This window comes from Mesorhizobium sp. 113-3-3 (assembly GCF_016756495.1).
GTDB lineage: Bacteria > Pseudomonadota > Alphaproteobacteria > Rhizobiales > Rhizobiaceae > Mesorhizobium.
On the sequence record NZ_AP023243.1, the window covers coordinates 3,940,893 to 3,998,563 of the forward strand.

General features: G+C 63.6%; 49 protein-coding genes and 1 pseudogene (2 of these 50 cut by a window edge). 29 read left to right on the top strand and 21 right to left on the bottom strand.

What is annotated here, in order from left to right; translation table 11 throughout:
* On the bottom strand, window positions 1–448 hold the 5' portion of the coding sequence (locus tag JG746_RS19125) for a DedA family protein (RefSeq protein WP_202354216.1). Its footprint begins 140 nt before the window's first position; the window shows 448 of its 588 coding nt (coding positions 1–448); it begins with the start codon at window positions 446–448; its stop codon lies beyond the left edge, outside the window.
* On the bottom strand, window positions 445–1,008 hold the full coding sequence (locus JG746_RS19130; RefSeq protein ID WP_202354217.1) for a DUF1003 domain-containing protein: 564 nt from the start codon (window positions 1,006–1,008) through the stop codon (window positions 445–447). Before JG746_RS19130 ends, JG746_RS19125 begins: the two co-directional genes overlap by 4 nt.
* 86 nt (window positions 1,009–1,094) lie before the next feature.
* Here JG746_RS19130 and JG746_RS19135 point away from each other — a divergent pair, with 86 nt between their 5' ends.
* From JG746_RS19135 to JG746_RS19160, 6 genes are all read left to right on the top strand, one after another.
* Complete coding sequence (locus tag JG746_RS19135) at window positions 1,095–1,811, top strand: DNA-3-methyladenine glycosylase I (protein WP_202354218.1); 717 nt, start codon at window positions 1,095–1,097, stop codon at window positions 1,809–1,811.
* 120 nt (window positions 1,812–1,931) lie between these two features.
* Window positions 1,932–3,608 carry an NAD+ synthase gene (locus JG746_RS19140; protein ID WP_202354219.1) on the top strand — a complete coding sequence of 559 codons (1,677 nt, stop codon included), beginning with the start codon at window positions 1,932–1,934 and terminating at the stop codon, window positions 3,606–3,608.
* A gap of 50 nt (window positions 3,609–3,658) precedes the next feature.
* Window positions 3,659–4,069, top strand: a complete 411-nt coding sequence (locus JG746_RS19145) for a GNAT family N-acetyltransferase (RefSeq protein WP_202354220.1) — start codon at window positions 3,659–3,661, stop codon at window positions 4,067–4,069.
* A gap of 392 nt (window positions 4,070–4,461) precedes the next feature.
* Window positions 4,462–6,267, top strand: a complete 1,806-nt coding sequence (locus tag JG746_RS19150; protein WP_202354221.1) for an ABC transporter ATP-binding protein — start codon at window positions 4,462–4,464, stop codon at window positions 6,265–6,267.
* 231 nt (window positions 6,268–6,498) lie between these two features.
* The gene (locus tag JG746_RS19155) at window positions 6,499–7,680 is read left to right on the top strand and encodes a hypothetical protein (RefSeq protein WP_202354222.1); all 1,182 of its coding nucleotides are present in this window, start codon (window positions 6,499–6,501) and stop codon (window positions 7,678–7,680) included.
* 147 nt (window positions 7,681–7,827) lie between these two features.
* Window positions 7,828–9,201, top strand: coding sequence for a glutamate--tRNA ligase (locus JG746_RS19160; RefSeq protein ID WP_202354223.1), 1,374 nt, complete (start codon window positions 7,828–7,830; stop codon window positions 9,199–9,201).
* Here the strand turns inward: JG746_RS19160 and JG746_RS19165 are convergent.
* The 5 genes from JG746_RS19165 to JG746_RS19185 all read right to left on the bottom strand — a co-directional run bounded on the left by JG746_RS19165 (window position 9,119) and on the right by JG746_RS19185 (window position 15,293).
* Complete coding sequence (locus JG746_RS19165) at window positions 9,119–10,333, bottom strand: DUF2865 domain-containing protein (RefSeq protein ID WP_202354224.1); 1,215 nt, start codon at window positions 10,331–10,333, stop codon at window positions 9,119–9,121. The genes JG746_RS19160 and JG746_RS19165 overlap by 83 nt on opposite strands.
* 155 nt (window positions 10,334–10,488) lie before the next feature.
* Entirely contained in the window at window positions 10,489–11,169 is a 681-nt protein-coding gene (locus tag JG746_RS19170) for an outer membrane protein (RefSeq protein ID WP_202354225.1), read from the bottom strand.
* Between the two features lie 197 nt (window positions 11,170–11,366).
* On the bottom strand, window positions 11,367–13,691 hold the full coding sequence (locus tag JG746_RS19175) for an NADP-dependent malic enzyme (RefSeq protein WP_202354226.1): 2,325 nt from the start codon (window positions 13,689–13,691) through the stop codon (window positions 11,367–11,369).
* 252 nt (window positions 13,692–13,943) lie between these two features.
* Window positions 13,944–14,432 (bottom strand): AAA family ATPase, encoded by a 489-nt coding sequence (locus tag JG746_RS19180; protein WP_202354227.1) that lies wholly within the window; start codon window positions 14,430–14,432, stop codon window positions 13,944–13,946.
* 81 nt (window positions 14,433–14,513) lie between these two features.
* Window positions 14,514–15,293 (bottom strand): SDR family oxidoreductase, encoded by a 780-nt coding sequence (locus JG746_RS19185; RefSeq protein WP_202354228.1) that lies wholly within the window; start codon window positions 15,291–15,293, stop codon window positions 14,514–14,516.
* A 119-nt stretch (window positions 15,294–15,412) separates the two neighbouring features.
* Between JG746_RS19185 and JG746_RS19190 the strand changes: the two genes are divergently transcribed.
* Together JG746_RS19190 and JG746_RS19195 are read left to right on the top strand one after the other, a co-directional pair.
* A complete protein-coding gene (locus tag JG746_RS19190; protein ID WP_244730335.1) occupies window positions 15,413–16,228 on the top strand; it encodes a UDP-2,3-diacylglucosamine diphosphatase in 816 nt (271 codons plus the stop codon).
* Between the two features lie 125 nt (window positions 16,229–16,353).
* A complete protein-coding gene (locus JG746_RS19195) occupies window positions 16,354–17,619 on the top strand; it encodes an MFS transporter (RefSeq protein ID WP_202354229.1) in 1,266 nt (421 codons plus the stop codon).
* On the opposite strand, the gene dgcA is transcribed toward JG746_RS19195, so the two are convergent.
* The gene (gene dgcA, locus JG746_RS19200; protein WP_202354230.1) at window positions 17,539–18,522 is read right to left on the bottom strand and encodes an N-acetyl-D-Glu racemase DgcA; all 984 of its coding nucleotides are present in this window, start codon (window positions 18,520–18,522) and stop codon (window positions 17,539–17,541) included. The genes JG746_RS19195 and dgcA overlap by 81 nt on opposite strands.
* A gap of 77 nt (window positions 18,523–18,599) precedes the next feature.
* On the opposite strand from dgcA, the gene JG746_RS19205 reads away from it, so the two are divergent.
* From JG746_RS19205 to JG746_RS19220, 4 genes are read left to right on the top strand one after another with little or no spacing between them, the layout of a single operon-like run.
* Window positions 18,600–19,787, top strand: a complete 1,188-nt coding sequence (locus tag JG746_RS19205) for an MlaE family ABC transporter permease (RefSeq protein WP_202354231.1) — start codon at window positions 18,600–18,602, stop codon at window positions 19,785–19,787.
* A 3-nt stretch (window positions 19,788–19,790) separates the two neighbouring features.
* Complete coding sequence (locus JG746_RS19210; RefSeq protein WP_202354232.1) at window positions 19,791–20,600, top strand: ABC transporter ATP-binding protein; 810 nt, start codon at window positions 19,791–19,793, stop codon at window positions 20,598–20,600.
* A gap of 14 nt (window positions 20,601–20,614) precedes the next feature.
* A complete protein-coding gene (locus JG746_RS19215) occupies window positions 20,615–21,988 on the top strand; it encodes an MlaD family protein (RefSeq protein ID WP_202354233.1) in 1,374 nt (457 codons plus the stop codon).
* 37 nt (window positions 21,989–22,025) lie between these two features.
* Entirely contained in the window at window positions 22,026–22,676 is a 651-nt protein-coding gene (locus JG746_RS19220; RefSeq protein WP_202354234.1) for an ABC-type transport auxiliary lipoprotein family protein, read from the top strand.
* Window positions 22,677–22,708: 32 nt separating this feature from the next.
* On the opposite strand, the pseudogene JG746_RS19225 reads toward JG746_RS19220, so the two are convergent.
* Both JG746_RS19225 and JG746_RS19230 read right to left on the bottom strand, forming a co-directional pair.
* Window positions 22,709–23,324: pseudogene (locus JG746_RS19225) on the bottom strand (3'-5' exonuclease).
* A 96-nt stretch (window positions 23,325–23,420) separates the two neighbouring features.
* Entirely contained in the window at window positions 23,421–29,945 is a 6,525-nt protein-coding gene (locus JG746_RS19230; RefSeq protein WP_202354235.1) for a kinesin, read from the bottom strand.
* Window positions 29,946–30,215: 270 nt separating this feature from the next.
* Between JG746_RS19230 and JG746_RS19235 the strand changes: the two genes are divergently transcribed.
* From JG746_RS19235 to JG746_RS19245, 3 genes are all read left to right on the top strand, one after another.
* On the top strand, window positions 30,216–30,584 hold the full coding sequence (locus JG746_RS19235) for an Hpt domain-containing protein (RefSeq protein WP_202354236.1): 369 nt from the start codon (window positions 30,216–30,218) through the stop codon (window positions 30,582–30,584).
* Window positions 30,585–30,683: 99 nt separating this feature from the next.
* Window positions 30,684–31,004 carry a 2Fe-2S iron-sulfur cluster-binding protein gene (locus JG746_RS19240; protein WP_202354237.1) on the top strand — a complete coding sequence of 107 codons (321 nt, stop codon included), beginning with the start codon at window positions 30,684–30,686 and terminating at the stop codon, window positions 31,002–31,004.
* Window positions 31,005–31,261: 257 nt separating this feature from the next.
* Window positions 31,262–32,293, top strand: coding sequence for an NAD(P)/FAD-dependent oxidoreductase (locus JG746_RS19245; protein WP_202354238.1), 1,032 nt, complete (start codon window positions 31,262–31,264; stop codon window positions 32,291–32,293).
* Between the two features lie 9 nt (window positions 32,294–32,302).
* Here JG746_RS19245 and JG746_RS19250 read toward each other — a convergent pair whose 3' ends face one another.
* Entirely contained in the window at window positions 32,303–33,784 is a 1,482-nt protein-coding gene (locus JG746_RS19250) for an MDR family MFS transporter (RefSeq protein ID WP_202354239.1), read from the bottom strand.
* Between the two features lie 227 nt (window positions 33,785–34,011).
* A complete protein-coding gene (locus JG746_RS19255) occupies window positions 34,012–34,635 on the bottom strand; it encodes a DUF922 domain-containing Zn-dependent protease (protein ID WP_202354240.1) in 624 nt (207 codons plus the stop codon).
* A gap of 100 nt (window positions 34,636–34,735) precedes the next feature.
* Between JG746_RS19255 and folP the strand changes: the two genes are divergently transcribed.
* The 3 genes from folP (at window position 34,736) to folK (ending at window position 36,546) form a co-directional block, all read left to right on the top strand.
* Complete coding sequence (gene folP, locus JG746_RS19260) at window positions 34,736–35,620, top strand: dihydropteroate synthase (RefSeq protein WP_202354241.1); 885 nt, start codon at window positions 34,736–34,738, stop codon at window positions 35,618–35,620.
* 70 nt (window positions 35,621–35,690) lie between these two features.
* Complete coding sequence (gene folB, locus JG746_RS19265; RefSeq protein WP_010909658.1) at window positions 35,691–36,050, top strand: dihydroneopterin aldolase; 360 nt, start codon at window positions 35,691–35,693, stop codon at window positions 36,048–36,050.
* Window positions 36,034–36,546, top strand: coding sequence for a 2-amino-4-hydroxy-6-hydroxymethyldihydropteridine diphosphokinase (gene folK, locus JG746_RS19270; RefSeq protein ID WP_202354242.1), 513 nt, complete (start codon window positions 36,034–36,036; stop codon window positions 36,544–36,546). The genes folB and folK overlap by 17 nt, the downstream gene beginning before the upstream one ends.
* Window positions 36,547–36,549: 3 nt before the next feature.
* On the opposite strand, the gene JG746_RS19275 is transcribed toward folK, so the two are convergent.
* Both JG746_RS19275 and JG746_RS19280 read right to left on the bottom strand, forming a co-directional pair.
* Entirely contained in the window at window positions 36,550–37,095 is a 546-nt protein-coding gene (locus tag JG746_RS19275) for a DUF924 family protein (protein WP_202354243.1), read from the bottom strand.
* A gap of 15 nt (window positions 37,096–37,110) precedes the next feature.
* On the bottom strand, window positions 37,111–38,946 hold the full coding sequence (locus JG746_RS19280; protein ID WP_202354244.1) for a monovalent cation:proton antiporter-2 (CPA2) family protein: 1,836 nt from the start codon (window positions 38,944–38,946) through the stop codon (window positions 37,111–37,113).
* A 160-nt stretch (window positions 38,947–39,106) separates the two neighbouring features.
* Here JG746_RS19280 and JG746_RS19285 point away from each other — a divergent pair, with 160 nt between their 5' ends.
* From JG746_RS19285 to JG746_RS19295, 3 genes are all read left to right on the top strand, one after another.
* Window positions 39,107–40,096 carry an AraC family transcriptional regulator gene (locus tag JG746_RS19285; protein ID WP_202354245.1) on the top strand — a complete coding sequence of 330 codons (990 nt, stop codon included), beginning with the start codon at window positions 39,107–39,109 and terminating at the stop codon, window positions 40,094–40,096.
* Window positions 40,097–40,155: 59 nt separating this feature from the next.
* Window positions 40,156–41,364: an MFS transporter gene (locus tag JG746_RS19290; RefSeq protein WP_202354246.1), complete on the top strand. Its 1,209-nt coding sequence runs from the start codon at window positions 40,156–40,158 to the stop codon at window positions 41,362–41,364.
* Window positions 41,365–41,542: 178 nt separating this feature from the next.
* Complete coding sequence (locus JG746_RS19295) at window positions 41,543–41,809, top strand: hypothetical protein (RefSeq protein ID WP_202354247.1); 267 nt, start codon at window positions 41,543–41,545, stop codon at window positions 41,807–41,809.
* Between the two features lie 92 nt (window positions 41,810–41,901).
* Here the strand turns inward: JG746_RS19295 and JG746_RS19300 are convergent, their stop codons facing one another.
* From JG746_RS19300 to JG746_RS19315, 4 genes are all read right to left on the bottom strand, one after another.
* Window positions 41,902–42,453, bottom strand: coding sequence for a hypothetical protein (locus JG746_RS19300; RefSeq protein WP_202354248.1), 552 nt, complete (start codon window positions 42,451–42,453; stop codon window positions 41,902–41,904).
* Window positions 42,454–42,576: 123 nt separating this feature from the next.
* Window positions 42,577–43,668, bottom strand: a complete 1,092-nt coding sequence (locus tag JG746_RS19305; RefSeq protein ID WP_202354249.1) for a YcjF family protein — start codon at window positions 43,666–43,668, stop codon at window positions 42,577–42,579.
* The gene (locus JG746_RS19310; protein WP_202354250.1) at window positions 43,665–45,140 is read right to left on the bottom strand and encodes a YcjX family protein; all 1,476 of its coding nucleotides are present in this window, start codon (window positions 45,138–45,140) and stop codon (window positions 43,665–43,667) included. The genes JG746_RS19305 and JG746_RS19310 overlap by 4 nt, the downstream gene beginning before the upstream one ends.
* A gap of 162 nt (window positions 45,141–45,302) precedes the next feature.
* Window positions 45,303–45,806: a SixA phosphatase family protein gene (locus JG746_RS19315; RefSeq protein WP_202354251.1), complete on the bottom strand. Its 504-nt coding sequence runs from the start codon at window positions 45,804–45,806 to the stop codon at window positions 45,303–45,305.
* 245 nt (window positions 45,807–46,051) lie between these two features.
* On the opposite strand from JG746_RS19315, the gene dksA reads away from it, so the two are divergent.
* Complete coding sequence (gene dksA, locus JG746_RS19320; protein ID WP_006202025.1) at window positions 46,052–46,468, top strand: RNA polymerase-binding protein DksA; 417 nt, start codon at window positions 46,052–46,054, stop codon at window positions 46,466–46,468.
* A 163-nt stretch (window positions 46,469–46,631) separates the two neighbouring features.
* On the opposite strand, the gene JG746_RS19325 is transcribed toward dksA, so the two are convergent.
* Window positions 46,632–47,375 carry a flagellar biosynthetic protein FliO gene (locus tag JG746_RS19325; protein ID WP_202354252.1) on the bottom strand — a complete coding sequence of 248 codons (744 nt, stop codon included), beginning with the start codon at window positions 47,373–47,375 and terminating at the stop codon, window positions 46,632–46,634.
* Window positions 47,376–47,691: 316 nt separating this feature from the next.
* On the opposite strand from JG746_RS19325, the gene cckA reads away from it, so the two are divergent.
* Together cckA and JG746_RS19335 are read left to right on the top strand one after the other, a co-directional pair.
* Entirely contained in the window at window positions 47,692–50,268 is a 2,577-nt protein-coding gene (gene cckA / locus JG746_RS19330; RefSeq protein WP_202354253.1) for a cell cycle histidine kinase CckA, read from the top strand.
* Window positions 50,269–50,357: 89 nt separating this feature from the next.
* Entirely contained in the window at window positions 50,358–51,071 is a 714-nt protein-coding gene (locus JG746_RS19335) for a purine-nucleoside phosphorylase (protein ID WP_202354254.1), read from the top strand.
* Window positions 51,072–51,128: 57 nt separating this feature from the next.
* Here the strand turns inward: JG746_RS19335 and JG746_RS19340 are convergent, their stop codons facing one another.
* Complete coding sequence (locus tag JG746_RS19340; protein ID WP_202359562.1) at window positions 51,129–51,308, bottom strand: hypothetical protein; 180 nt, start codon at window positions 51,306–51,308, stop codon at window positions 51,129–51,131.
* 90 nt (window positions 51,309–51,398) lie between these two features.
* Window positions 51,399–51,806 (bottom strand): hypothetical protein, encoded by a 408-nt coding sequence (locus JG746_RS19345; RefSeq protein ID WP_202354255.1) that lies wholly within the window; start codon window positions 51,804–51,806, stop codon window positions 51,399–51,401.
* Window positions 51,807–52,119: 313 nt separating this feature from the next.
* Here JG746_RS19345 and urtA point away from each other — a divergent pair, with 313 nt between their 5' ends.
* From urtA to urtE, 5 genes are all read left to right on the top strand, one after another.
* On the top strand, window positions 52,120–53,430 hold the full coding sequence (gene urtA / locus JG746_RS19350) for an urea ABC transporter substrate-binding protein (protein ID WP_202354256.1): 1,311 nt from the start codon (window positions 52,120–52,122) through the stop codon (window positions 53,428–53,430).
* A 108-nt stretch (window positions 53,431–53,538) separates the two neighbouring features.
* On the top strand, window positions 53,539–55,155 hold the full coding sequence (gene urtB, locus JG746_RS19355) for an urea ABC transporter permease subunit UrtB (RefSeq protein WP_202359406.1): 1,617 nt from the start codon (window positions 53,539–53,541) through the stop codon (window positions 55,153–55,155).
* Window positions 55,152–56,387, top strand: a complete 1,236-nt coding sequence (gene urtC / locus JG746_RS19360; protein WP_202354257.1) for an urea ABC transporter permease subunit UrtC — start codon at window positions 55,152–55,154, stop codon at window positions 56,385–56,387. Before urtB ends, urtC begins: the two co-directional genes overlap by 4 nt.
* A 5-nt stretch (window positions 56,388–56,392) precedes the next feature.
* Complete coding sequence (urtD, locus tag JG746_RS19365; RefSeq protein ID WP_202354258.1) at window positions 56,393–57,139, top strand: urea ABC transporter ATP-binding protein UrtD; 747 nt, start codon at window positions 56,393–56,395, stop codon at window positions 57,137–57,139.
* Between the two features lie 69 nt (window positions 57,140–57,208).
* Window positions 57,209–57,671, top strand: partial view of an urea ABC transporter ATP-binding subunit UrtE gene (gene urtE / locus JG746_RS19370; RefSeq protein WP_013895283.1) — the 5' portion only. It continues 233 nt past the right edge of the window; 463 of the gene's 696 nt are visible here — the first part of the coding sequence; it begins with the start codon at window positions 57,209–57,211; its stop codon lies off the right edge, out of view.

A 57,671-nucleotide genomic window follows, 5' to 3' on the forward strand; every position in this document is an offset into this window, starting at 1 on the left:
CCAGTCCGAAGACATAACCGATCGTGCTGAACAGCACCGCCCAGATCACCGATGAGATGGCGTTGAGAATGACGAACCGGGGCGCTGCTATGGTCGACAGGCCTGCGGCGATGCCGCCGACAAGGCGCATGCCGTAGACATAGCGGTTCGACAGCACGAAGATGTTGGGATGGGTATTGAGCAGACGGTAGGCGCGGCCGAATCCTGGGCGCCTGCGCAGCCTGACGACATGGCGGTTGTCGGCGAAACTTCTGCCCAGGATGAAGAAGCAGGTGTCGCCGAGGAAGGCGCCGAGCGCCGCCGCCACAATCGCATGCCACAGCACGAAAACATTCTGGTGGGCGAAGAATCCGCCGAGGATGGCGGCACTTTCGCCTTCGGCGACACAGCCGAGAAAGACGGCAAGCAACCCATATTGTTCGATGAAATGATGGATCGCGTCGGTCATGAGGCCGACTGCTGCTGCGCCAGCCTCTCGTCGATGCGTTTGACCACTTCCGCCAGCCGCATGATCTCTTCGCGCATGCCGATGATCTGGCTGTGGCGCAGCTCATCGAGTTTTTCGTGCAGCGCCATGATCTCGATCTCGGCCTTCAGATTGACCTCGTAATCGTGGGCGGCGTCGATGCGGTCGCGTTCGGTCTGGCGGTTCTGCGCCATCATGATCACCGGCGCCTGCAAGGCGGCGACCATAGAGAGCACGAGGTTGAGGAAGATGAACGGGTAGGGGTCGAAGGCATCGCGCGTCAAAAGCCAGACATTGCCGGCGGTCCAGACGATCAGGAAAGCGATGAAGCCTAGGATGAAGGACCAGGAGCCGCCGATGCGGGCGATCGTATCGGCAAGCCGGTCGCCAAAGGTCTGGTGGAAGGCGACCGCCTTGTTGGTGTCGCGAGAGATCGTGGTGCGTTCGAGCGCCGATTGCAGCACCCGGCTTTCCAACTGGCTGAGGCCGTCCGGCCGTCGCTTGAGCCAGCGGTTCGCCATATCGTCGATTGTCTTGTACATGGCCGTCTCCGTCGTCAGTGGAGATAGACGTAGAGGCTGCCGGCTCTCGCGGGAAGTGTTACATTCACGCCAATAGCGAGGGAGCCATGGCCGATTTCCAGAAAATTCGCCTGCGCGCGGCAAAACGCAAGGGCGGCGAAGGGGAGCTTGCAACGCTGCTCGGGCCCGTGCCCGACAATGCCGCGGTCGCCGACATTCCGGACGATCGCATTCTCTCGACCATGGCCGAGCGGGTCTTTGCCGCCGGTTTCGTCTGGCGCGTCATCGAACAGAAATGGCCGGGTTTCGAGGAGGCATTTCTACGCTTCGAGCCGAAGCGGCTGTTGTTCCAGCCTGACGATTTCTGGCACGATCTGGCTTCCGATCAGCGCATTGTGCGCAACCCGCAGAAAATCAAATCCGTGCGCGACAACGCCGCTTTCGTCGAACGGGTGTCGAAGGAGCACGGCGGCTTCGGTGAATTCCTCGCCAACTGGCCTGCCGACGACCAGGTCGGGCTGATGGCCTATCTCGGCAAGCATGGCAGCCGGCTGGGCGGCAATACAGGCCAGTATTTCCTGCGCTGGCTGGGCTGGGATGCCTTCGTCATTTCGGGCGACATGGCGGCGGCATTGCGGGACGCCGGTCTCGACATTGCCGAAAGCCCGACTTCGAAGAAGGATCTCGACAAGATGCAGACCCAGATCAATCAATGGGTGGCGGACACGAGGCTGCCGCGCCGGCACATTTCGCGCATCCTGGCCATGTCGATCGGCGAGAACCATTCTCCGCAGTCGCTGCGCGAATATATGGGCGACGACTAAGCGATCCGACACGACTGACCGTGTCAATCGGTCCGACACGATTGATTGTATCAATCGGTCAGGGGTTGGTCCAAGCGAACGCCATTGCGAGGCGAATTTTGCCGCGCTAAGTCAGCGGGCATGACCAAGAAGCCCGACATACTGCGCATCGCGATCGCCCAACTCAACCCGACCGTCGGCGATGTCGCCGGCAACCTCGCCAAAGCCCGTGAGGCGAGGGCGGATGCCGCGCGCCAGGGCGCCGATCTCGTGCTCTACACCGAGCTCTTCCTTGCCGGTTACCCGCCGGAAGATCTGGTGCTGAAACCGGCCTTCCTGAAGGCCTGCGAAAAGGCGGCGCAGGAGTTTGCCGCCGATACATCGGATGGCGGCCCCGGCTTCATCATCGGCACGCCGCTGAAGCGCAAGAGCGGCACGCACAATTCGATCATCGTTGCCGATGGCGGCAAGATCATCGCCGAGCGCTACAAGCTCGACCTGCCGAACTATGGCGAGTTTGACGAGAAGCGCGTCTTCCAGGCTGGACCCGAGATCCAGGGACCTGTCAATTTCCGTGGCGTGCGCATCGGCATTCCGATTTGCGAGGATATCTGGGGCGATGTCGGCATTTGCGAATCGCTGGCGGAAAGCGGGGCGGAAATCCTGCTGGTGCCCAACGGCTCGCCATATTATCGCGCCAAGATCGATGTCCGCCACCAGGTCGTCATTCGCCAGGTCATCGAATGCGGCCTGCCGATCACCTATGCCAACCAGCTCGGCGGCCAGGATGAACTGATCTTCGACGGCGCATCCTTTGCCATCGGCGCCGACAAGACATTGGCTTTCCAGATGAGCCAGTTCGAGGAAGCGGTCGACGTCATCACATGGAAGCGCGGGGAGGACGGCTGGGTCTGCTCTGAAGGGCCGATGTCGAAGATCCCCGAGCGGGAGGAGGCCGACTACCGCGCCTGCATGCTGGGCCTGCGCGACTACGTCAACAAGAACGGCTTCAAGAATGTCGTGCTCGGCCTGTCGGGCGGCATCGATTCGGCGATCTGTGCCGCCCTTGCCGTCGACGCGCTCGGCGAAGAGCGGCTGCGCGCCGTGATGATGCCTTACCGCTATACGTCGAAGGATTCGCTGAAGGACGCCGAGGATTGCGCCCGCGCGCTCGGCTGCCGCTATGACATCGTGCCGATCTTCGAGCCGGTCGAAGGTTTCCTGCATGCACTGACGCAGCTCTTCGAAGGCACCAAGGAAGGCATCACCGAGGAAAACCTGCAGAGCCGGGCACGCGGCACCATCCTGATGGCGATCTCCAACAAGTTCGGCTCGATGGTGGTCACGACCGGCAACAAGAGCGAGATGTCGGTCGGCTATGCGACGCTCTATGGCGACATGAATGGCGGCTTCAACCCGATCAAGGACCTCTACAAGATGCAGGTCTATGCGTTGTCGCGCTGGCGCAACAGCCATGTGCCGCCGGGCGCGCTCGGGCCGTCGGGCGAGGTCATCCCGAAGAACATCATCGACAAGGCGCCGTCGGCGGAGTTGCGCGAGAACCAGACGGACCAGGATTCGCTGCCGCCCTATCCGGTGCTGGACGATATCCTCGAATGCCTGGTCGAGAACGAGATGGGCGTCGACGACATCGTTGCGCGCGGCCATGACCGGGCGACGGTGACGCGCGTCGAGCATCTGCTCTACATCGCCGAATACAAGCGCCGGCAGGCGGCACCGGGGGTGAAGATCACCCGCAAGAATTTCGGCCGCGACCGCCGCTATCCCATCACCAACCGCTTCAGGGATCGTGGATAAGCGTTCGTCCGTTGGCGCAAACACGCGAAAACACGGGGTGGGGATACAGCATGCCGGACTGCGAGATCAGCTTCGACCTCGCGCGGATCGATTTTCGCGCGACCTCAGACCTTTTGATGGCGAGCTATTGGGGCGCTGGGCGCAGCGATGCGTTTCATCGCCGGGCCTTTGCCAATTCGTTCTGCGCCGCCGCCTATATGGATGGCAAACAGGTTGGTTTCGGCAGGGCGATCACCGACCGCGCGGTCTTTGCCTATCTCGCCGACATCATCATCTGGCCTGAGTACCGCGGGCAGGGCATTGGCCAGCGGCTGGTGCAGGCACTCATCGATCATCCCGAGCTCGGCACGGTCTCGCATTGGAGCCTGTCGACCGGTGATGCGCATGGGGTCTACGAAAAGCTGGGCTTCAAGGCATCGACGGACGGCCGATACATGCGCCTGGACCGCACGCCACAGTGACTGGGACGCGGCGGAAGCCGTCATCGCCGTTGTTGCAAAATCATCGCACTGGTTGGACCAGATACGCTTTTGGGCAAGGCTTGTCTTGGCGATGCATCGGAGCGTCTCTATAAGGACCGCTCCGCGATTCATTTGCGGGAGGTCCGAATGGCAGTATTTGAAATGGTAATGCGAGGCCGCGAAGCCTAGGTCTCTACCGGCGCTCCGCGAAGGTTCGTCCTTTGCGCCGGAGCCGGATTGAGCACAGGCTTATGCCGATGCCGGTCGCCGCCCGACTACGGGCGTGACGCCAAAATATGCCATTCCGCTTCTGGGCACTCATTGGCCCCTTGCGCGGCTTCTTCAATTTTCGACCTTACTGGGATCGGGCTCGTTTGCGCCCGAATGACATCATGGCTCGTTTCAAGATCGTTTTGCGCGCGAGCGCCTTTCGCAGCGTTCTTGGTTTCACGCTCACCCATTGGCGGCGCCAGCCCTGGCGGCTTTCGCTGATCATGGGTGGTTTCCTGCTGTCGACACTGGCCGACGTTCTGACGCCGCTCTATTCAGGCCGGCTGGTCGACGCCGTCGCCAGCAGCGCCGGTGCGGACGCCATTGCCTGGAATGCCGCGATGACGGCGTTCTTCATCCTCATGGCGCTTGCCCTGACCGGCGTGGTGCTGCGCAACCTGGCGTTCATGGGCATTGTCGAACTGACGCTGAAGATGATGGCCGACATCGCCGCCGATGCCTTCCATCGCGTCCAACGCTTTTCCACCGACTGGCACGCCAATTCGTTTGCCGGCTCTACCGTGCGCAAGGTGACGCGCGGGATGTGGGCGCTCGACCTGCTCAACGACACCATCCTGATCGCGCTGCTGCCTTCGGTCGTGATGCTCGTCGGCTCGACGCTGCTGCTCGGCTGGTTCTGGCCGCTGATGGGCGTGGTCGTCGCCGCGGGCTCGGTACTGTTCATCATGGTGACGGCGCTGCTGTCGCTTGGCTATGTCGCGCCGGCGGCAAGGCTCGCCAACACCTGGGACACGCGGCTTGGCGGCTCGCTCGCCGACGCGGTGAGCTGCAACGCCGTGGTCAAGGGCTTCGGCGCCGAGGAGCGTGAAGAGCGCCGCCTCGCCAGGGTGGTCGCCAAATGGCGGGCGCGCACGCGGCGCACCTGGGTGCGCGGCACCATCAACGGCACCACGCAAGGGGTGCTGCTGCTGGTTATGCGCGCCGCCGTCATCGGCCTGTCGCTGCTCTTGTGGTCATGGGGGCAGGCGAGCGCCGGCGATGTCGCCTTCGTGCTCACCTCGTTCTTCGTGCTGCAGGGCTATCTCAGGGATATCGGCACGCATATCCGCAATTTGCAGCGTTCGATCAACGACATGGAGGAGTTGGTCGATTTCCAGTCCGAACCGCTCGGCATCGAGGACCGGCCCGGCGCCAGGCCGATCCGGATCACGCAAGGGGCGATCAGCTTCGACAAGGTCACCTTCCACTACGGCAATCACCGGTCGCCGCTCTATCGCGACTTTTCGGTCGATATCGCGCCGGGTGAACGCGTCGGGCTCGTCGGTCACTCCGGCTCGGGCAAGACGACCTTCGTCAAGCTCATCCAGCGGCTCTATGACGTCAATGCGGGCAAGATCCTGATCGACGGCCAGAACATTTCGCAGGTGGCGCAAGCGTCGCTGCGCGGGCAGATCGCGATCGTCCAGCAAGAGCCGATCCTGTTCCATCGCTCGCTGGCCGAAAACATCGCCTATGCCAGGCCGAACGCGACGCAGGAGGAGATCGAGCATGCCGCCAGGCTGGCGAGTGCGCACGACTTCATCACCAGCCTGCCGAAGGGTTACGGCACGCTGGTCGGCGAGCGCGGCGTCAAACTGTCGGGCGGCGAACGCCAGCGTGTGGCGATCGCGCGCGCCTTCCTGGCCGATGCGCGCATCCTGATCCTGGACGAGGCGACATCGAGCCTCGATTCGGAATCGGAAGTGCTGATCCAGCAGGCGATGGAGCGGCTGATGGTCGGCCGCACCACACTGGTCATCGCCCACCGGCTGTCGACGGTGCGGGCGCTCGACAGACTGCTGGTCTTCGACCGCGGCAACATTGTCGAGGAAGGCTCGCATGACGAACTGATCCGGCTGAAGGGCGGTATCTACCGCCGCCTGTTCGAGCGTCAGGCACTCGAACTAACCAAGGGACTGGTCATCTGACCTGAGATGGCCTCCAGCTTAGGCCGGAGGCCGTCTCCACCCGGTGCTATCAGCTGGAGTGACTTGCGCGGCATGCTCCTGGCATCCCGGCAGTTTAGACGTTGTTTATGATGCCCGGGCACAACACGTCTTTTCTACCGCTGGTTGCCGCATATTTACGCAAAAGCAACCCAGGCGGCGTAAGCCCATATCCTGCGATCAGATTGGTCAGCGCTGGATTTCCGCTTCACGATGCATCTTGCTTCCGAAGATACCGGTGTGGAAAGGGTGGCTGCGCCGTCGGTGCAGGCGGCGCACCACGGCACGGTTCGGCCACTCGCAGCCGACGATCTCGAGCGCGTCGCAGCACTCTTCCTGACGAAGTTTCGCCGGCGGCGGCGCCGCCTTCACGATCGCGCCATCGTGGAGGTGGCCGAGTATATGAGGAAGATCTATCTCGACCCTGCCGGCCAGCCCGGCGCCAGCAACGCTCTTGTCCAGATCAACCCGCAGGGCGATCTGGGCGGGTTCCTCGGTGTCCTGAAAGCCCGCTACGAGCTCAACGGAGCGGTTCTGAATGCGGCGATCATCGGTCCGCTGATGGCCGACACTGGCACCGATCACGGCTCGGCCGGACCGCAATTGCTGCGTGCCGTGCATCAGGGCGAATTCGATCTGCACCTGACCGATTCGGCCAACCGGGTATCCCTGGCCTTCGCACGCCCGATGAAATACCAGCTCCTGCCGGTGCATTGTCTGGGATGGACCCGCATTTTCCGCCCGGCCGCGGTGGCTTCCGCCGCGATGCGCGCCAGATGGCCGGGCCTGCCTCGTTTCGCACTCGATCCTTGCGCCAGGGCATTCGACGCCTTTGCGAGAAAAAGGTTCGAGCCGCCCGTCGAGCATTCCTCGTCACACCGGATCCATCGCCAACCGATGGATGCCGCGCAGTTTGCGGAGCGGCTGCCGACCCTCCTGTCCGATTACGCCCTTCGGCCGCGCTGGCAGGATGGTGAACTGCCACGGCTGCTCGCGCTGGCGGCCGAGAAGCGGGCCGACGGCCCTCTTCATTTCGGCGGGACTTTCGACGAAGCTGGTAAAATGCTCGGTTGCTACGCTTTCTACGGTCAAGCCGGCGGCATCGCCAACCTGCTGCAGATCCAGTCTTCCGGACCTCACTGGGGTGCGACGCTGGATGGCTTGATCGCGGACGCGTGGACTATGGGCTGCGCAGGCATCATCGGGCAGACGCAAAGCAGGTTCATGCCGCAGCTCTTCAGTTACAAGAATGTTTTCTTCCGCTATGCCGGGGGAACGATGGTGCGCTCGCGCATCCCAGAGGTCGCGCAAGCGGTCCGTTCCGGCGACATCTTCATCGGTGGATTGGTGGGCGACCGCTGGACCCGCCTCAGCTCCGACGATTTCGGCCGCTGATGGCTTTCAACCAGCTGTTCTGAACGGACAAGGACCATACGCCTCGCATGGCCTTAGTCTTTTCATCGCGCGCATCATGTTCTATGTGTGCCGGCCAGTGCGGGGGCGCATCTTGTCAATCACAAAGGCATCCGGTACGCCCCGCTCATGACAGTTACCGTTCGTTTCGCCCCGTCACCGACCGGCCGCATCCATATCGGCAATGCGCGCACCGCTCTGTTCAACTGGCTGTTTGCGCTCAACAACAAGGGCCGCTTCATCCAGCGCTTCGACGATACCGACATCGGCCGCTCGAAGCAGGAATTCGCCGACGCCATCCTCTACGACCTGCATTGGCTGGGCATTTTCCCGGATGCCACCGAATATCAGTCGCGGCGCTTCGAGGTCTATGACGCCGCGGTCGAGCGGCTGAAGTCGGCGGGCGTTCTCTACGCCTGCTACGAAACGCCGGAGGAACTCGATCTGCGACGCAAGGTGCGGCGCACGCGCGGCCTGCCGCCGGTCTATGGCCGCGAGGCCCTGGCACTGACCCATGAGCAGGTGGCCGAATACCAGGCCGATGGCCGCCGGCCGCACTGGCGCTTCCTGCTGCCCAATTTCACTGGGGATCCGCTGCAGCCGGAGCGCACCGAGGTCCACTGGAGCGATCTGGTGCGCGGCGAGGAGACGGTCGATCTCGCGTCGCTCTCGGATCCAGTGCTGGTGCGCGAGGACGGCACCTATCTCTATACGCTGCCATCCGTCGTGGACGACATCGAGATGGGCGTCAGCCATGTCATCCGCGGCGACGACCATGTCACCAACACCGGCGTGCAGATCGCGCTGTTCAAGGCGCTGGGCGCCGAGCCGCCTGTCTTCGGCCACCACAATCTCCTGACCACCGTTTCGGGCGAGGGGCTGTCGAAGCGCACCGGCGCACTCTCCATCGAAAGCCTGCGCGAGGATGGTATCGAGCCGATGGCCGTCGCGTCGCTCGCCGTCCTGGTCGGCACCTCGGAGAATGTCGCGGCCGCGCATGACCTCGCCGAACTCGCCGGCCATTTCGACCCGGCAGCGACCTCGAAATCATCGGCCAAGTTCGACCCGGACGAACTGTTCGTGCTCAACCGCGTGCTGATGCACCATATGCCGTTCGACGAGGCGCGCGACAGGCTGATGGTGCTGGGCATCTCGGGCGAACAGGCCGAGCCGTTCTGGCTGGCGGTGCGCGGCAATCTCGACCGGCTTGCCGACGCGGTGGGCTGGTGGCGCATCCTGCGCGAGGGGCCGCAGGACAGGCCGGAGTTCTCCGAGGATGACCGTGACTTCCTCGGACAGGCCTTCGAAGTCCTGCCCGAAGAGCCCTGGAACGGCACGGTCTGGAAGGAATGGACCGGCAAGATCAGGGAAGCGACAGGGCGCAAGGGCAAGGGGCTGTTCATGCCGCTGAGGCTTGCCCTTACCGGACTGCCTTCGGGGCCGGAGCTTGCAGATCTATTGCCGCTGATGGGTCGGGAAGGAACGTTGGCCCGACGACCCTGACTTTGCGCTGCTCCGGCGGCAGTGCGGATACGGGCGACGTCACCGGCTTGGCGGAAAGCCGCTTGACGGCCTCGCGGTCGAGCCCGCCGTCCCTGTTGGCCAGGGTTTCCGGGTCGGCGCCCGGATCGGGCTTGGAGGCCGGCATTGGAACGACCGGTGCCGCGTCCGTCTCCGGCTGCGACTGCTGCGGAGGGGGCGGGTTGCCGCCAATGATCTGGAAGTTCTGCGCGGCATTGCAGCCACAGGCCGGCGGCCGCGACATGTTGGACTGCTTGTAGAGATAGGCGGTCGGCAGTTCGCTGTAGGGCCTGCCGGTGACCGATGACGTCATCGAGGCCGAATCGTCGTCCATGCCGCGCGAATAGAAGACCTGCATTTCGGTGCCGGGGCAGCTCGATTCGCAATTCTTCTGGTCACGCTCGAAATCGCCGGCCGTGGCGGCATTCGACATCGGGAAGAAATAGCCGTCGCAGGTGCGCACGCAGGTGGTGTGGAACTCGCCGCCCGTGCCCGCAAAGTCCGGAATGCCGGGCAGGTTCAGGACGCGGCTGACATTGCGTTCCTCGCCGGTATCGTCCGGCTGGTCAAGCGTGTCGCTCGGCTGGCCGCCTCCACCGAAAAGCTGGTCGAACAGGTTGGCGTTGCCGTCTTCTTCTCCACGGTCGGCTTCCTGCAGCGGCGCGCGGCGCGGCGCAACCGCGTCGTCCCGGCAGCCATTGGCGTCGAGCGCGGCCTGGATGCGGCCGCGGTCGCGACGCGAGCCGCCGCCGCCGCCGCCGGCGAGTTGGGCGCGCTTGGCCTGGAGATTGTCGAGATTGGCGCTCATGCGGTCGATGGTGGCGTTGAGCCCGGCGCATCGATTGATGTTGCGGGAAAACAGCGAAAACCCGCAACCGGCATTGTCCGCTTGGCTGCGGGCCTTGGAGATCTGTTCGCGCTGCCGGTCGATCGCGGCATCGTATTTGCGGATCATGGCCGGACCACCGCCGCCCCCACGCGACGCCGCGGCGAGATCGGCCTCCAACTGACGGCAGACCCGCGAGGCGGCCTGCGGCTCGGTGATGGTGGCGCCGGACAGCAGCAGGCCAAGCAGCATGGCAGCATGCGCCCGCTTCAACCCTCCGCTTGTCATCCGCCTCAATCCCGCTGGCCTGTGTCCGCCAAGCTACCCCGTTGCCGGTTAATCGTCTATTTCGGATGCGATCCGGCGGCTGGCCGAAAGCCCTTTGGTCGCGGCAGCGAGCACCTTCAATCGGCCGAAGAGCGACGGGACCGCTCCACCGACTGTCAGAACTTGTAATTCATGCCGATCTTGACCGCGTTGAACGTGTTGTCGAACGTGGTGTTGGAGTTCGGGGCATAGTCGATGGTCTGGTCTCGCAGATCGACATATTGATATTCGAACTTTGCCGACCAATGGTCCGTGATCGCTTGCTCCAGTCCGCCGCCAATGGTCCAGCCGACCTTGGCGTTCTTCTCGGAAAAGCTGTTCAAGGGGCCGCCGAGATATTGGTTTTCGACGCTTCCGAACGCCAGGCCGCCGGTGCCGTAGATCAGGGTGCGATCGAACGCATAGCCCGCCCTGGCGCGAAGCGTTCCAAACCAGTCCACCTTGGTGTCGTAGACATCGCCTCCGCCGACATTGATTTCGTCGGAGTGCCCCTTGATGTCGGCCCCGGAAAAATCGGCCTCGACGCCCACAACAGCGGAGTTGACCTGGTAGTTGTAGCCGATCTGCACGCCACCCAGGAAACCATCGGTATCGTAGTTCTGCGAGCCTCGGATCGTTGGGGTGTTCGGCAAATTGTAAGTTGCGTCGGTCCTGCCAAAACCATAGCCAATCTGCCCGCCGACATAGACGCCGGACCAGTCATGGACGGTTGCGGGCTCGGCACTGATGGCGTCCGCAGCCAGAGCTTGTCCGCCGATCAGCGACAGCAATGCGGATGCGAGCAGCAGGCCCTTCATGACGTCCTCGCCGTCAAATCAGATACGCAACCATATCAGGTCGGCTTTCCCCGCGAAATCCGCTTCCGGCCAAGGCCGAATTTACGCAATCGCAAGTTGCTGGACGGCAACACCCCGGTTTGCAAGGGGTTGTTGCCGTCAGATGAGGGCGCTGCTTCCTGCAAGACCAAGCCGACCCTGCTGAAGCCGGCTTCAGCCTAGTCCAGATTGGGGATGGCCTGCGCCTTGTGCGCGGCCTCGACCACGGCGAGCGCCGTCATGTTGACGACGCCGCGCGACGTCACCGAGGGCGTGAGGATGTGCGCCGGCTTGTCGGTGCCGAGCAGGATCGGCCCGACATGCAGCGCATCCATCATGGCGCGCAGCGCTGTGAGCGTGATGTTGGCCGAATCGAGATTCGGGAACACCAGTAGATTGGCTTCGCCCTTCAGCCGCGAATGCGGATAGACGCGCTGGCGCAGATGCTCCGACAAAGCGGAATCGGCATGCATTTCGCCGTCGCACTGCAGCTCCGGCGCGATGCGCGCCAGGATCGCCGCCGCCTGCCGCATTTTCAGCGCGCTTGGCGAATCGCGCGAGCCGAAATCCGAATGCGAAAGCAACGCCGCCTTCGGCTCGATGCCGAAGCGCTGGATTTCCTCGGCCGCCAGCACGGTCATCTCGGCGATCTCCTCGGCCGTCGGGTCGACGGAGACGTGCGTGTCGGTGAGGAAGATGATGCCGCGCTGCGAAATCAGCATGGACAGCGTCGACAGGTCATGGTCCTTGATGCCAGCGCGTGGGCCAATGATAAGGGTGACGTTGCGCAGGTGCCGTTCGAAGCGTCCTTCGAGGCCGCAGACCATGGCGTCGGCGTCGCCGCGCTTCAGCGCCAGTGCCGCGATCACCGTGTTGTCGGTGCGCACCATGGTGCGCGCGGCCTCCGTGGTGACGCCGCGCCGGCCGGCAAGCTCGATCAGCAGGTCGACATAATGGCGGTAGCGCGGATCATCCTCAGGGTTGATCAGGCCGAAATCGACACCCGGTTTGATGCGCAGGCCGTAGCGTTTCAGCCTGACTTCGATGACGTGCGGACGGCCGATCAGGATCGGCTCGGCGATGCCTTCCTCGAGCACCACCTGTGCGGCGCGCAGCACGCGCTCATCCTCGCCGTCGGCATAGATGACGCGCTTGGCGCTCGATGCCTTGGCGGATGAGAAGACCGGCTTCATCACCAGGCCGGAGCGGAAGACGAAACGGTTGAGCTTGTCGATATAGGCGGCGAAGTCGGTGATCGGCCGCGTCGCCACACCGGTGTCGCAGGCCGCCTTGGCGACGGCCGGCGCGATGCGCAGGATCAGCCTGGGATCGAAGGGCGAGGGGATCAGGAATTCGGGCCCGAAGATCGGTGTCTCGCCCGAATAGGCGCGCGCCGCGACGTCCGAAGGCTCTTCGCGGGCAAGGGCGGCGATGGCCCGCACGGCGGCCATCTTCATCTCTTCATTGATGGCGCTGGCGCCGCAATCAAGGGCGCCGCGGAAGATGTAGGGGAAGCACAGGACGTTGTTGACCTGATTGGGAAAATCGGAGCGGCCAGTGCAGATCATGGCATCGGGACGCGCCGCGCGCGCCTCTTCCGGCATGATCTCCGGATTGGGGTTGGCCAGCGCCAGGATCAGCGGCTTTGGCGCCATGTGCTGCAGAAGTTCCGGCTTCAGCACGCCCGCGGCCGAAAGGCCAAGGAAGACATCGGCGCCCGGAATGACATCGGCCAGCGTGCGTGCCTCGGTGTCCTTCACATAGGGGTCTTTCCAGCGGTCCATCTCTTCGGTGCGGCCCTTGTAGGCGACGCCAAAACGATCGGTGACCCAGATGTTTTCGATACGCACGCCAAGCGAGACCAGAAGGTTCAGGCAGGCAAGGGCGGCAGCACCGGCGCCGGAGGTGACGACCTTGATGTCCGAGATCGTCTTGCCGGCGAATTCCAGCCCGTTGAGCACGGCGGCGGCAACGATGATCGCGGTGCCGTGCTGGTCGTCGTGGAACACTGGTATGCTCATGCGAGCCTTCAGCCGTTCCTCGACCTCAAAACACTCCGGCGCCTTGATGTCCTCGAGGTTGATGCCACCGAAAGTCGGTTCCAGCGCGGCGACGGTCTCCACCATGCGCTCGATCTCGGGCGCGTCGATCTCGATGTCAAAGACATCGATGCCGGCAAACTTCTTGAACAGGACCGCCTTGCCTTCCATGACCGGCTTGGAGGCCAGCGGGCCGATATTGCCAAGGCCGAGCACGGCCGAACCGTTGGAGACGACACCGACGAGGTTGGCGCGCGCGGTGTAATCGGCTGCGGTGGCGGGATTGTCGCGGATCTCCAGGCAAGGCGCCGCCACGCCAGGCGAATAGGCAAGCGCAAGGTCGCGCTGGTTGCCGAGCGGCTTGGTTGCCTGGATTTCGAGCTTTCCCGGCGTCGGGTGCTTGTGGAAGTAAAGGGCGGCTTCGTCGAGGTCCGAACGTGCCGTTTTCTTGTTCTCGCCTTCCATGCGGCCGCTCCCTCGAAACCTGTGTCGGGAGTCCTTTTAGCATGGGGCCGAGATTTTTCGCGACGCTAATTGACGCGCCGGCAGCTTTAAGTGTCGAGGTATCGGAAAGAGTTTTATATCAAATGCTTATGCGGGTTTCATGCAAGAATAATTCCGCCCTGGGGGCTTGATTGAACTCTTGAAAAGGCTGGATTTTACGGCAGCCCGCCATAAGCGGCGGTGATGAGGCAACAGGCTTTGTAAGCGTGCTTATTACCTATGGATCGTGACGTTGAAGCCTTCTTCAGGCGCCGGTGCCACAAAGTGGCTGGTGATAAGATCAAACTCCGCGTCGGTCGCCGCGAACTCATGGCTCCCGCTTGCATTTCGCGCCCGAAGACGCGCCTTGCAGACCGCATCGGGCACATCAAAATAATGGAGCTGATGGGCGGCGCCCGCCGCATCGAATATCGTTCGCATCCACATTCGATTTGCCGTGGTGTTCGCTGGGAAGTCGAGGACGACCGAGACGCCTGATTTCAGCAAATCCACCAGATGCGGTCCCATCGCGTTTCTCAGGTGAGCAGAACGGCGGACGTAATCGGCAACCGACACAATCTCTCCTGGATAGAGCCGGGAAAGCCAATGATCTTCGCTGATAATGACGGTGTCGGGCTGGGCGCCAAGTCGGGCCGCAAGCGTCGACTTGCCGGAAGCAATCTTGCCGCAAAGGAGATGCAGTGTCGGTTGGCTCAATGACATCTGAATAGGTTCGTGTTGCATCCTCGTGGTCGGAAAGCCAGAAGCGGGACACTGCCGACGGCTGCGTCCCGCTGCGCGTGATCAGAAGGCGCTGACGTAGAGACCGCCGTCGACCGGTATGTTCTGGCCGGTGAGATAGCCAGCATGGACCGAGCAGAGGAAGGCGCAGATCTGGCCGAACTCCTCCGGCGTGCCGAGGCGCTTTGCCGGCACATCGGCGCTGATGCGCGTCTTGCGCGCGGCGGCTGCGGCCGGGTCCTCGACGGTGCCGGCCTCATGCGGGCCGCGCAGCCGGTCGGTGTCAAGCTTGCCGGGCAGAAGACTGTTGATGGTGACGTTGCGGTCGATCACGGTTCGCGCCACGCCGGCAAGGAAGGAGGTCAGGCCGGCGCGCGCGCCAGACGACAGGTCGAGGCCGGGAATAGGGACGTAGACCGACAGCGAGGTGATGTTGACGATGCGGCCGAAGCCGCGCTTTGCCATGCCGTCGAGGACGGCCTGCACCAGCTCGATCGGCGTCACCATGTTCTGGGTGACGCCTTCGAGGATTTTGGCGCGATCGAGCTCGCGGAAATCGCGCAGCGGCGGGCCGCCATTGTTGTTGACGAGGATGTCGGGTTCCGGGCAGGCGGCGAGCAGCGCTTTCTGCACCTCGGGTTTCGAAACGTCGCCGACGACTTCCGTCACCGTTACGCCGTAGCGATCGCGCAGCTCCGCGGCGGTCTTGGCCACCAGTTCGGCATTGCGACCGTTGACGACGATATCGCACCCGGCCTCGGCCAGCGCCATGGCGCAGCCTTTTCCAAGACCCTTGCTCGAAGCGCAGACGATGGCCTTCTTTCCGCGGATACCAAGATCCATGACGATTTCTCCTGTGATTTGGCCGGCAAGCTAGTCCTTAGGCTGGACCAATCGCAACCGTCATACGGTTGTTGCATGAATCGGGGCATAGGCTGCGCGAAAGCAAGGGTGAAATCGCGATGTCAGGCCAAGAGCCCCGCACTTTCCGCAGCATGTTCATTTCCGATGTCCACCTCGGCTCGAAGGCGGCGAAGGCCGAGTTCCTGATCGATTTCCTGCGCTACCATGATGCCGACATCATCTATCTGGTCGGTGACATCGTGGACGGCTGGCGGCTGCGGCGCAGCTGGCACTGGCCGCAAAGCCACAATGACGTCGTGCAGAAATTGCTGCGCAAGGCGCGCAAGGGCGCCTCGATCACCTATATCGCCGGCAATCACGACGAATTCGCCCGCCAGTTCCAGGGCGTGCATTTCGGCGGCATCGTCGTCGCCGACCGCGCCATCCACGAGACCGCCGATGGCAAGCGCCTGCTGGTGATCCATGGCGACCAGTTCGACACCGTCGTCCACAATCAGCGCTGGCTCGCCTATCTCGGCGATCATGCCTATGACGCGGCGATGATCGTCAACCGGGTGGTGACGCGGCTGCGCCAATTGCTCGGCCTGCCTTACTGGTCGTTCTCGTCCTGGGCCAAGGTCAAGGTCAAGAAGGCGGTCAACTTCATCGGCTCGTTCCAGACCGTGCTGACCGAGGAAGCCCGCCGCTCGCATGTCGACGGCGTCATCTGCGGCCATATCCACCATGCGGCGATCGAGAATTTCGACGACGTGCGCTACATCAACACCGGCGACTGGGTGGAAAGCTGCACGGCCGTGGTCGAGCACTTCGATGGCCGGATGGAAATCCTGACCTGGGCGCAGGTGCTGCCGGAGTCGTTCGACGAACCTTTCATCCCGATGCTCATCGAGGATCGGGTCGGGCAGGCGGCCTGATGCGAGGGCCGCGACGACTTTTAAGCGTCAATCGATTGGTCCAGCCGGTTTCGCCTGGTTTTCCGCCATGTTAAGGGATCGATCACGTCGCCAGCCGATCGAGCGCGGCGTAATTGGATCGATTCATGTCCCTGCCGCCGCTTTCGCCAGAACAGCTCGTCAAGCCGCGCCATTTCGAACTGCGCATGAGCCTGATCTTCGCGACTTTGTTCGTGTCGCAAGGCACGCATCTGCCCTATTTTCCGCTCTGGCTGCAGGCGAAAGGTTTCGGCGCTGAACAGATCGCCGTGATCCTTGCCGCTCCGATGTTCCTGCGCGTAGTGACGACGCCGATGCTGACGGCGCTCGCCGACCGGGCGAAGGACCGCGCCAACGTCTATATCGTGCTGGTCGCGGCAACGATGATGATTTCGGCCGGCTATTTCCTGCCGGCGACCTACGCGATCGTGCTGGTCGTATCGCTGCTTTTGACGATCGTCTGGACGCCGCATTCGCCCATGGCCGATTCGCTGGCCTTGTCCGGAGTGCGCCGTTTCGGCTCGAACTACACCGCCATGCGCAAATGGGGCTCGATTTCCTATCTCTGCGCCAATGTCGTGGGCGGCTTCATCCTGGCGGGGGCCGGAGCCAAAGCCGTGCCGGTGATCATATTCGTGGCGCTCGCCGCAGCGCTTGCCGCTGCCCTGTTCGCGCCGCGCATGGGGCGCCCGCGCAAGGCCTCGCCGCTTTCGGCCGCGGAAATCCAGCACGCGGCGCCGAGCCTGTTCAATGCCTATTTCCTCTACTTCACCTTTGGCGTCGGCATCATCACCGCCAGCCACGCTTTCCTCTACGGCTTCGTTTCCATCTACTGGAAATCGATCGGCATCAGCGATTCCGTCGTCGGCCTGCTGTGGGCCTGGGGCGTGGTATCCGAAGTCTGCATGTTCCTGTTTTTCAACCGCATTTTCGCCTCGGTGTCGGTCGTCAAGGTGATGGTGATCGCCGGCATCGGTTCGATCGTGCGCTGGATCATCTTTCCACTGGTATGGCCGCTCGGCCTCGGCATCGCCGGCTTCTTCGCCGTGCAATCGTTGCATTCGGTGTCTGTCGCCATGGTGCTGATCGGCCTGCAGAGAATGATCGCCGAGACCGTCTCCGAAGAGCGCACGGGGGCCGCGCAAGGCATCGCCTATTTCTTCAACGGCTTCTTCATGGCCGCCGTTACGCTGGCTTCCGGCCCGCTCTATGACCGCCTCGGCGTTGACGGGTTCCTGGTGATGATCCCGATCGCGATCGCCGGGCTGGTGCTTATCGGGCTCGCCGCGCGCTCAGCCCCAAAGCGCCCGATCGGGAGGGGCGACGAGCGAACCGTGGTAGACGAGACCCGGCACGCGGTCGCGGGCAAGTAGCAGCGGACCGTCGAGGTCGACGAAATCGGCATCCTGGGCGAGCAGCACCGCGGGCGCCATGGCCAGCGACGTACCGACCATGCAGCCGACCATGATGCCAAAACCCAACTCGCGGGCGCGGTCGCGCAGCACGAGTGCCGCCGTCAGTCCGCCGGACTTGTCGAGTTTGATGTTGACGGCGTCGTAGAGACCGACCAGCGTTTCCAGGTTCTTCGCCTCATGCACGCTTTCGTCGGCGCAGATCGGCACCGGATGGGCGATGTGGCGCAGGATTTCGTCCTGGCCCGCGGGCAGGGGCTGTTCGACGAGCGCGATGCCTTGCTCCGCGGCAAAAGCCAGGTTCGCGACGACGTTGTCGTCGGTCCAGCCCTCATTGGCATCGAGGATGATCCGGCTTTGCGGCGCGGCCTGCCTCACTGCCTGGATCCGGGCGATGTCGTTGTCGCCGCCGATCTTGACCTTCAGCAGCGGCCGCCCGGCGTTGGCGCGCGCCTGTGCCGCCATCGCCTCGGGTTCGCCAAGCGACAGCGTGTAGGCGGTTTCGAGCGGACGCAGCGGCGCCGGCCAGAGTGTGTCAGCCACCGGCTTGCCGCTGATCTTGGCTTCAAGGTCCCATAGGGCGCAGTCGACGGCGTTGCGGGCGGCTCCCGCCGGCATTGCGTCGAGCAAGTCGGTCCGGTCGATGCCACCGGCGATCCGCTCGCGCATGGCCTCTATCGCGGCGTGCACGCCGTCCATGGTTTCGCCGTAGCGCTTGTAGGGGACGCATTCGCCGCGACCGCTATGACCATCCTGGCCGATCGTGCATGTGATGACCTCGGCCTCGGTCTTGGAGCCGCGCGAAATGGTGAAGGTGCCGGCGATCGGAAAACGTTCGGCCTCAACCGAAATGACACGCGCCATATTTTTCTGCTCCGGCTATGCGAGAAGGGGTGTCGGCAAATCGACAACGTCGGACCCGTCAGGCTAAACAGGACGCCATGTTGACCATCGGCAAGCGCGACGCAAGCGGCAGGACCGCCTCGGAGGCTGACCACCAACCACGCGTGGCGGTCGGCGAGGAAAGTGGCGTGCTCGGCTGCGCGTTTTCCGGAATCTGGACGACGCGGACCGTTGCGCTGATCGACGCCGACATGCGTAAGATCGAGAAACGAAGCGGTTTCAAGACCTTGGCGTTGGATCTTTCGAAAATCGAGAAGATCGATACCGCTGGCGCCTGGTTGATCGACCGGCTGGTCAGCGCCTTCGAGAAGAAGAACGTCGAGGTCCAGCTGCAAGGCCAAAGCGAGATCGCCGCCATCCTGCTCGACGCGGTCGGCGAGGCTGTCCGGCGCGAACCCGAATCCCGCCCGGCGCGGCCGCCCAACATCGTCATTCGCGCGCTTGAGGCGGTTGGCCGGCGCGTCTACGAGATGCGTGACGATTTCCTCGCCTCGATGAACATTCTGGGCGCCACCATCCGCGGCGCGCAGATGAAGCTCGGCCGTGGGCACGCCGTCAACCCGGCGGCAATCTTCAACCAGATCGACCGCATGGGCGTCGGCGCCATTCCGGTGGTGGTGCTGATGTCGGCCATCGTCGGCGCCATCGTCGCCCAGCAAGGCGCCTACCAGCTCAGCTATTTCGGCGCCGACATCTTCGTCGTCGACCTCGTCGGCGTGCTGATCCTGCGCGAACTCGGCGTGCTGATGACGGCAATCATGATCGCCGGCCGCTCCGGCAGCGCGATCACCGCCGAGATCGGCTCGATGAAGATGCGCGAGGAGGTCGACGCGCTGAAGGTCATCGGGCTCAATCCGATCGGCGTCCTGGTCTTTCCGCGCCTGGTGGCGCTGGTGATCGCCTTGCCTTGCCTGACGATCATCGCCAATTTCGCCGCACTCGGCGGCGGTATTCTCGCGGCCTGGCTCTATTCCGATATCCCGCCCGCCGCATTCATCGACCGATTGCGCGTCGCCATCGATCTCAGCACGATTTTCGCCGGGCTGATCAAGGCGCCGTTCATGGCCATGATCATCGGCACGATCGCTTCGGTCGAAGGCATGAAGGTCGGCGGCAGCGCCGAATCGCTCGGCCAGCACGTGACCGCTTCGGTGGTGAAGTCGATCTTCGTCGTCATTATCCTCGACGGGCTTTTCGCCATGTTCTACGCAGCGATCGCGTTCTGACAGATGGCGAAGGGCAACGGCATCAAGATGGCGGAAAAGGACGAGAACGAGATCGTCCTTTCGGTGCGCGACGTCACAGTTGCCATCGAGGACAAGCTGATCCTCGACAAGCTTTCGCTCGACATCAGCCGCGGCGAGATCCTGGGTTTCGTCGGCGCTTCTGGGGCCGGCAAGTCCGTCCTGTTGCGCACCATTCTCGGGTTGATGCCCAAACAGTCGGGAACGATCAAGCTGTTTGGCGTCGACGTGGACAAGGCAAGCGATATCGAGCGCCTGCGCATCGACATGCGTCTTGGCGTGCTGTTCCAGCATGGTGCGCTGTTTTCGGCGCTGACCGTGCAGGAGAATGTGCAGGTGCCGATGCGCGAATATCTCGACCTGCCGCGCAAGCTCATGGACGAACTGGCGCTGCTCAAGATCGAGCTGGTCGGACTGCCGCCGGACGCGGCGCAGAAATTTCCGTCAGAACTTTCCGGCGGCATGATCAAGCGTGCCGCTCTGGCGCGCGCCCTGGCGCTCGACCCGGACATCGTCTTTCTCGACGAGCCGACATCTGGCCTCGATCCGATCAGTGCTGCAGAATTCGACGAACTCGTCGTCAAGCTGCGCGACACCATGGATCTGACCGTCTATATGGTCACGCACGACCTCGACACGCTGTTTACCGCTTGCGACCACGTGGCGGTGCTTGGCAAGAAGAAAGTATTGGTCGAAGGCACCATCGACGACATGCTGAAAAGCGAGGAACCGTGGGTGAAATCCTATTTCCGCGGAAAACGCGCCCGCCAACTTGATCTTACCGCACGTGCTTAGCCATAAGTGAAATAATGGAAACCAGAGCCAACTACGTCATTGTCGGCATCTTCACGCTGGTTGCGATCCTGGCGGCGTTCGCCTTCGTCTACTGGACGGCGGCGATCGGTGACAGGGGCGAGACGACGTTGCTGCGCGTGCGCATCCCGGGTTCGGCGTCCGGCCTCGGTCGCGGCAGCTTCGTGCTGTTCAACGGCGTCAAGGTCGGCGACGTCAAGCGCGTTTATATCGACGTCGACAATCCGACCGTCGCCATCGCCGACACCGAGATCGACCGGATGACGCCGATCACCAAGTCGACGCAGGCCGATATCGGCCTTGCCGGCCTCACCGGGCAGGCCAATATCGAACTCAAGGGCGCCGACCCCAAGGAAGTAAAGCTCCTCGATCAGGCCGAGAAGGAAGGCAAGGTCGCCGAGATCGTCGCCAATCCCTCCGCAGTGACCAATCTGCTGCAGACGGCGCAAAACATCTTCACCCGTGCCGACAAGGTGTTGAGCGAACTCGAGGGCTTCACCAAGGATGTTCGCGGGCCGCTGACGCAGACCGTGCAGAACGTCCAGACATTCTCCGATGCGCTGGCCAAGAATTCCGACGGCATCGACAAGTTCCTGTCCAGTGTCAGCGCGCTGTCCGACGAACTGAAGGGCGTGTCAGGCAAGCTCGACGGCACGCTGAAGGCGGCAGAAGGCCTGCTCAATGCCGTCGACAGGGACAAGATCAAGAGCATCGTCGCCAATGTCGATACGGTGACCGCGAACCTCAAGCAGACATCGCAACAGCTCGACGGCGTGATCAAGAATGTCGATACGGCCGTCGGATCCGTCAATGACTTCGCCAAGCAGACACAGGGAACGCTGGCCAAGGTCGACGGCGTGCTCGACGGCGTCGACCCCGCGCAAGTGCGCGCGGCGCTGGCCAACATCCAGAAGGCCAGCGAAAACGCCAACAAGGCCGCCGCCGACATCGCAGCCGTGACCGACAAGTTCGCCAACCGCGCCGACGACATCGACCAGACGATCAAGGATGCCAAGCAGCTGGCGCAAAGGCTCAATGACGCCTCGGTGCGTGTCGACGGCATCCTCGCCAAGGTCGATAAATTGCTCGGCTCGGGGCAGGCCGACGGCCTGATGGCCGACGCCAGGGATACGCTGAAGTCGTTCAAGCAGGTTGCCGACACGCTGAATGCGCGGCTTGGCGTCATCACCGACAATCTGGCGCGCTTCTCCGGCCAGGGCTTGTCGAATGTCGAGGCGCTGGTGCAGGACAGCCGCCGCTCGATCACCCGCATCGAGGAGGCGGTCACGGATCTCAGCCGCAATCCGCAGCGCATTCTTTCGGGTGGCGACGGTGAGGTTCGGCAATTCGACGGCAGGGCCCGGCGTTGACTTCGGCATCGGTACGCCTCAAGAACATGAACTGCGGATGCGGGTTGATCTTACGATCCGGGGACAACGGGGATCGCGCGTGAAGTCGGTGTGGGTGAGAACGGGTGGATTGACACCGGCTGCGGCGCTGCTTGCGCTTTCGCTTGCCGGCTGTGCGGTACTGGGCGGCAAGCCTGCGCCGCTCGACACATTCGAGCTTTCGGCGCCATCGGTTGACGCCCAAGGCCACAGCCGCAAGCAAATCCTGATCGCACAGCCGTCGGCGCTCAAGGCGCTGGACAGCCAGAACATCGTCATCAAACCCTCCGACCGCTCGATCCAGTATCTGAAGGGTGCGCAATGGGCCGACCGCCTGCCGCTGATCGTGCAGGCGCGGCTGGCGGAGACCTTCCAGCGCTCCGGCAGCTTTGCCGGCGTCGGCAAGCCGGGCGAGGGACTGGCGATCGACTACCAGGTGATCGTCGAGATTCGGTCCTTCGAAGTGAGCGTCGACGGCGGCGAGCACGCCGAGGTCGACCTCTTCGTGCGCCTGCTCAACGATCGCAACGGCGAGGTGCGTGCTTCCAAGAGCTTCACCGCGTCCGCGCCGGTTTCTGGCAGCGGCAATCCTGCGTATGTGAAAGCGCTCGACAATGCCTTCGGAGATGCCGCCAAGCAGATCGTTCGCTGGACGGATTCGGTGATCTGAGCGGAACCCGGCCAGACGCCCCGAGCTAAAAGCTATAAGCGGTCGAAGACATCCGGCCGCAGCTTTCCGGCCTTCATCAGGTGCTGCAAGGTGTAGGTTACGGAAAGCGCATCGTCGAGTGCGTCGTGGCCCTGCAATGGCGGGTGTTCGACGCCATAATAGTCCGCAAGCTTGTTGCTCGGCGTCCGCGCCAGATCCTCGATCGGCATGCCGGCCGCGATCAGCAGCTTGACGGCATTATCAAACCGGGTGGCCGGGATGGAAGGCTGAATGCCCGCGACATAGCAGCTGATTGCCATCATGTTCAGCTCGTCCTTGCCCCAGGACCAGAAACGCGCGCCGTCGGAAAAGCGGTCGACCTCGGCAAGGGCTTCTCCCAGCGCGCGCCCTTCGGTTTCGATGTTTTCCTCAGTGATGCCAGTCAGTCTGGTGAAGAACGGGTCGAGAGCATATCGCCGGCCAAACCGATCGATCGGTCTGACATAGGCCTTGTGCGTGCCGAGTAGCGGAAAGTCGTCTTCGAGCCCAAGCCCTGACCGCGCCGATCTGCGCGATGACCGGGTCGGGATCGTGGGCCGCGCACCAGTACCGGCGCTGCGAGCCCTCAAGGCAGAGAAATTCGCAGTCGAAGATGATGGCCGTCTTCACGGTCGGTACCCGGCTCGTAGCGGTGGCGACGATGTTTAGCGCGTGCCGAAGTTCGGAGACAAGCGGGGCCATGGCCCCGCTTGTTCAATTCTTGGCCTAGTGCAGGCGCCCGCTGGCGTGGGCCAGCATGGTGTAGACCTTGCCGGTATCCGACGTCAGGTAGGTCTGCGCCATGATGTTGTCGCGGTCGTTGCGCGAGACATCCTTGAGCAGCTTCTCGAAGTCGTCGCAGTAACGGTCGACGGCGGCGCGGAATTCGGCCTCGCCCTGATATTTGCGGCGGATTTCGTCGAACGTCTGCTGACCCTTGAGCGTGTAGAGCCGGCGCGTGAAGACGTCCCGTTCGCCGCGCCGATAGCGGTTCCACAACTCGATCGAAGCATCGTGGTCGATGGCCCGTGCGATGTCGACGGACAGCGAGTTCAGCGATTCCACGACATGCAGCGGCGAGCGCTGGGCAGGGGCCGCGCGCGGTGCTTCCGCCGGCGCCGAGGGTGGTGCTGCCGGCCTGAGATCGGCATCGTTCGATGCCGCGGTCAGCAGGTCGCGCACCCAGCCGCCCTGCGGCGTGCGGGCGCCGGCGTCAGGACGCTGGCGCGGTGCCGCCTCGGCCGGACGCTCGAGATCGAGCGTGCCGCGCAGCGAGGCGCCGCCCAGCGGCGCCTGAGGCGTACGCAGCTCCGGCTGCGGAGCCGGCGCGCGGCGCGGCGGCTCGGCAGGACGTGCCGCCGGCGCTTGCGGGGCCGGGCGCAGATTGCGTGGCTCCGAGGTGTCGCCACCGCCGCGGCCGGACTTGGCGACGATGTCGGAGAGCTCCTTCAGGGCGTTGATCTGCTCGGAAACGGCGCGGCGGATGGCGGAGGTCGATTCCTTGGCCTCTTCCGGCATCTCGATGACGCCTTTCTTCAGCTCGGCGCGGGTGAGGTCGAGTTCGCTCTTGATAGAACCTGCGGTGCGCCGCATTTCCTCGGTCGCGTCGGCGAAGCGCTTGGTTGCCGAATCGACCACGTCGGTGATGGCGTTGCGGATCTTGTCGGCCGACTCCATCGTCTTGCCTTCGGCGTTCTGCAGCGTCTGGCCGACGAGGTTTTCGAACGAGCGCATGACCCTTTCGAGATCTTCCGACTTCTTGACCAGGCCGACGGCGAGATCCTCGAGCGACGACTGTCTTTCCAGCGTGTGCTCGAGATTGCTCTGGGCCGAGCTCAACAGGTCCGAGGCGCTGGCCAGCAGACGGCTGTGCTCATCGAACTTGGTGGCAATCGAGGCCACTTCGCGCAAGGTCGACGATGACAGTTCCGTCAGCCTTGTCGTGTTCGAATCGACCAGACGCGCCGAACTGGCGAAGGTCTGCGCCGCCTTTTCGGTGGTGGCCGCGAAGCTCTGCGTGCTGCCGGTCAGGCGTTCGTCGACCTGGCCGAGATTGACCGCGGCCTGCTCGATCAGCTGACCGAGCTGCGAGCTGGACTTGGTCATGCGGCCGATGAGATCGGCAACGCTGTCGGACAGCGACGAGCGGGCGCCTTCGACCGCCGACAAAGTCTCGGCGGTGCGGCTGGCGAGTGCGTTGACCAAGGCGGCATTTTCGCTGCGCAGCTTCTCGGTGGCGCGCTCGGTGACCTCTTCCATGCTCTTTTGCAGTTCCGAGCCGCCCTGGGCGAAGCGCTCGACCAGAGGCCGCGCGGTTTCGTCGAGGATTTTCGACATTTCGGCCGACCGCGCCGCAAGCATGGTGTTGAGTTCGCGGGTGTTGGCGCCGATCGTCTTGGCGGCATCGTTGGTGCTCTGGCCGATATGCTGGCCAACAGCGGTAAAGGTCTCGGCGATCACATTGGCGCGCGAAACGAGCTGCGCCTCGGCGCTCGACACCTGCTCGTTGAGCCTCTGGCCCATCGTCTCGGTGGTGTAGGCGAGGCGGTTCTCGACGCTGGCGATCTGCTCCTCGACACGGGCGGCCGCGGCCGCCGCGCTCGACGCAAGGCGCTCGTCGGCGCCGGCAAGTGCCTGCTCGATTTCGCGGGCGTGCACGGCCAGTTCCTGGCCGGTCTGGCGCGCGCGGTCGGCAACCTTCTGCTCGGTAGTGGCGAAAGCCCCGACGATGGTCTGCGCGTGCTCGCCGATCGTCGACGAGCTGTCGGCGATGCGCGCGACCAGGCGCTGGTCGGCCTCGTCGAAGATGCGGCCGATTTCCGACGCGCGGTTGGACAGCGCGTCCGAGCCTTCGGCGATGCGCGAGACCAGTTGCTGGTCGGCGGCGTCGAAGATGCGGCCAAGGTCCGAGGCGCGGGCAGCGAGCGCCTCGGCGGATTCGCCGATGCGCACGCCGAGCCGCTGGTCGGCGCTCTCGAAGTTGCGCAGGATGTCGCCGGCGCGTGCGGCCAGCGACTGTGCGGTCTCGATGGCGCGTGCGACCAGTTTCTGGTCGGCCGCGTCGAACGTGCCGGCGATCTCGCCTGCACGAGCCGCCAGATGATCCGCGGTATCCTGGGCGCGGGCAGCGAGCTGCTCGGCCGTTTCCTGGGCACGGGCGGCGAGCTTCTGGTCCGCCAGCTCGAAGGTGCCGGCGATTTCGCCGGCTCGGGCGGCCAGCTGATCGGCGGTTTCGTGGGCACGCGCCAGCAGCGAGCTGGAGGTGTCGTCCGCACGGGCGAGCAAAGCGTTGGACGTATCTTCGGCTCGGGCGTGGAGGCGACGATCGGCTTCCTCGAAGGTGCGGGCAATGTCTTCGGCTCGCGCCAAAAGCGCTGCCGAGGTCTGTTCAGCGCGCTCGGCGATCTTGCGGTCGGCGTCGCTGAAGGCCGCACCGGCCTGCTCATGCAGCGTGCTGGTGACTTCCAGGACCTTGTCGCGCAAGGCGCCGGCAACGAAGACCGCGCTCTTCTCGAGCACGCTGCGAACGTTGTCGACGCCGGTCGTGAGCGCGCGCTCCATGGTTCCGGCGCGTTCCTCGATGATGCCGGTCTGACGGCTGAACGCCTGCTCGATCTTCTCCACATCGGCGGCGATCGCGGCCGAAATGTCGGTGCTCCTGGCGGCGATCTGGTCGATGTGGCCGGAAAGCGAGCGGTCGACCTCCTTGCGGGTCTCGGCGAGCTTGCCGAGATCGTCTTCCAGCGCGCGGCTCAGCATGTTGCGGCCTTCGGCCAGCTTGCCGACATGGCCGGCGATGACGCCGTCGATATCGCCGCGGCTTTCGCTCAGCATCTGCAGGTCGGCTTCGAGGGCGCGCTTGAGAATGTCGCGGCCTTCGGCCAGCTTCTCGACCTGGCCGGCAACCAGGCCGTCGATGCTCGAACGGCTCTCGGCCAGCTTGGCGAGATCGGCTTCGAGGGCGCGTTTGAGAACGTCGCGGCCTTCGGCCAGCTTCTCGACCTGGCCGGCGACCAGGCCGTCGATGCTCGAACGGCTTTCGGCCAGCTTGGCGAGATCATCCTCCAGCGCCCTCGACAGGGTCGAGCGCTCCTGGACAAGCCTGTCGGCGTGGCTGCTGACCAGGCCGCTGACGCTCTCGAGATCGGCTTCAAGGGCACGTGCGAACTGGGCGCGGTCATCGACGAGCTTCTGAGACTGGTCGGCAACGGTACTCCGGATTGTATTGAGGTCAGTTTCCAAAGCCCGTTTGAGGATATCCCGGCCTTCGGCAAGCTTCTCGACCTGGCCGGAAACCAGCCCGTCGATGCTCGACCGGCTCTCGGCGAGTTTGGCCAGATCGTCTTCCAACGCCCTGGACAGCGTCGACCGGTCTTGCACCAGCTTTTCGCCATGGGAATTGACGAGGCTGTTGACGCTTTCGAGATCGGCTTCCAGCGCCCGGGCGAATTGGGCGCGGTCGTCGACCAGCTTCTGCGACTGGTCGGCAACGGTGCTCTTAATGGTGTTGAGGTCGGCTTCGAGGGCGCGCTTGAGAATGTCGCGGCCTTCGGCCAGCTTCTCGACCTGACCGGCAACCAGGCCGTCGATGCTGGAGCGGCTTTCGGCGAGCTTTGCGAGGTCATCCTCGAGAGCCTTCGACAAGGTCGAACGATCCTGAACCAGCCTGTTCATATGGTCGGCGATGACGCTGTTCACATTCTGCAGGTCGGCTTCAAGGACCCGCGAAAGCTGTCCGCGATCCTCCGCCAGTCTTTCCGACTGGCTCGATATGACACCCTTGATTGTGTTGAGGTCCGATTCCAGCGCCCGCCTGAGAATGTCGCGGCCTTCGGCCAGCTTCTCGACCTGACCGGCGACGAGGCCGTCGATGCTCGAGCGGCTTTCGGCCAGCTTGGCAAGGTCGGCCTCGAGCGTCTGCGACAGCAGGCTGCGGTCGCTGGCAAGCCTTCCCGAGTGATCGTCGAGCAGGCCCCTGATGCCCGAGAGGTCGTCCTCGAGCGAACGACCGAGTTGGCTGCGGTCTTCCACCAGCTTTGCCGAATGCGCCTCGATCAGGCCCTTGATGCCGGCAATATCGTTTTCCAGGGCCCTGGCGAGCACCGCGCGGCCCTCGGCGATCTTCTCGACCTGGCCGGCGACCAGCCCGTCAATGCTGGCGCGGCTGTCGGACAATTTGCCGAGGTCGGCTTCCAGGGCGCGCGACAGGATGTTGCGGCCTTCAGCGAGTTTTCCAACATGGCCGGCGACCATTTCATCAATGATCGTACGGGCTTGCACGAGCTTTCCTGAGTCTTCGTTGAGAGCCAGCGAAAGCCGGTTGCGGCCTTCTTCCAGCCGTTCGAGATGGCTGCCAAGCGATGCGTCGATGGCGGCGCGCGATTCGTTGACCTTGCGCAGATCCTCTTCGAGGGCGCGCGCGATCAGGCTGCGGCCTTCGGCCAGCTTCTGCACCTGGTTGGTCACGGCGGCATCGATGCCGGCGCGGCCTTCGGCGAATTTCTCCAGGTCCGCCTGCATAGCGGCTGCCATGCGCTCGCGGCTTTCGGACAGCTTGCGGCTGTGGTTCTCGACGGCTTCCTCGATGCCGACGCGGGCGTCGGCAAGCCGCTGTATGTCGCTGTCGAAGGAACGCGAGACGACATGACGCGCCGCTTCCATGCGGCCGGCAAAGTCGCTGGCGCGGGCCTCCAGCATGCTCGATGTCGAGGTGACGATGTCGGCCATGTCGGCGCCGATCTGCGTCTTGCCCTGATCGATCATCGCAGCCAGCGTATCCTTGCTTTCGGCGAAGGTGTGGGCGATTTCGCGGGCGCGCTCGACCAGCGTCTCGTTGATCTGGCGGGCGCGGGCCTCGAGCGCGGCGTTGAGCTTCTGCGTGCCGGTGTCGAGTGCCTCGGCGCGGGTCTGGAACTCGCTGATCAGCGCCTGGCCGCGTTCGGCGAGCGTGCGCTCGATGCCGTTGAGGCTGGCTTCGAATTCCGAATTGAGAGTGCGCGCGGCGCCGCCAAGCAGCGACACCATGCCGGTCGTGCGATCGTCGAGCAGATCGGTCAGCGACCGGGTCAGACCGTCCGTTGTGTCCGTCAGCTTGGCAATGCGCGTGTCGAGAAGGCTGGCGAAGGCCTCGCCGGAGGTCGAAAGCCTGTCGGTGATGTTCTCGAGCCGGCCCTCCACCGAATCGAAGATCGACATCGAGCTTTCATTGATGCGATCGATGAGCGTGTCGCCGGAATTGGTGATCGTCATCGACAGCTTGGTCGATGCATTGAGGATCGAGTCGCGGATGATGTCGCTGGCGGCGCCGATTTCGTCCTTGAGCGTCTCATGCGCACCGGCGATCGAGGCGCGGACGCGTTCGGCATGGGTGACGACCGCCTCGCGCTCGCTGCCGAGCCCGTCGACCAGCGAACGGATGCGGGTTTCGTTTTCCGAATAGGAGCGCTCGATCTGGTTGACTTCGCTGTGGACCAGCGTTTCCAGTTCGACGGCACGGGCCAGCGTGCGTTCGATGCCTTCGCCCATGGCCGCCACCTCGCGGCGAACGGCCTGGCCGATCATCATGACGCGATCCTGCGCCATGTTTTCAGGCTCGGTCAGGCGGAAAGCCACTTCCGTCATCGACTGGGCGGCAATGCGCATGTCCTGGGCGCGGCGAATCATGGCCGCGAAGGCCCAGAACAGGATGATCGGCACGATCGCCGCGACGGCGAGGCCAATCAGCTCGGGACGGGCAAGGAACTGGTCGAGGGTGCGAATCTTCCAGATGCTCGGTCCGAACAGCAGGTTGGCGAGCCCGCCGGCGCCCGCGATCCAGGCGAGCGAGACAAAGGCGACGATCCAGTAGACGGTGTTGGAGGCGCGCCGGTTGAGGCTGTGCAGGAGGGTCTTGTAATCCTTCTGGCGATCGTCATTGGCCGGCGCAAAGCCCGTGGGCTGCGTGCCATTGCCATTGCGTGTCTCCACAGGGCGCAGTTCGGCCGGCTTGGCCTTCGGCGCGGCATTCGCGGGCTGATTGGCAATGGGGGCGGCCTGATTGGCGGCGGGCGCCGGCTTCTGGTTGCGTCCCTCGCGGGCCAGCTCGTCGGCGGCCTGGGATATCTGCGCTTCCAGATCTTCCATCGAAGCCGCGATATCGAGATCACCGCTGCCGATATCGCCGCTGAGGTCGAGATCGAGCGCTTTTTCCAGTTCCCTGGCCACGTCGCTGTCGAGATTTCTCGTCGTCGTCGTCGTTGGTTTCTTTGCCATGCCTTCGCTACCCTGTACTAGCTGCCGCGGGCTTATAATTGTCTTTGTCGTACCCCGCGCAGGAGGCTGAAAATGGACCCCTCGTATCGTAATGACACAGGGGGGTAAAGAAAACATGCATTCCGCGGGATACGTAAAACTTTAAATATAAGGTTAACGGAAGCGTGATTTGGGCGCCGCTTTCGCAACATTTTTCCGGGCCATCCATTAACCCGTTGTCCATTGGATTCGCCTAGTTTTCAGGCGGCCGAAGAAACGGAGTTCGAGTTCATGCGTGGCGAAAGCGGCATTGCCTTTTCAATGCCCGGAGGCGACGTCTCGGGAACCAGGCAGTCCCGACCGGTCGATTTGGCACACCTTGCCCGGCAGACGATGGGCGACCGCGCCCTCGAGCAAGAGGTGCTGGCGCTGTTTGTACAGCAGGCGCTGTCGGTACGCGACAAAATAGTCGATGCCGATCTCAAGGACCGGCTTCTGCTGGCGCATGGGTTGAAGGGGTCGGCTCGCGGCGTCGGTGCCTTTGCCATCGCCGATTGTGCCACCGAGATCGAGCGGCAGCCGGATAACGCCCAGACCCTCAAGCGGCTCGGCAAACTGATCGACGAAGTGCGCGATTTCATCGCCGCCATCAATCGCTGACCCGGTTTGTGGAAAAACGTCACGGAGCGGCGCTTTCGCGCGGCAGTTGACTTGTCTGCCGGAGTGATTATCTCGGGCGAAACTCCCTTCAGGTGACAAATGACCAAGCTGACCTTCTTTGCCCATGACGGCACACAATTCGACGTGGACGCCGAAAACGGCTCGACGGTCATGGAAAACGCCATCCGCAACGCCGTGCCGGGGATCGAGGCGGAGTGCGGCGGCGCCTGCGCCTGCGCCACCTGCCATGTCTATGTCGACGAGGCCTGGACGGCGGAAGTGGGCGAGCCGGAGGCGATGGAAGAGGACATGCTGGACTTCGCCTACGACGTCCAACCGAACTCGCGGCTGTCCTGCCAGATCAAGGTGCGCGACGCGCTTGACGGCCTGGTTGTGCGGGTGCCCGAGCGCCAGGGCTAAGGCGTGTTGATATTCAGGTGATGCCGGCCTGCAAACGGCGGTTTCCTGCGCTTCCCCGTTCTACTGCGTCGCAGTAGAACTGAGCTCACGTACGAAAAGTACGCTCCGCTCCGGTTCTCGGAACCCACCGTTTTCGGCTCGGCCTGACCTGTATCTCAATACGCCTTCAGCCTACACTCCATTTCTTTTGACATTGGCTGCTTGGCAGCAGGTCACGGCTCATGCAGTCTCATCCCATTCCCATGGGGACACATCGCATGACCGAAGCAATCAAGACGGACGTTCTCATTGTCGGGGCAGGGCCTGTCGGCCTTTTCGCCGTGTTCGAACTCGGCCTGTTCGACATGAAATGCCACCTGATCGATATCCTCGACAAGCCCGGCGGCCAATGCGCGGAACTCTATCCGGAAAAGCCGATCTACGACATCCCCGGCTGGCCTTCGATTTCGGCGCAAGGGCTGGTCGACAAGCTGCTCGAGCAGATTCATCCGTTCAAGCCTGACTTCACCTACAACCGCATGGTCTCCAGCCTCGAAAAGCTGGAGGACGGCACCTTTCGCGTCACCACCGACGAGAACGAGGTGTTCGAGGCCAAGGTGGTGGTGATCGCCGCCGGCGGCGGCTCGTTCCAGCCCAAACGCCCGCCGATCCCCGGGATCGAGCCCTATGAAGGCAAGAGTGTCTTCTATTCGGTGCGCCGGATGGAGGATTTTCGCGGCCACGACCTTGTCATCGTCGGCGGCGGCGACTCGGCGCTCGACTGGACGCTGAACCTGCAGCCGGTGGCGAAAAGCGTGACGCTGGTCCATCGGCGTCCCGAGTTCCGCGCGGCGCCCGACAGCGTCAACAAGATGTACGCCATGCAGGAGATGAAGCAGCTGGATTTCAAGGTCGGCCAGGTGACCGGGCTCACCGGCGCCGATGGCCAGCTGTCATCGGCCACCATCAAGGGCGGTCCGGACGGCGATATCGAAGTGCCGTGCACACGCATGCTGCCCTTTTTCGGCCTGACCATGAAGCTCGGACCGATCGCGGAGTGGGGGCTCAATCTCCACGAAAACCTGATCCCGGTCGACACCGAGAAGTTCCAGACCTCGGTGCCCGGCATTTTCGCGGTCGGCGACATCAACTGGTATCCGGGCAAGCTGAAGCTGATCCTGTCGGGCTTCCACGAGGTGGCGCTGATGGCGCAGGCCGCCAAGCGTATCATCAGCCCCGGCGAACGGATCGTGTTCCAGTACACGACCTCGTCGACAAGCCTGCAGAAGAAGCTCGGCGTGGTGGAGTAAAGAGCGCTTCTATTCCGCGAGGACGGGCGCGGCCGCCTCGTCGCGGCCACGCAGTGGCTTTTCCGGCATCAGTATCATTGCGACAAGCCCCAGCATCAGCGTGATGCCGGCGGTGATGAAGATCATCACGAACGGCAACGCCGATGTCAGCTGAATGTGCGTCTGCGAGCCCTCGGCGGAGAGGGGCAGGCCATAACCGAGCGCGACCGCGCCAAGCAAGGCGACGCCCAGCGCGCCCCCCAGCGTGCGCATGAAGGTCAGCACGCCGGTGGCAACCCCGAGATGGGTTCGATCGACGGCGTTCTGGACAGAGACGGTCGCGACCGGGAATGTCGTTCCGCCGCCCAGCCCGATCAAGGTGGTCAGGATCTCGACCTCGAGCAGCGAGGCGTGTCCGGCTATGGCACTGAGCACGCCGATGCTGACAATGGCCAAGGCGATGCCGATCATGGCGATACGCTTGTAGTGCACGAAGCGGGGGATCAGGCGGCCGCTGGAAGCGGCACCGGCGACCGTGCCGAGCAAAAGGCCGAGCATGGCCATTCCCGATTCGCTGACGGAAAGCCCGATCACTGTTTGCAGATAGACCGGCAGGTAGACCGAGGCGCCGATATTGGCCGCCTGCAGCAGGAACATGGACAGCGCACCGGCGAGGACGATCGGGTTGCCCAGCACTTCGAGCGAAATCAACGGTTCGGCGGCCCTCAGCAGCCTCAATGCGAACAGCACCCAGAACACAGCCGAACCTGCCACCAGGCCGAGGATTTCGCGCGAAACCCAGGGATAGGTGCTGCCGCCCCAGTTGAGCGCCAGAAGCAGGAGTGCGGTGGCGATGACCAGAAGCACGGCGCCCAACCCGTCGATGCGGTGATGTTTGGCCGCGATCGGCAGTTTCTTCAGCGGCTTGTTGATGATCGCCATGGCCAGGAGCCCAAGCGGAATGTTGATCCAGAAGATCAGCGACCAATGCAGATGCTCGGCAAAGGTACCGCCCAGCAGCGGCCCGGCAATGCTGGCGACGGCCCAGGTGCCCGAGACCCAGGCCGCATAGCGTGCGCGTTCGCGCGGCGGCACGAGGTCGCCGATGACGGTTTGCGCCAGCGCAAACAGGCCGCCGCCGCCGGCACCCTGGATCGCGCGTCCGATCACCAGCACGAACATGTTGGGGGCCAGGGCACTGACCAGCGATCCGACGAGGAAGATGAGGATCGCCGCGTAAATGGTCGGTCGGCGGCCATAAACGTCGGAAATCTTGCCATAGAGCGGCGCCACGGCGGTGGCGGTCAGGAGATAGGCGGTGACCATCCAGGGCAGATATTCGGCGTGGCCGAGCGCTCGCGCGATGGTCGGCATGGCGGGTGCGATGATGGTCTGGTCGAGCGCCGCCAACAGCATGGACAGAAGAACGCCGCCGATGATGGCGTTCTTCTCGCTTTCGGTCAGCGGCGTGGCGGCAGCCGCCATGGTCTGCTTGTCGACAGCCTGATCCATAGTCTTGTCCATATGCCTTGCGCGATCCGGTCGACGATTGGGCTTGCCTGGTGCGTTCGCCGCGCGATCGGTCTTGGTGCTCGTGCCTTGAGGGTCGTGCCTTGCCAACCCGTGATATGTCGTTCCGTTTGGGCCGATTTCGACTGCCATTCGAGAGTTTTTCGAGGCTGGCACTATGCTTCGGCTGGGTTGGCTTGCATCGGCGCCATTGCTCGCGCCGACGAAATTCAGGCCGGCGGCGGGAGTCGGCCGTTCTCGATGCGCTGGATACGATAGCGCATGAGCCGCAGGATACGGCTTTCGAAATTGACGCTTTCGACGCGATCGAACTGCACCTGGGCGCGGTCGTGCCTGGCGAGAACGGCGGCGGTGATCTCGGCCGCCTTGGCCTTGGCCGTATCGCAATCCGCGCGCGGATAGGTTGCCTTCAGGGCGTTTTCCAGCTCGCGGCCATAGTTCTTGGCGATCTCGACATGGCGTTCTTCATGGCGCTTGATGTCGGCGGCCAGCGTGTCCCAGAACAGCTTCACATCGGGATCGGCCTTGCGCGGTCGGCGCCATTCCGGAAGGATTACCTTGACCTTGACCGTCACGGCCGCGTCGGCGATCCGGCAGGAGCCAGCCTGCCTGGCGTAGCTGATACGGGTGGTGAAGGCCATCTGGGTGGCGCCGGGGTGGCGCGAGCCCGTGCTTTTGACCTGCGGTCCACGTGTGGAGAGCTGCTTCTCGATGTCTTCGAGCGTGCTGCCGCCAATGGAAAAATAGCTGTATGTCTTGACGAGATTGGCCGCGCCCGCCGGGACGGCGGTCACGGCAAGCAGCAGCGCGCAAAGCAGGGATCGTTTCATCATATTGCCTCTTCAACCACCTTGCTTTACGGCCGTTGCCGGCGCAACGGAATTGATCCTTTGCGGATCACACATCGTTGATGAGCCCCATGGTAGATGAGCAATGACGGCAAGGCGATGGCAGCTGGGGCATGGACGTCATCTCGACCTTGGCGGCTGGGCCGTGGTCGTCGGCATCCTCAACGTCACCCCTGACAGCTTTTCCGACGGTGGCCTGTTCGATGCGCCCGAAGCGGCGCTGGCCCAGGCGCGGCGCATGATCGGGGAAGGGGCAGGGATCATCGATGTCGGCGGAGAATCGACCCGGCCGGGCGCCGCGGCCATCTCGGCCAGCGAGGAGCAAGCGCGCGTGCTGCCCATAATCGAGGCCCTGGCGAGCGCTGGCGACGTGCTGATCTCGGTCGACACCTATCGTGCCGACACCGCGCGGCTGGCCGTGGCTGCCGGCGCCCATATCGTCAATGATGTCTGGGGCTTGCAGCGAGAGCCCGACATTGCGCGTGTCGCGGCCGAAACAGGGGCCGGGCTCATCATCATGCATACAGGGCGGGGTCGCGAGAAACTCCCCGACGTCATCGCCGACCAGGTGGCGTTCCTGGACAAGTCGCTGGAGATCGCCCGTCAAAACGGCATTGCGGACGATCGCATCGTGCTCGATCCCGGTTTCGGCTTCGCCAAGGAGACGGCTGAAGAAAATCTCGACCTGATGGCGCGGTTTTCCGAGCTCCATGCACTTGGCTTTCCACTGATGGCAGGCACTTCGCGAAAACGCTTCATCGGCACCGTTACCGGCCGCGATGCGGCCGATCGCGCCGTCGGGACGGCGGCGACCAGCGTCATTCTCAGGCTCAAGGGCGCGCATCTGTTTCGCGTCCATGATGTCGCAATCAACGTGGACGCGCTGGCCATGGCGGATGCTATGCTGGCTCGTGAAACCGCCGCATCGGCCCGAAAATCGGAATCGATTTTCGGAAAGCACGATGCGTAGATTCAAAAGTGTAGAGCGTAGTTTGTGCGTCCAAGCGGACGCACGTCGCTCTAGATCGGGACGCTGAGCCATGTATGTCATCCGCCTGAAGAACTGCGCCTTCTTTGCCCGGCATGGCGTGCTCGACGAGGAGGAGGCGCTCGGCCAGCGTTTCTATGTCGACGCGGTGCTGTCGGTCGAACCCGGGCGCGCGCTTGTCGACGACGCCATAGAGGAAACCGTCAACTACGGCATTGCCTTCACGGTGATCGAAAAGATCATCACCGGTGAGCGGCGCTTCCTGATCGAGGCCCTGGCGATGGAAGTGGCAAAGGCGCTGACGGAGCGGTTTCCGCAGATCAGGCGGGCCGAAATCACCGTGCGCAAGCCGAACGCGCCGGTGCCTGGCGTGCTCGATTATGTCGAGGTGACCGTTGTCTGGCCCGAGTAACACCGTCTACCTCAGCCTTGGCGGCAATCTGGGCGATCCAGCGGCCTCGATGGCGGCGGCGCTGCGCATCCTCGACGCCGATGCGGACGCGCGCGTCACCGCCGTTTCCTCGCTTTACCGCACGCCGCCCTGGGGCAAGCTCGACCAGCCGGATTTCCTCAACGCCGCGGCCGAACTGTCGACCCGGCTCTCGCCGCGGGCGCTGCTCGACCTCTGCCTCGACGCGGAGCGGAAGCTGAAGCGGGTGCGTGAGGAGCGCTGGGGGCCGCGCCTGATCGATATCGACATTCTGGTATTCGGTGACCGCGTCATCCACGAGACCGGGCTGGAAGTGCCGCATCCGCGCATGCTGGAGCGCGCCTTCGTGCTGGCGCCGCTGGCCGAGATCGCGCCGGGCCTTGCCGTCGGCGGGCGAAGCGTGTCGGAGCGGCTCGGCGCCGTCGACGCCGCCGGCATCGAGCGGTTGCCGTCCGGCCGGGATTGGTGGCTGGCGTAACGATCAGCCGGAAAATCCGCCTTCGTCGAGAAATGCCTGCTCCTGCGGTGTCGTCTCGCGGCCAAGCATCTTGTTGCGGTGCGGAAATCGGCCGAAGCGCTGAATGATATCGCGATGCTCCAGGGCGTATTTCAGGTTGAACTCGGCTTTGGCGGTGTGCAGTTCGACCGAAATATCCTGGTCGGCAAGATTTTCCGCATGTTCGAACGGCAGATACAGAAACACGCGGAGTTCCGGTTCCAGCGCCAGGTCATGCCCGGCAGCGACCGCCTTTTGAGCAAAATGCTTCGCCAGCGGGTCGGTGGCGTACATATGGCCGGTGCCGCGGAAGCAATTGCGCGGAAACTGGTCGAGCAGGATCATCAGCGCCAACGAACCTTCTGCATGGTCCGACCAGGTGTCGCATTCGCGCCGGGCCGCGGCGTAGTGCAGGTCGAGAAAGCGGTCGCGGAAATCGGCATCGAAAGCCTCGTTCTTCTCGAACCATGCATCCTCGCCGGCGTCGCGCCAGAATTTGGTGACCGACAGGGCCCTGCTGTCCAATTCCATGCGTATTCCTTTGGTTCAATCGGCTGTTTCGGATTTGTGCAGAACGCCGGCCGTCTCCTCGTTGAGGGCCTGGCCGGGACGGCGCGGCGTGGAGAGCGGCGTCGGGATCGGCGTGCCGATATTGCCCCGCAAGAAGCGTTGGCCGGCGCGAATGCCTTCGGCGAGCTGGGTTTCGAAACGGTCGGTATCGCGGCGCCGGACGTCTTCGATCGTTTCCGCCACCTCTTCGGGATCGACGCCAAGCGATTCCAGGGCCGAGCCGCCAAAAACCAGCGCCGATTCGAAGGTTTCGCGCAGCTGATAGTCCACGCCTGCGCGAATGAGCTGTAGCGCCGTGCCGCGGTCGTAAGCCCGGGCAAGCACGGTGAGCAGCGGAAATTCCGCCTTGATCAACTGGGCGATGCGAACGGCCACATCGGCCTTGTCGACGCAGATCAGCACGGCGCGCGCCCGGCCGGCGCCGGCCGCATGCAGGATATCCAGCCGCGTGCCGTCGCCATAGTAAACCTTGAAGCCGAAATCGGCGGCTGCCTGAATCATCTCGACATCATTGTCGATGATCGACACATCGATGCCGCGCAGCAGCAGCGGCTGACTGGCGATCTGGCCGAAGCGGCCGAAGCCGATGATCAGCACGCTGCCGGTCAGGCCGTCGGCGACGTCGACGCCATCGAGCGACTGCTCATCGCGCGGCGTGACATAGCGCAGGGCGATGATCGCCAGCGGCGTCAGCACCATGGAGATGATGACGATTGCCGTCAGCGTCGCGTTGGCCTGGTTGTCGATGATGCCGACGGCGGCGGCGGCGGAGTAGAGGACGAAGGCGAATTCGCCGCCTTGCGCCATGAAGACCGCGCGTTCCATCGCTTCGCGATGGCCGGTCTTGAGGATGCGGGCGACGATGTAGATGCCAAGCGCCTTCATGACCATGTAGGCGACGACATAGACGGCGATCAGCCTCCAGTTCGCGGCCACCACATGCAGGTCGAGCGACATGCCGACCGCCAGGAAGAACAGGCCGAGCAGGATGCCGCGGAACGGCTCGATGTCGGCTTCGAGCTGATGGCGGAAGGTCGATTCGGACAGGAGAACGCCGGCCAGGAAGGCGCCCATCGCCATCGACAGGCCGCTGAGCTGCATGGCGAGCGCCGATCCGAGCACGACCAGCAATGCCGCCGCCGTCATCACCTCGCGGGCACGGGCATCCGCCAGGATGCGGAAGAAGGGATTGAGCAGATAGCGCCCCGCCAGCACCAGTCCGACGATCGCGGCAAGGCCGATGCCGACCTCGGTCAGCCGCTCCGACAGGCTGGTGTCGGCACCTCCGGGCGCCAGGAACGCTATCAGGGCCAGCAGCGGCACGATGGCCAGATCTTCCAAGAGCAGGATGGAGACGATGCGCTGGCCCTTCGGCGAGGCGATTTCGCCGCGTTCCTCGAGAAGCTGCATGACGATCGCCGTCGAGGTCAGCACGAAGCCGGCCCCGGCGACGAAGGATTGCGAAACCGGAAAACCGCCGGCCATTCCCACGCCGGTCAACAGGACCGCGCAGACCCCAACCTGCAGCGCGCCGAGTCCGAAGATTTCGCGCCGCAGGCCCCAAAGCCGCGACGGCTGCATTTCCAGTCCGATGATGAACAGGAACATGACGACGCCGAGTTCGGCGACGTGGAGGATGGCTCCCGATTCGGAAAAGATGCGAAGACCAAACGGACCGATCACCACGCCGGCGGCCAGATAGCCCAGGATCGAGCCGAGGCCCATGCGCTTGAAGATGGGGACGGCAACAACGCCCGCGGCAAGCAGCGCCACCACCTGAATGAGATCGCTGCCCGACGCTTCCGCTGCCATGCCTCTTGTCCCTATGTCCGACAGCACTCCTTGCATGCAGTTGGAGCGGGAGGCAAGGGTGGGGAGCCTGCCAGGACGGGTAGGTGCCGTTGAAGCGTCTCCCCTGGTGGAATAACTCTCTGCGGTTGTCTGTCGGACGATTGGTGTCTATATCGGCGGGATGACTATCCATTCGTCCCGGCCTTCTCCGCCGTCGCCTATTCCGATGGATGCGCTGAGCGAAGTCCTACAAGACTTTCGCTTGAGTGGCGTCAACTATGGCCGTTGCGAGCTCCGACATCCCTGGAGCATCGAGTTTCCGCAACAATCGCTGCTTCGTTTTCACTTTGTCGGTCGAGGTCCTTGCTGGATCCATACCGAAGCGCAAGGCTGGCAGGAGTTGCGCGATGGCGATCTGGCGTTGCTGCCGCAAGGCATCGCCCATCGGCTGGCCAGCGCGCCGGACGTTGTGGGCGGCTCGCTCGATGATTGCCGGGTAACCAAGGTGGGGAGCAACGTCTGCGAAGTCGTGCGGGAAGGCACGGGCGCGACGAGCACCCTTTTCTGCGGCTCAATGGCCTTAGGCGCCTGTGCTTTGAACCCATTGATCACACTGATGCCGCCTATCATCAAGGGGTGCGACGTAGCCGGCAATGACCCGGTGGTTGGTCCGTTGCTGGCGGCCATGACCGCGGAGGCCGCGCACCCGCAGATGGGCAGCGCCACGATTTTGTCGCGTATGGCGGACCTGCTGACAGCCCGGCTCATTCGCTGCTGGGTCAATTGTACCGGCGCTTCGACCACCGGTTGGCTCGCTGCCATCCGCGATCCCCATATTGGCCGCGCTCTGGCAGCCATGCACAGAGACCCCGGCCACAACTGGACGCTCGAAAGCCTCGCCAGCCTGGCAGGCCAATCGCGCTCGATTTTCGCCGAGCGCTTCAGCGCTGTGTTGGGAGAGGGTGCCGCACGCTATCTCGCCCGTTTGCGTATGCAGCTTGCCCGCGAGTTGTTGGGGCAAAACGGCTTGTCGGTGGCCGAGGTTGCCACCCGTTTGGGTTATGATTCCGAAGCATCCTTCGCTCGCGCCTTCAAGCGCATCACCAATGTCTCGCCGGGCGTTGTGCGTCGCACAATTCCCGGACGAATAGACATGAATTTCGGATTTTGAGATACATATCATCCGACAGGACTCGTTTATGAAGATCTCCAACCTCAGGAGATCTTTCCGTGACTGACACGACATTACAGCTTGAAGACGCGGCGATAGACATTGATGCGGCCGCGCCGGCCGCGTGGAACGCAACCACCTGGTTCGCGGTCATTTCATTGGCGGCCACCAGCTTTGCGCTGGTCTCGGCCGAGTTTCTGCCGGCAGGTCTGTTGACGCCAATGGCGCGCGATCTCGCCATCAGCGAGGGAACGGCCGGACAGGTCGTCACCGCCACCGCTTCTGTCGGGGCCGTGACGGCCATGTTGAGCAATGTTCTCATCGGCCGATTGAACCGCAAGACGGTGCTGGTTGGCCTCATGGCCCTCGCGGTCGCTTCCAATATTCTTGCGGCGCTGGCGCCCAATTTCTGGTTGCTGTTGCTGGGCCGGGCGGGGCTGGGGATCGCTCTCAGCGCTTTCTGGGCGCTCTCGGTCGCCGTCGTCGCGAGACTGGTTGGCGCCAATGCGACAGGTCGGGGTATGGCTATCGTCACCCTCGGCGTCTCACTCGCCACCATCGCCGCACCGTCGATGGGCGCGCTGATCAGCGACTGGCTGGGATGGCGCAGCGCCATGGCGATGACCGCGGGGCTGGCCTTGGTTGCCATGCTGCTGCAGTTGCTTAGCCTGCCGTCTCTGCCCGCAACGGCGAGCAATAGCCTTGGAGACGTCCTTCGACTGACACGGCGGCGTGGCATTCAACTTGGGATGCTCGCCATTCTTTTGCTGATGACGGGGCATTTTGCCGGTTCGGTCTATGTGCGTCCCTTTCTCGAACATGTGACGCTCCTTGCAACCGGGCCAATTGCCCTGGCTTTGCTCGGATTTGGCATCGCCGCAGTGATCGGCAATATTGCCGGTGGCCGTATGGCCGACGCCAATATCCGCGTGGCTCTCGTCGTTACCGCCGCATTGATGGCGTTTGCGGCGCTGGCACTGGTGCTTTGGGGCGTGCACATTGGCGTTGCCTTTGGCTTCGCCACGCTGTGGGGCTTCGCCTTCGGCATGGCGCCGGTGGTGCTGCCGACAAATCTGTCTCGCGCAGCGCCGGACGCGCTGGAAGCAGCGGGCAGCCTGATGGTCGCCTCTTTTCAGGTTGCCATCACCATCGGCGCGGTTGTCGGCGGCTATGCCGTGGACAGCTATGGCCCTACAGCGCCTTTGACCGTGACTGCTATCCTTGCCGCATCCACAGCCGTCTTGGCGCTGCTACAGCCGCGCGACTAACTTGGCCATCGCTGACACGGCAGCCTGAATCCGGCCAGAGCAATATTGCAGGCGCGTTACACAAGTTTACGCGATGCGCGCGTTGCGTGTTGCCACAATCGAAGGCTAAGGACGCTCGGCTTCGGCCATTGGAGGGTGAGCGACGATCAAGTCGCGCCCTTTTGAGGAGATGACTGACATGAAGAAGTTTTTGCTTGTTGCCGTCGGCCTGGCGGTGCTTGCCGGTTCGTCCTGTTCGAAGGCGCCGGAATGCACGGCCGAGATCGCGACCAAGAAGGCGCAGGATATGGCCGCCGCGCTGCAGGAAGCGATCACCAAGGATCCGTCCAAGGCGGCTGACCTGACCGCCAAGGTCCAGGCAGTGACAACCAAGTACCAGGGCACCACGACACTCGCCGACGCCTGCAAGGCGTATGACGAGGTGACGGCCGCAATCAAGGGCTAAGCGCCTGATTCGACTGGTTCAAGGAGGCGGTGGCGATGGGCTGCCGCCTCTTTGCTTTTCGGGACGTGCCGGGCGCAGGCGCGATGACGCGCTCAGTTCGGGGTGATGGAGCCGACTTCCACGGCATCGACGCGCTTCAGGCTCATGCCGATGACCGGCACCAGTTGGTCCTGCACACGCACGGCAACCGTCACCGTCATCGAATTGTCGTCGGGAATGCGAGCCTGCATGACGCCACGCAACTGATTGCGGTTGATGGTGAAGACCACCTTGCGGGCATCGACGACGTTGCCACCGATGATGTCGAGGCCGGCACCGGCTGAGCCACCCATGAAGGAGCCCTTGTAGTCGCGGCCTTTGCGCTCGATCTTGGCTGACATCGGCTGGGTGAACACGCCAACCCGGCAGCCGCCATCCAGCGTCATGCCCATCGTGCCATCCGGCGTGGAGCCGGTGAAGCTGCAGTTGAATTTCGTGCCCTTGTACTTGCCGGCGACGATTTCGCCCGGGCCGACCCATTTGCCTTCGGCCGACTGGAAGAACTGCTTATCCGGCTCTGTGGCGGAAGCCTCCGAGGCGAGGCCGACGACTGCTGTGATCGCAACGGCCAGGGGCAGGACGCTGGACAGAATTACGCTTTTCATCGACGACACCCGGCAACAAAGAGGCTGTTTGGAACCGGTTCGACCATGAAGAAGATTGGTTAACGCTTCGTCACTGCGGGGCCTCGAAACGGCAATCCGTTCCCCGCCCCGAAGCGTAAAGCGCTATTTGCCGGAGCCTGTGGTTTCGGTGTCCTTCTTTGCCGCAAACGATGTCAATGCCGAGAGGAAATCGCCCAGTCCCGGGCGCTTCGCGGCGCTGAAGGGCAGGGGACGCGCGGTTTCCATCGCCGCTATGCCGATGCGCGCTGTCATCATGCCATTGACGACACCCTCGCCAAGCTTGGCCGACAGGCGCGCCGCCAGGCCATGGCCGACGATCTGCTGGACGAAACTGTCGCCGACGGCGATCGAGCCGGTGACGGCCAGATGCGCCAGCACGCTGCGCGCCAAGCGGAAAAACCCCAGCGTTCCCGGCCTTCCACCATAGAGTTCCGAGAGACGGCGAATGAGGCGTCCGGCCTCGAATACGACATAGGCGACATCGACGAGCGCACGTGGGCTGACCGCCGTCACCAGCGAGACGCGTTTGGCGGCCTCGAGAATCATCACCTTGGCCCTGGCGTCGAGGGGGCCGAGGATTTCCGCTTCGGCCAGGCGCACCAGATTGCCGCCGTCGATGATTTCGCCGCGCAGTTCGGCCAAAGCGCGCCGGCCGGCCGCGGTCTCGGGCTTGGCCGCGACGAAAGCCGAAAGCTCGTCGACCACCGATCGCGCCGCCTTGGGATCGTCGCGCGCGATGGCGTCGAGCGCGCGTTTTTGCAGTTTTTCGACTTCGGCAAGACGGGCGATCGCCAGGAATTCGCGTATCAGGATCACCACAAGCGCCAATAGGGCGCTCGCTGCCATGCCGGCGGCCAGCCAGCCCAGCCATTCGGCGCGGGCGAAGAGATCGCGGATCAGTTGGTCGGTCCACAGGCCGACAGCCAGCGAAGCCAGAACACCCATGGCGCCGAAGAAGATGCTGCTGAACAGCGAGCGTTTCCTGGGGGCGACCGCCGGCGGCGGCTCGGCGGCAACGATATCGGGTTCGTCGAAGACGTCGACTTCCGCCGGTATGACCAGCGCGCCATCGGCCTTCAACCCAAGCCCGCGTGGTTTGCGCGAGTGCTCGGCCTGGCGCGTCTTTGGCGTGTCTTGCGGTGGCGCGGCTTCCGGCTCGATGCGGAAGGCCGCCGGCTTGCGGGGCGCGGTCATGCCAGATGGTCTCCGATCAGGAACTGCAAGGCACGGTCGAGCCTGATATGCGGCAAAGACAGCGTGACCCCTTCGGCCGTGCGTTCGAGTTTTGGCGGCCGGAACCGGACAAAGCGGATTGCCGGGTCCGAGGCATCCTGTCTGTGGTCAGGTCCAGAGACATCGAACACCGCTTCAATCCTCTCCGGTAAATCACCGGGAAATATGGCGGTTTCGGTCTTTCCGTCGAATGTTTCACCATTGATCTTCTCGCCGGCGATCGGCGTGCCGATGATGACAGGCAAGGTTTCGCGGCCTTGCTTGACGGTGCCTTCGCGGGTTGCGCGCACCGCCGCCATGGCGACGACATCGACATCGGCGCCGGTGAAGTTCGCCCGCGCTACGGCGCGGTCGGCCAGACGCCGCACGATGGCCTGCAACCGGTCGTGGCTTTCATGGTGCAGGTGGTCGGCCTTGGTCGCGGCGACCAGGATCCGGTCGATGCGCCGCGAAAACAGATCGGTGAGGAAGCTGCCCCGGCCAGGGCGGAAACAGCTAAGGATCTCGGTCACGGCGCGCTCGAGGTCGGCCATGGCGCCCGGGCCGGCGTTCAGCGCCTGCATGGCGTCGATCAGCACGATCTGGCGGTCCAGGCGCGTGATGTGTTCGCGGAAGAAGGGTTTCACGACATGCGTCTTGTAGGCTTCGTAGCGCCTCTCCATCATGGCGTGCAGCGATCCGGGGCGCGGACGCCTGTCGAGGCCGGCCAGCGGCGCAAAGGTCAGCGCGGGCGAACCCTCGAGGTCGCCCGGCATCAGGAAACGGCCCGGCGGCAAGGTCGAAAGCGCGCGCTCGTCGAGCTTGCAGGCCTTGAGATAGGCGGCGAAGCTTTCGGCCAGGCGGCGTGCCGTCATCTCGTCGGCGTCGCCATTCGGGTCGATTTCGCCCGAGATCGCCCTCCAGGCCCGCGAAAGATCCTCGCGCACCGGCAAAGTGGCCATCTCCATGGCCTCGCGTGAAAAATCGGCGAAGGATTTGCCGAGCAGCGGCAGATCAAGCAGCCATTCGCCGGGATAGTCGACGATGTCGACCGAGAGTTTGCCTGAAGAGAACATACGGCTCCAGCCGGAGGCCGATTCGTATTCGATGGTCAGCCGCAGTTCCGAAATGGCGCGCGTGGAATCGGGCCAGGCGCGGTCGTTGACCAATGCGGCGATATGATCCTCGTACTGGAAGCGTGGAACGGCATCGTCAGGCTGCTCTTCGAGGAAGGCGCGGGCGATGCGCCCGGATTTCTGCGCCTCGAACAGCGGCAGGCGGCCGCCATGGATCAGATTGTGGACCAGCGCCGAGATGAACACCGTCTTGCCGGCGCGCGAAAGGCCCGTAACACCCAGCCGCAGCGACGGAGAAAAAAGCCCGGTGGCGCGTCCCGACAGCGTATCGAGGGCAATTCTTGCCTCGTCGGTGAAGGTGGTCAGCGATGATGCCAAAATGTGAACTCTCGGGCTTGGGTCCGTCGGATATAGGCGTTGGAACCCGGCTTTGAAATGGCGCCGGAAATCGATGCCGAAGCAATTCCAGGAAAAGTGCGGAGCGGTTTTCCCGGGAAAAGCGCTTAGCGCTTTCCCTAGGAATTGCGCCAAAAGACGGGGTCAGAGATCGGCCGGTGTCAGGAACGCCTCGAGATAACCCGTTTCCTGGGCCGCTTTCGCCAGATCGTCGAGGAAACGCACGACCGCCAGGCCCGAGGTCGGGAAACCATGGTTGAGCATGGCTCGCGCCGCCTCGTCGCCATCGCCGGACACCGCCATGGCGAGATCCTCCGTCATCGGATTGTGGCCGATGACCAGCAGTGAACCCGGCCCGCCATGTTCCCGGATGAGGCGGAGATAGCCGGACGCGTCCTCGCTGTAGAGCGTGTCGAAAAACAAGACCTTGCCGGTGTCGGTCTGGCCGGCCAGACCTTCGAGCGTTTCCTTGGCGCGCCGGGCGTTGGAGCACAATGTCAGGTCGGGGATATAGCCGCGGGAGCGCATGGCGGCGCCCATCGTCTCGGCATCGGCGCGGCCGGACGCGTCGAGCGGTCGATCGAAATCGCGCATGCCGGGCAGCGCCCAGCCAGCCTTCGCGTGCCGCAACAGATAGAGCCTGCTCACCCAACCTCCGATGATGCCGAAGCCGCAGCGCGATTAGCCACAAGAAGGGCGCCGTGCACAATGGCCCGTGTTCTTCCGCGCAAAGAATCATGCGGCACTTTCTCCATCGAATCAGCGACATCTCGCTGCAACGGGTGCCGCCGGGGCACTTTAACAATTGCGTGAGTCGGTGGCTGATTGCGCTTGTGCAGGCGTCGGGTGGCGAATATATAAGCGCCAAATTTGGGGCAGTTTGGGTGAGTCGAATGAACGACATCGTTACCGCCGATTACGTACCCTCCGAAGACGAGCCGTTCATGAACGAACGGCAGAAATCCTACTTCCGCCTGAAGCTCGTCACCTGGAAAAATGACATATTGCGCGAAGCGCGCGAAACTCTCGAAATCCTGCAGCAGGAAAACGCCAACCACCCCGATCTCGCGGACCGCGCCTCTTCGGAAACGGACCGCGCCATCGAGCTCAGGGCCCGCGATCGTCAGCGCAAGCTCATCTCAAAGATCGATTCGGCGCTGCAGCGCATCGACGAAGGCACTTACGGCTATTGCGAGGAAACCGGCGAGCCGATCGCGCTGAAGCGGCTCGACGCCCGTCCGATCGCCACTCTGTCGATCGAAGCGCAGGAACGGCATGAGCGCCGCGAAAAAGTCTATCGCGACGACTGAGGTATTGCTTCTGGACTGCATCTCAAGGCAGTTACAGTGAAGTCATTGTCGAAAATGGCCGGGCTTCCCGGCCATTTTTTTGTTGGCGGCATCACAATCCGTCGCTGCAAGCGAAAGCAAACCCAGGCCAGATCGCCGGCCGGCGGGGCGCCTCAGGCGCCAATCATCTCTTCTGGCTTGAAAGCTCGCCCAGAAGCCTGGTCATTTCATCGTCGAGCGATTGCGGCGCCTTGGCCACCGGTTTGCCAACAGGGCCGCCGGAGCGCGGCTGGTCGAGCGAAACCTCCAGGTCTTTCATCAGCTCGTCGTCGATGCTCTCCTGCTTTGGCGGCGGTGGCGCCTGCCTGGCGGCATTGGCGTTGGCGGAGCCATAGGCTGGCAGCGGTGTGACGTTGGTCGATTGATAGGGTTGCGCAACTGGTTTCGGAGCGGGGGCGGGTGGCGGCGCTGCCGGGCGCGGACGGGCAGGCGGCGGCGCCGCGGTTACCGGCTGCGGCGCCGGTCGTGCCGGTGCGGGAGCCGGTTGAGGCGGCCGCGGTTTTGCCGCCGGAGCCGCGGAGGCGGGGACAGGCTGCAGGCCGCCATCTCCGGTCAGAGCCGGACGGCGCGGCGCGGCGAGGCGTATGTCGCGTTCGACGACGACGTCGGTCGGGCCGCCGATCAAAAGCAGATGTTCAATGTCATCGCGGCGCACCAGCACCAGCCGGCGATGGCTGTCGACGGCTGTGGCGTCCATGACGGCGAGCCGCGTCTTGCGGTTCCGGCCACCGGCGACAAACGTACCGAAAGTCAGGTTGCGCACGAGCCTGATGATGACGAGTACGATGACCAGCAGGATCAGCGCCGCGAAAGTCCACAGGAGTGCCGCCGCATAACCAGGGCCCGCCACGCTATCCAGCCACTGCATTGGTTTCCCCTGATCGGTTCGGAAAGTGACGCGACACTAGACCGTTGCGGCTGGCCACCGCAAGTTGCCTTTCACGCATCGTGAACAGCTTGAAACACGGCCGGCATCATTTTTATCTGACATTTGCCGCCCGGGCCTTTTCCGGACTGGGAGAATGTGATTCAACCGGCTAAAGCGGGTCGCGCTGAAGCGGATTCATGCGACGCGCACTAGGTCCTTGTTTCGTGCGTGTCGTTTTCCCAAAATCGAAGTCACTTTTGGGCGACGTGCATTAGGGGCGGGCGTCGGGACATCGGACTTCACGAGCAGGGGGCATATGGCCAAGGAAGCGCGCGGCGATTTCTATCCGGTACCGATCGTCGACCAGAACACGCGACCGGGTGCGGTCACCCGGCTCATCATATTCATCGTCGTTCTGACGGGGGCCGCGATCGTCTTCGGCCTGTTCCGCGAGCGCCTCGGCGACCCGTTCCTGCTCGGCATGCTGGGCGTGCTGGCGATGATCGGCGTCGGCTTCCTGTTCGCGACCGCGATCGGCTTCGTGCAGGTTACGCCGCGCTCGACTGGCGATGAACTGTCCAAGGCGTTCGTCGATTCCATGGCGCAAGGTCTGCTGGTGACGGACACCAAGGGCCGCGTCGTCTACGCCAACCGCGCCTATGCCGACATGACCGGAGCTTCCTCGGCCGCCGACCTCAAGACGGTCGAAGCGCTGCTTTCGGATGTTCCCGAGGCCTCGGTGACGATTTACCGGCTGGCCTCCGGCCTGCGTGACGGACAGCCGGGCGACGGCGAGTTCCGGCTGGCGCAGTCGATCCGGCCCGGCGCCGAACCCGGAGCCCGCTGGTACCGGGCGCGCGCCCGCACCTTCAACGTTCCGGGCCAGCGCCTGCCGATGCTGGCCTGGCAACTCGCCGACATTTCGCAGGAGCGGGCCGAGCAGGAGCGTTTCTTCCTCGATCTGCAGAAGGCCATCGATCATCTCGACCACGCCCCGGCCGGATTCTTTTCCGCCGACCAGGACGGTCGTGTCACCTACATCAACGCCACGCTCGCGGAATGGCTGGGCATCGATCTCGCCAGTTTCACGCCAGGCGCGGTGACCTTGCCGGACATCGTCGCCGGCGACGGCATGGCGCTGGTGCGCTCGGTCAAGGCCGACCCCGGCACGACGCGCAACGCCGTCATCGATCTCGATTTGACGACGATGACGGGCGAGGCGCTGCCGGTGCGCTTCATGCATCGCGTTTCGGCCAGCCGCGAAGGGGTTGGCGGTCCGACGCGCACGATCGTGCTCAACCGCACGCAGGGCGAGGACGCCTCGGCCGATTTGCGCGCTTCGGAAGTGCGCTTCACCCGCTTCTTCAATTCGACGCCGATGGCGATCGCGGGTGTCGATGCAAGCGGGCGCATCCTGCGCACCAACGCGCCGTTCCTGTCGCTGTTTTCCTCGGTCGTCGACCGGGATGCCGTGGATCGCCGCGTGCGGCTCGATACGGTGATCCATGAGCGCGAGCGGCCGGCCTTTGCCGCCGCATTCGAGAAGGCCCGGCAGCGGCAGGCCGACATCGAGCCGATCGACACCGTGCTGCCAGGCAATGAAGAGCGGCACATCCGCTTCTACGTCAATGCCGTCGCCGACGGCACGGGCGGCGAGGGCGCCGAGGAATCGGCCATTGTCTACGCCGTCGAGACGACCGAGCAGAAGGCGCTCGAAGGGCAGATGGCGCAAAGCCAGAAGATGCAGGCGGTCGGGCAACTCGCCGGCGGCATCGCCCACGACTTCAACAATGTGCTGACCGCCATCATCATGGCGTCGGACCTGCTGTTGACCAATCACCGGCCGTCGGACCCGTCCTTCCCCGACATCATGAACATCAAGCAGAACGCCAACCGGGCGGCTTCGCTGGTCAGGCAGTTGCTGGCCTTCTCGCGCAAACAGACGCTGCGGCCGGAAGTGCTGAATCTCACCGACGTGCTCGCCGATCTCAGGATGCTGCTTGCTCGCCTGGTCGGCAACGACATCAAGCTGAAGATCGACCACGGCCGCGACCTGTGGCCGGTCAAGGTCGATATCGGTCAGTTCGAGCAGGTGGTGGTCAACCTGGCGGTCAATGCGCGCGACGCGATGCCCGCCGGCGGCGATCTCACCGTGCGCACCCGCAACGTCACCGCCGAGGAATGCAAGACCTTTTCTTATCGCGAGCTCGCCGCGGCCGACTATGTGGTGGTCGAGGTCGAGGACACCGGCAGCGGCATCGCGCCGGATGTGTTGAAGAAGATCTTCGAGCCGTTCTTCACCACCAAGGAGGTCGGCAAGGGCACGGGCCTTGGCCTGTCCATGGTCTACGGCATCATCAAGCAGACCGGCGGCTTCATCTTCTGCGATTCCGAGGTCGGCAAGGGATCGACCTTCCGCATCTTCCTGCCGCGTCATATCGCGGAAGCAAAGAAGGCGCCCGAACCCGGGGACGCGCCGAGTGCGGCGCCGGTGAAACCGGTCGATAGCACCAAGGACCTGTCCGGGTCAGCCACGGTGCTGCTGGTCGAGGACGAGGATGCCGTGCGCATGGGCGGCATGCGGGCGCTGACGTCGCGCGGCTATACGGTGCACGAGGCATCCTCTGGCGTCGAGGCGCTGGAAGTGTTCGAGGCGCTCGGCGGCAAGGTCGACATTGTCGTTTCGGACGTGGTCATGCCGGAAATGGACGGGCCGACCCTGCTTGGCGAATTGCGCAAGCGCCAGCCCGACATCAAGTTCGTCTTCGTGTCCGGCTATGCCGAGGACGCATTCGCCAGGAACCTGCCGGCCGACGCGCATTTCGGCTTCCTGCCGAAGCCGTTCTCGCTCAAGCAACTGGCGACGATCGTCAAGGATATGCTGGAGTCCTAATTTAGCCTCTTCCGATGCTCCGCCTTGCACAACGCCCTGACAGCGCCATGATTGCGGGCGAGAGGGCAAGCGGGCTTTGGGGGCAGCGATTGACGATACACATAGAGGCAAACAAGGGCGATTACGCCGAAACGGTGCTGTTGCCGGGTGACCCGCAGCGCGCCGAATGGATGGCGCAGACGTTTCTCGACGCGCCTCGCTGCGTCAATCGCCGGCGGGGCGCTCTCGGCTTCACCGGCCTTTATCGCGGCCAACCCATCAGCATCCAGGCGACGGGCATCGGTGTCTCATCGTTCCTGATCTATGCCCATGAATTGCTCGACTATTATGGCATCCGAACACTGATCCGCACCGGGACCTGCGGCGGCCTGAGCGCCGAGGTAAAGCTGCGCAGCCTGGTGATCTCGCAATCGGCACACCCGGAAAACGCCGAGAACGGTCAGGTCTTTGGCCTTTACGACGCCGATGCCAGCCCGGATCCAGGCCTGCTCGCTCGTGCAATGGCCACGGCAGCCGAACTCGGCATCGACCACCACGCCGGTCTGACGGCCTGCACCGACATATTCTACCATCCCGAAGCGAGCATCCGTTATGCCGAGGCAAGGGCGCTTGGAGCGCTGGCCGTGGACATGGAAACCAGCGCGCTCTACCGCATCGCGGCGCATTTCGGCGCGAGGGCGTTGTCGCTGCTGACCGTCGTCGACAATCTGGTTACCGGCGAACAGGCCGACTATTCCGAACGCCAGGCGCTTTTCACAGATATGAGCCGGCTGGCGCTCGAAACCGCTTGGGAAGGGCGCTAGGCCGCTTTCCGCCGGCGCGGGACCCGACGAGGTTCCGCGCCTTTGGACCTCGCAGTCTCACACCCCAACCGGCTGGCCGTCCATGCGGCGGATCGCGACCACCGATGGCCGGGGCGGCTGGCCATCCTTGAAATCCGGCCACAGCGACTGCGCCTTGTCGAGCGTTTCGGCATCCTCGGAGGGATGCTGGACCGAAAGGAACAGCGTCGCACCGTCCGGCGTGAAGTGACGGCGCACCGCTGCCTATCCAGCTTCGGCAACATCCAGATGACACGAGAAGGCGGACACGGCTTGCAGGCCGTACGGCGGCGCCGTTCGAGGGAAGGCCTAAGGATTGCTTCCCCGGGTGCAGGTCGAGGCGGTGAAGGCACCGTCAGGCTGCTTCATGATGATGTCGAAGGAGGGCGGGTTCTGGCCGTCCAGCGTTGCCTGGGTCATCGACAGCGAGTTGCCGCCGGCGGTGTAACCGCCGAGCGGTCCCAGCCAGGAGATCTCGCCGTTTGCATTCATCTGATAGTTGTAAGCCTGCTGGGCGGTGCCGAAGGTGACAGGGCCCGTATAGACGTTCCCCTTGATGGTGATATCTCCGAGGTCGAGGAACATGCCGAGCAGGTAGACTTCGCAGTGATAGGTGCCGTCAGGCATCTTGCCGTCGCTGAAATCGGCCCGTGCGGCGCCGGTCGTTGCCGCCAGAAGCATTGTGCCGATAAAAATGCATGAAATCAGGGATGGCATGACGTTGCTCGGTTGAGCCGGGAGCTTGCCCTATCTTTGCGCCGTGCCGCAACACATGTCCTTCTCGCCTCACGCGCGTAGGCCAAAATCTAGGCATTTGGTGAAATTGGGCAAAAATTAGGCAGATACTGTGTGCGCTGCGCAAATTTCTCTCAACCAATTTTTAACCGGCTTTCTTTTATTTGTTCAATCTAATATAATAAATGTCTGATAATGTTTGGCTATTTGCCGTTTTTTAGCATCCCGGCAGCGGTTGGCATGGGGGTTGCATTGTATTGTTGCGGTGCAATCAACCAGCTTGGGAGTCTTCCGTATGAGGGGTAATTTCTCGACAATAACAAAAATGTTTTCGGCGAGCGTGGTTGCCGCCGGCCTGCTGATGTCGGCTCCCGCCAGGGCCGCCGACGACACGATCAAGGTCGGCATTCTCCATTCGCTGTCGGGGACCATGGCGATTTCGGAGACAACGCTGAAGGACGCCATGCTGATGCTGATCGATGAGCAGAACGCCAAGGGCGGCCTGCTCGGCAAGAAGCTTGAAGCCGTCGTCGTCGATCCGGCTTCCAACTGGCCGCTGTTCGCCGAAAAGGCGCGCGAGCTGATTTCGAAGGACAAGGTCGCGGCGGTGTTCGGCTGCTGGACCTCGGTGTCGCGCAAGTCGGTGCTGCCGGTGTTCTCCGAGCTCGACAACATCCTGTTCTATCCCGTCCAGTATGAGGGCGAGGAAAGCGAGCGCAATGTGTTCTACACGGGTGCCGCGCCGAACCAGCAGGCCATTCCGGCTGTCGACTATCTGATGAGCGAGGATGGCGGCTCGGTGAAGCGCTGGGTGCTGGAAGGCACCGACTACGTCTATCCGCGCACCACCAACAAGATCCTCGAAGCCTATCTGAAGGCAAAGGGCGTCGCGGCCGAAGACATCATGGTCAACTACACGCCGTTCGGTTTCGCCGACTGGCAGACCGAAGTCTCGGCGATCAAGAAGTTCGGCTCCGCCGGCAAGAAGACCGCCGTCGTCTCGACCGTCAACGGTGACGCCAACGTGCCGTTCTACAAGGAACTCGGCAACCAGGGCATCAAGGCCGAGGACATCCCGGTCATGGCCTTCTCGGTCGGCGAGGAAGAACTGGCCGGTCTCGACACCGCGCCGCTGGTCGGCCATCTTGCCGCGTGGAACTACTTTGAGAGCGTCGACACGCCGGAAAACAAGAAGTTCATCGCCGACTGGCACAAGTTCATCAAGAACGACAAGCGCACCACCAACGACCCGATGGAAGCCCACTATATCGGCTTCAACATGTGGGTGAAGGCGGTCGAGAAGGCCGGCACCACCGATCCCGACAAGGTCATCGACGCCATGATCGGCGTTTCGGTGCCGAACCTGACCGGCGGCTATTCGACGATGATGCCGAACCACCACATCACCAAGCCGGTGCTGATCGGCGAAATCCAGGCCGACGGCCAGTTCGAGACGGTTTCGCGCACGCCGGGCCTGGTCATGGGCGACGAATGGTCCGACTACCTGCCGGACTCCAAGGACCTGATCTCCGATTGGCGCAAGCCTCTGTCGTGCGGCAACTTCAACGTTGCCACCGGCAAGTGCGGCGGCAAGGGAACGAACTGATCCTCCCCGGACTGGACCTTCGGGTCCATGTCCAAGACCGCGCGCGTCTGGACGGTTTCCTCCACCGTCCGGACGCCCAATTCAACCCTTCAAGGTCGCCTGAAGCCGATGAGCCTGCTCCGCACGATTGGCCTGATGCTGCTGTTCCTGCTGGCGACGCTGTCGTCGTCGGGCGCGGCGGAAGCCGACCTGCGTGGTATCATCGCCAAATTCGCGGCGGCCAAGGGTTTTTCCGAGATCGGAGCTGTCGTTCATGAACTGGCGGCCACCGGCGATCCGGCCGTCGAGCGGCCGCTTTCTGCGCTCGCCGACGGCAATCTCTATATCCGCAAGGCCGATTCCCTGGTCTTCGTCGGCAAGGAAGCCGGCGACGGCGTCCAGCTTTCCGACCCGCTAAGCGGCGAGGCATCCGGCGAGGCGGCCAAGGACGACATCACCAAGATCAAGGTCAACAACACGCTGCGCCGCGTCATCCGCGATGCGCTGGGCACGCTGACGCTCGGCGCCAAGGACCCGACTGTCCGCATCGCCGCGGCCGACACCATGTTCAAGACGCCGGACGCAGCCAATATCGAGCCGCTCGACGCGGCGATCGCCAAGGAGACGGTTGCCAGCGTCAAGGCTCTGCTCGAACAGGCCCGCGCCGCCTCGGTTCTCGTCTCGGATCGGCCTGAAGCCGACAAGCTGGCGGCCATTGCGCTGATCGGCGCGCGCGGCGACCGTGACGCGGTGTCATTGCTCACTTCGGTCGAGGCCAACACCTCGGGCGCGGTGAAGGAAGCCGCGACGGCGGCGATCGCCAACATCAATTCGACATTGGCCCTTTGGGATGCCGGCCAGAACATCTGGTACGGCATTTCGCTGGGCTCGGTGCTGCTGCTCGCGGCGATCGGACTCGCCATCACCTTCGGCGTCATGGGCGTCATCAACATGGCGCATGGCGAGATGGTGATGCTCGGCGCCTACACCACCTTCGTCGTACAGCAGGTGATCCGCACATCCTTTCCTGGCCTGTTCGACTGGTCGCTGGTGATCGCGCTGCCGCTTGCCTTCCTGGTCGCCGCACTCGTCGGCCTCGCGATCGAACGCGGCGTCATCCGCTTCCTCTATGGCCGGCCGCTCGAGACGCTGCTGGCGACGTGGGGCGTGTCGCTGATCCTGCAGCAGGCTGTCCGTTCGATCTTCGGGCCGACCAACCAGGAGGTTGGCAATCCTTCCTGGATGTCGGGTTCGTTCGATATCGGCCAGCTGGCCATCACCTGGAACCGTCTGTGGATCCTGGTCTTCGCGCTCACCGTGTTCGGCGTGCTGCTCTATGTCATGAAGCGCACGCCCTGGGGGCTGCAGATGCGCGCCGTCACCGCCAACCGGCGCATGGCAGCCTCGATGGGCATCAGGACGCCGTGGGTCGACGCGCTGACCTTCGCGCTCGGATCCGGGATTGCCGGCATTGCCGGTGTCGCGCTCAGCCAGATCGACAATGTCTCGCCCAATCTCGGCCGCGGCTACATCATCGACAGCTTCATGGTCGTTGTCTTCGGCGGCGTCGGCAATCTGTGGGGCACGCTGGTCGGCGCGTTTTCCCTGGGCATCGTCAACAAGTTCCTCGAGCCCTATGCGGGCGCCGTGCTCGGCAAGATCGTCGTGCTGGTGCTGATCATCCTGTTCATCCAGAAGCGCCCGCGCGGCCTGTTCGCGCTCAAGGGCAGGGCGGTGGAAGCATGATCACGGGACGCTTCTTCGCCGCCGGCGCGGATCGCCGCATCGCCATCACCATCTTCATCCTGCTGGCCGCGGCCATTGTCGTGCCGCTGCTCAACCTGGCGGTATCGCCGACCAGCGCCTTCTACATCCCCGCCTATATCGTCGCGCTGACCGGCAAATATCTCTGCTACGCGCTGCTGGCGCTCGCCCTCGACCTGGTCTGGGGCTATTGTGGCATCCTTTCGCTCGGCCATGGCGCCTTCTTCGCGCTCGGCGGCTATGCGATGGGCATGTATCTGATGCGCCAGATCGGCTCGCGCGGTGTCTATGGCAACCCGATCCTGCCCGACTTCATGGTGTTCCTGAACTACAAGGAATTGCCCTGGTTCTGGTATGGCTTCGACCATTTCTGGTTCGCGGCGATCATGGTGCTGGCGGTGCCCGGCCTGCTTGCCTTCGTCTTCGGCTGGTTCGCCTTCCGCAGCCGCGTCACCGGCGTCTATCTCTCCATCATCACACAGGCGATGACCTATGCGCTGCTGCTCGCCTTCTTCCGCAACGATATGGGTTTCGGCGGCAATAACGGCCTGACCGATTTCAAGGATATTCTGGGCTTCAATGTGCAGGCCGACGCGACGCGCTCGGCGCTGTTCGCGGCCAGCGCGGTGATGCTGGCGCTCGCCGTGCTCATCACCTGGGCGATCGTCGGCTCCAAATACGGCAAGCTCCTGATGGCGGTGCGCGACGCCGAGAGCCGCACGCGCTTCCTCGGCTGGCGGGCGGAGAACGTGAAACTGTTCGCCTTTACCGTCTCGGCCGTCATGGCCGGCATTGCCGGCGCGCTCTACGTGCCGCAAGTCGGCATCATCAATCCCGGTGAGTTCGAACCGTCCAATTCGATCGAGGTGGTGATCTGGGCGGCCGTCGGCGGTCGCGGCACCATTGTCGGCCCGATCATCGGCGCGCTGCTGGTCAATGCCGGCAAATCCTGGTTCACCGGCGTGCTGCCGGAATTGTGGCTGTTTGCGCTGGGCGGCCTGTTCGTCGCGGTCACCTTGCTCTTGCCGAAAGGCATCATCGGCATGTGGGACAGCTGGCGCGGCAATGCCAGGGCGTTGCGCGCGGCTTCCGTCGCCGAGGAGGCCGGCACCAAGGTTACCGTGGCATCCGCGACCTCGAAGCCCGCCCGCTCGCCGGCGAGAAATCCAGGCGAATGGTCCTGGTCCGACCCTGAACCGCAGGCGGCGGAGTAGCGGCCATGAGCAAGTCGAACACCATTCTCTATCTTGACGGCGTCTGCGTCTCCTTCGACGGTTTTCGCGCCATCAACAATCTGTCGCTGGTGCTCGACAAGGGCGAGATGCGCGCCATCATCGGCCCCAACGGCGCCGGTAAGACGACGATGATGGACATCGTCACCGGCAAGACGCGGCCCGACGAGGGCGAAGTGTTCTTCAACGGCCAGGTGGATCTCACCAGGCATGACGAGGCCGAGATCGCCATGATGGGCATCGGCCGCAAATTCCAGAAGCCGACGGTCTTCGAAAGCCACACGATCGAGGACAATCTGATGCTGGCGCTGAAGGGGCCGCGTTCGATCTTCCCGGCGCTGTTCCACCGCCGCTCGGCGGCCGAGGCACGGCAGATCGACGACATTCTCGGCATCATCCGGCTGGGCGACAAGCGCCATGAGTTGGCCGCCAATCTCAGCCACGGCCAGAAACAGTGGCTGGAGATCGGCATGCTGCTCGCGCAGGACCCAAAACTGCTTTTGGTCGACGAGCCGGTCGCGGGCATGACCGATGCGGAAACCGAGGAGACAGCGCGGCTGCTCAAGGACATTGCGCGTGACCATTCGGTCATCGTCGTCGAGCACGACATGCATTTCGTGCGCGAACTCGGCGTCAAGGTCACCTGCCTGCACGAAGGCTCGGTGCTGTCGGAAGGCACGCTCGATTTCGTCTCGGCCGACGAGCGTGTCGTCGAAGTCTATCTGGGGAGATGAGCATGGTCTGGCGGGTACAATTCCATCGCTTCGATCTGTCGTTTCTCCGGTTCTGGAGAAGACGCTGACATGCTCGAAGTTTCAAACGCCACGCTCCACTACGGCGCCGCCCAGGCGCTGCGCGGCGTTTCGCTGAAAGCGGGCGCCGGCAAGATCACTTGCGTGCTCGGGCGCAACGGCGTCGGCAAGACCAGTTTGATGAGATCGATCGTCGGCCACCATCGGCTGACGAGCGGAAGCGTTGCCTTCGAGGGGAAGGCGCTCGACCGGAGCGCGGCGTATGACCGCGCCCGGTCGGGCATCGCATTCGTACCGCAGGGCAGGGAGATATTCCCCCTGCTCACGGTGCGCGAAAACCTGGAATCGGGTTTTGCGCCTCTGAAGCGCGCCGACCGCAACGTGCCGGCGCATGTCTTCGAGCTGTTTCCGGTGCTGAAGCAGATGCTTGGCCGCCGTGGCGGCGATCTTTCGGGCGGTCAGCAACAGCAGCTGGCCATCGGCAGGGCGCTGGTGATGCGGCCGAAGCTGCTGG

Excerpts from the sequence above, each read along its gene's own strand:
- JG746_RS19130 (WP_202354217.1), bottom strand. The coding sequence starts at position 1,008 with ATGTACAAGACAATCGACGATATGGCGAACCGCTGGCTCAAGCGACGG.
- JG746_RS19135 (WP_202354218.1), top strand. The coding sequence starts at position 1,095 with ATGGCCGATTTCCAGAAAATTCGCCTGCGCGCGGCAAAACGCAAGGGC.
- JG746_RS19140 (WP_202354219.1), top strand. The coding sequence starts at position 1,932 with ATGACCAAGAAGCCCGACATACTGCGCATCGCGATCGCCCAACTCAAC.
- JG746_RS19145 (WP_202354220.1), top strand. The coding sequence starts at position 3,659 with ATGCCGGACTGCGAGATCAGCTTCGACCTCGCGCGGATCGATTTTCGC.
- JG746_RS19150 (WP_202354221.1), top strand. The coding sequence starts at position 4,462 with ATGGCTCGTTTCAAGATCGTTTTGCGCGCGAGCGCCTTTCGCAGCGTT.
- JG746_RS19155 (WP_202354222.1), top strand. The coding sequence starts at position 6,499 with ATGCATCTTGCTTCCGAAGATACCGGTGTGGAAAGGGTGGCTGCGCCG.
- JG746_RS19160 (WP_202354223.1), top strand. The coding sequence starts at position 7,828 with ATGACAGTTACCGTTCGTTTCGCCCCGTCACCGACCGGCCGCATCCAT.
- JG746_RS19165 (WP_202354224.1), bottom strand. The coding sequence starts at position 10,333 with ATGACAAGCGGAGGGTTGAAGCGGGCGCATGCTGCCATGCTGCTTGGC.
- JG746_RS19170 (WP_202354225.1), bottom strand. The coding sequence starts at position 11,169 with ATGAAGGGCCTGCTGCTCGCATCCGCATTGCTGTCGCTGATCGGCGGA.
- JG746_RS19175 (WP_202354226.1), bottom strand. The coding sequence starts at position 13,691 with ATGGAAGGCGAGAACAAGAAAACGGCACGTTCGGACCTCGACGAAGCC.
- JG746_RS19180 (WP_202354227.1), bottom strand. The coding sequence starts at position 14,432 with ATGTCATTGAGCCAACCGACACTGCATCTCCTTTGCGGCAAGATTGCT.
- JG746_RS19185 (WP_202354228.1), bottom strand. The coding sequence starts at position 15,293 with ATGGATCTTGGTATCCGCGGAAAGAAGGCCATCGTCTGCGCTTCGAGC.
- JG746_RS19190 (WP_244730335.1), top strand. The coding sequence starts at position 15,413 with ATGTCAGGCCAAGAGCCCCGCACTTTCCGCAGCATGTTCATTTCCGAT.
- JG746_RS19195 (WP_202354229.1), top strand. The coding sequence starts at position 16,354 with ATGTCCCTGCCGCCGCTTTCGCCAGAACAGCTCGTCAAGCCGCGCCAT.
- dgcA (WP_202354230.1), bottom strand. The coding sequence starts at position 18,522 with ATGGCGCGTGTCATTTCGGTTGAGGCCGAACGTTTTCCGATCGCCGGC.
- JG746_RS19205 (WP_202354231.1), top strand. The coding sequence starts at position 18,600 with ATGTTGACCATCGGCAAGCGCGACGCAAGCGGCAGGACCGCCTCGGAG.
- JG746_RS19210 (WP_202354232.1), top strand. The coding sequence starts at position 19,791 with ATGGCGAAGGGCAACGGCATCAAGATGGCGGAAAAGGACGAGAACGAG.
- JG746_RS19215 (WP_202354233.1), top strand. The coding sequence starts at position 20,615 with ATGGAAACCAGAGCCAACTACGTCATTGTCGGCATCTTCACGCTGGTT.
- JG746_RS19220 (WP_202354234.1), top strand. The coding sequence starts at position 22,026 with ATGCGGGTTGATCTTACGATCCGGGGACAACGGGGATCGCGCGTGAAG.
- JG746_RS19230 (WP_202354235.1), bottom strand. The coding sequence starts at position 29,945 with ATGGCAAAGAAACCAACGACGACGACGACGAGAAATCTCGACAGCGAC.
- JG746_RS19235 (WP_202354236.1), top strand. The coding sequence starts at position 30,216 with ATGCGTGGCGAAAGCGGCATTGCCTTTTCAATGCCCGGAGGCGACGTC.
- JG746_RS19240 (WP_202354237.1), top strand. The coding sequence starts at position 30,684 with ATGACCAAGCTGACCTTCTTTGCCCATGACGGCACACAATTCGACGTG.
- JG746_RS19245 (WP_202354238.1), top strand. The coding sequence starts at position 31,262 with ATGACCGAAGCAATCAAGACGGACGTTCTCATTGTCGGGGCAGGGCCT.
- JG746_RS19250 (WP_202354239.1), bottom strand. The coding sequence starts at position 33,784 with ATGGATCAGGCTGTCGACAAGCAGACCATGGCGGCTGCCGCCACGCCG.
- JG746_RS19255 (WP_202354240.1), bottom strand. The coding sequence starts at position 34,635 with ATGATGAAACGATCCCTGCTTTGCGCGCTGCTGCTTGCCGTGACCGCC.
- folP (WP_202354241.1), top strand. The coding sequence starts at position 34,736 with ATGACGGCAAGGCGATGGCAGCTGGGGCATGGACGTCATCTCGACCTT.
- folB (WP_010909658.1), top strand. The coding sequence starts at position 35,691 with ATGTATGTCATCCGCCTGAAGAACTGCGCCTTCTTTGCCCGGCATGGC.
- JG746_RS19275 (WP_202354243.1), bottom strand. The coding sequence starts at position 37,095 with ATGGAATTGGACAGCAGGGCCCTGTCGGTCACCAAATTCTGGCGCGAC.
- JG746_RS19280 (WP_202354244.1), bottom strand. The coding sequence starts at position 38,946 with ATGGCAGCGGAAGCGTCGGGCAGCGATCTCATTCAGGTGGTGGCGCTG.
- JG746_RS19285 (WP_202354245.1), top strand. The coding sequence starts at position 39,107 with ATGACTATCCATTCGTCCCGGCCTTCTCCGCCGTCGCCTATTCCGATG.
- JG746_RS19295 (WP_202354247.1), top strand. The coding sequence starts at position 41,543 with ATGAAGAAGTTTTTGCTTGTTGCCGTCGGCCTGGCGGTGCTTGCCGGT.
- JG746_RS19300 (WP_202354248.1), bottom strand. The coding sequence starts at position 42,453 with ATGAAAAGCGTAATTCTGTCCAGCGTCCTGCCCCTGGCCGTTGCGATC.
- JG746_RS19305 (WP_202354249.1), bottom strand. The coding sequence starts at position 43,668 with ATGACCGCGCCCCGCAAGCCGGCGGCCTTCCGCATCGAGCCGGAAGCC.
- dksA (WP_006202025.1), top strand. The coding sequence starts at position 46,052 with ATGAACGACATCGTTACCGCCGATTACGTACCCTCCGAAGACGAGCCG.
- JG746_RS19325 (WP_202354252.1), bottom strand. The coding sequence starts at position 47,375 with ATGCAGTGGCTGGATAGCGTGGCGGGCCCTGGTTATGCGGCGGCACTC.
- cckA (WP_202354253.1), top strand. The coding sequence starts at position 47,692 with ATGGCCAAGGAAGCGCGCGGCGATTTCTATCCGGTACCGATCGTCGAC.
- JG746_RS19345 (WP_202354255.1), bottom strand. The coding sequence starts at position 51,806 with ATGCCATCCCTGATTTCATGCATTTTTATCGGCACAATGCTTCTGGCG.
- urtA (WP_202354256.1), top strand. The coding sequence starts at position 52,120 with ATGAGGGGTAATTTCTCGACAATAACAAAAATGTTTTCGGCGAGCGTG.
- urtB (WP_202359406.1), top strand. The coding sequence starts at position 53,539 with ATGAGCCTGCTCCGCACGATTGGCCTGATGCTGCTGTTCCTGCTGGCG.
- urtC (WP_202354257.1), top strand. The coding sequence starts at position 55,152 with ATGATCACGGGACGCTTCTTCGCCGCCGGCGCGGATCGCCGCATCGCC.
- urtD (WP_202354258.1), top strand. The coding sequence starts at position 56,393 with ATGAGCAAGTCGAACACCATTCTCTATCTTGACGGCGTCTGCGTCTCC.